At 67.1% G+C, this 57,671-nt stretch carries 44 protein-coding genes, 1 tRNA gene and 1 pseudogene (2 of these 46 cut by a window edge); 23 read left to right on the forward strand and 23 right to left on the reverse strand.

Annotated features, from left to right (window positions below; all coding sequences use genetic code 11):
* Positions 1–1,104, forward strand: the 3' portion of a protein-coding gene (locus JL101_RS25035; RefSeq protein ID WP_203099755.1) for a transketolase. 1,323 nt of this gene lie to the left of the window's left edge; only the last 1,104 of its 2,427 coding nucleotides appear in the window; its start codon lies beyond the left edge, outside the window; its stop codon occupies positions 1,102–1,104.
* On the opposite strand, the gene JL101_RS25040 is transcribed toward JL101_RS25035, so the two are convergent.
* From JL101_RS25040 to JL101_RS25080, 9 genes are all read right to left on the reverse strand, one after another.
* The gene (locus tag JL101_RS25040) at positions 1,052–2,047 is read right to left on the reverse strand and encodes an iron-siderophore ABC transporter substrate-binding protein (RefSeq protein ID WP_203099757.1); all 996 of its coding nucleotides are present in this window, start codon (positions 2,045–2,047) and stop codon (positions 1,052–1,054) included. The genes JL101_RS25035 and JL101_RS25040 overlap by 53 nt on opposite strands.
* 178 nt (positions 2,048–2,225) lie before the next feature.
* Entirely contained in the window at positions 2,226–4,700 is a 2,475-nt protein-coding gene (locus JL101_RS25045; RefSeq protein ID WP_228435149.1) for a glucose/quinate/shikimate family membrane-bound PQQ-dependent dehydrogenase, read from the reverse strand.
* A 219-nt stretch (positions 4,701–4,919) separates the two neighbouring features.
* Positions 4,920–10,061, reverse strand: coding sequence for a cadherin-like domain-containing protein (locus JL101_RS25050; protein ID WP_203099759.1), 5,142 nt, complete (start codon positions 10,059–10,061; stop codon positions 4,920–4,922).
* Between the two features lie 625 nt (positions 10,062–10,686).
* A complete protein-coding gene (locus tag JL101_RS25055; RefSeq protein ID WP_203099761.1) occupies positions 10,687–14,103 on the reverse strand; it encodes a glycosyltransferase family 4 protein in 3,417 nt (1,138 codons plus the stop codon).
* Positions 14,104–14,192: 89 nt separating this feature from the next.
* A complete protein-coding gene (locus JL101_RS25060) occupies positions 14,193–15,809 on the reverse strand; it encodes a class I SAM-dependent methyltransferase (protein WP_203099763.1) in 1,617 nt (538 codons plus the stop codon).
* 260 nt (positions 15,810–16,069) lie between these two features.
* The gene (locus tag JL101_RS25065) at positions 16,070–17,263 is read right to left on the reverse strand and encodes an ABC transporter ATP-binding protein (RefSeq protein ID WP_203099765.1); all 1,194 of its coding nucleotides are present in this window, start codon (positions 17,261–17,263) and stop codon (positions 16,070–16,072) included.
* Positions 17,263–18,078: an ABC transporter permease gene (locus JL101_RS25070; protein ID WP_203099767.1), complete on the reverse strand. Its 816-nt coding sequence runs from the start codon at positions 18,076–18,078 to the stop codon at positions 17,263–17,265. Before JL101_RS25070 ends, JL101_RS25065 begins: the two co-directional genes overlap by 1 nt.
* Positions 18,079–18,241: 163 nt before the next feature.
* Positions 18,242–18,802, reverse strand: coding sequence for a precorrin-2 dehydrogenase/sirohydrochlorin ferrochelatase family protein (locus JL101_RS25075; RefSeq protein ID WP_203099769.1), 561 nt, complete (start codon positions 18,800–18,802; stop codon positions 18,242–18,244).
* Complete coding sequence (locus JL101_RS25080; protein ID WP_203099771.1) at positions 18,802–20,562, reverse strand: NADPH-dependent assimilatory sulfite reductase hemoprotein subunit; 1,761 nt, start codon at positions 20,560–20,562, stop codon at positions 18,802–18,804. The genes JL101_RS25075 and JL101_RS25080 overlap by 1 nt, the downstream gene beginning before the upstream one ends.
* Before the next feature lie 213 nt (positions 20,563–20,775).
* Between JL101_RS25080 and JL101_RS25085 the strand changes: the two genes are divergently transcribed.
* The 3 genes from JL101_RS25085 to cysC are packed head-to-tail and all read left to right on the forward strand — an operon-like array spanning position 20,776 to position 24,246.
* On the forward strand, positions 20,776–21,510 hold the full coding sequence (locus JL101_RS25085) for a phosphoadenylyl-sulfate reductase (RefSeq protein ID WP_203099773.1): 735 nt from the start codon (positions 20,776–20,778) through the stop codon (positions 21,508–21,510).
* 50 nt (positions 21,511–21,560) lie between these two features.
* Entirely contained in the window at positions 21,561–22,355 is a 795-nt protein-coding gene (gene cysD / locus JL101_RS25090) for a sulfate adenylyltransferase subunit CysD (protein WP_201075234.1), read from the forward strand.
* A 1-nt stretch (position 22,356) separates the two neighbouring features.
* The gene (cysC, locus tag JL101_RS25095; protein ID WP_203099775.1) at positions 22,357–24,246 is read left to right on the forward strand and encodes an adenylyl-sulfate kinase; all 1,890 of its coding nucleotides are present in this window, start codon (positions 22,357–22,359) and stop codon (positions 24,244–24,246) included.
* Positions 24,247–24,318: 72 nt separating this feature from the next.
* Here cysC and JL101_RS25100 read toward each other — a convergent pair whose 3' ends face one another.
* Positions 24,319–24,957, reverse strand: a complete 639-nt coding sequence (locus tag JL101_RS25100; protein ID WP_203099777.1) for an outer membrane protein — start codon at positions 24,955–24,957, stop codon at positions 24,319–24,321.
* A gap of 555 nt (positions 24,958–25,512) precedes the next feature.
* Between JL101_RS25100 and phnX the strand changes: the two genes are divergently transcribed.
* Positions 25,513–26,346, forward strand: a complete 834-nt coding sequence (gene phnX, locus JL101_RS25105) for a phosphonoacetaldehyde hydrolase (RefSeq protein ID WP_203099779.1) — start codon at positions 25,513–25,515, stop codon at positions 26,344–26,346.
* Between the two features lie 8 nt (positions 26,347–26,354).
* Positions 26,355–26,909 carry a phosphonate degradation HD-domain oxygenase gene (locus JL101_RS25110; protein ID WP_203099781.1) on the forward strand — a complete coding sequence of 185 codons (555 nt, stop codon included), beginning with the start codon at positions 26,355–26,357 and terminating at the stop codon, positions 26,907–26,909.
* Positions 26,910–27,003: 94 nt separating this feature from the next.
* Here JL101_RS25110 and JL101_RS25115 read toward each other — a convergent pair whose 3' ends face one another.
* Positions 27,004–27,741, reverse strand: a complete 738-nt coding sequence (locus tag JL101_RS25115; RefSeq protein ID WP_203099783.1) for an SAM hydrolase/SAM-dependent halogenase family protein — start codon at positions 27,739–27,741, stop codon at positions 27,004–27,006.
* A 158-nt stretch (positions 27,742–27,899) separates the two neighbouring features.
* On the opposite strand from JL101_RS25115, the gene JL101_RS25120 reads away from it, so the two are divergent.
* The 8 genes from JL101_RS25120 to JL101_RS25160 all read left to right on the forward strand — a co-directional run bounded on the left by JL101_RS25120 (position 27,900) and on the right by JL101_RS25160 (position 39,116).
* Complete coding sequence (locus JL101_RS25120; protein ID WP_203099785.1) at positions 27,900–28,883, forward strand: metal ABC transporter solute-binding protein, Zn/Mn family; 984 nt, start codon at positions 27,900–27,902, stop codon at positions 28,881–28,883.
* 5 nt (positions 28,884–28,888) lie between these two features.
* Positions 28,889–29,731: a metal ABC transporter ATP-binding protein gene (locus tag JL101_RS25125; protein WP_203099787.1), complete on the forward strand. Its 843-nt coding sequence runs from the start codon at positions 28,889–28,891 to the stop codon at positions 29,729–29,731.
* A 1-nt stretch (position 29,732) separates the two neighbouring features.
* On the forward strand, positions 29,733–30,935 hold the full coding sequence (locus JL101_RS25130; protein WP_203099789.1) for a metal ABC transporter permease: 1,203 nt from the start codon (positions 29,733–29,735) through the stop codon (positions 30,933–30,935).
* On the forward strand, positions 30,932–31,912 hold the full coding sequence (locus tag JL101_RS25135) for a metal ABC transporter permease (RefSeq protein ID WP_203099791.1): 981 nt from the start codon (positions 30,932–30,934) through the stop codon (positions 31,910–31,912). Before JL101_RS25130 ends, JL101_RS25135 begins: the two co-directional genes overlap by 4 nt.
* 52 nt (positions 31,913–31,964) lie before the next feature.
* Positions 31,965–35,303: a PAS-domain containing protein gene (locus JL101_RS36590; protein WP_203099793.1), complete on the forward strand. Its 3,339-nt coding sequence runs from the start codon at positions 31,965–31,967 to the stop codon at positions 35,301–35,303.
* 219 nt (positions 35,304–35,522) lie between these two features.
* Positions 35,523–36,644, forward strand: a complete 1,122-nt coding sequence (locus JL101_RS25150; protein ID WP_203099796.1) for a two-component system sensor histidine kinase NtrB — start codon at positions 35,523–35,525, stop codon at positions 36,642–36,644.
* 9 nt (positions 36,645–36,653) lie between these two features.
* On the forward strand, positions 36,654–37,028 hold the full coding sequence (locus JL101_RS25155; protein WP_203099798.1) for a response regulator: 375 nt from the start codon (positions 36,654–36,656) through the stop codon (positions 37,026–37,028).
* A 12-nt stretch (positions 37,029–37,040) separates the two neighbouring features.
* Entirely contained in the window at positions 37,041–39,116 is a 2,076-nt protein-coding gene (locus JL101_RS25160) for a methyl-accepting chemotaxis protein (RefSeq protein WP_203099799.1), read from the forward strand.
* Between the two features lie 157 nt (positions 39,117–39,273).
* Here the strand turns inward: JL101_RS25160 and JL101_RS25165 are convergent, their stop codons facing one another.
* Together JL101_RS25165 and JL101_RS25170 are read right to left on the reverse strand one after the other, a co-directional pair.
* On the reverse strand, positions 39,274–39,483 hold the full coding sequence (locus tag JL101_RS25165; RefSeq protein ID WP_158047568.1) for a cold-shock protein: 210 nt from the start codon (positions 39,481–39,483) through the stop codon (positions 39,274–39,276).
* 413 nt (positions 39,484–39,896) lie between these two features.
* On the reverse strand, positions 39,897–41,408 hold the full coding sequence (locus JL101_RS25170; RefSeq protein ID WP_228435151.1) for a sigma-54-dependent transcriptional regulator: 1,512 nt from the start codon (positions 41,406–41,408) through the stop codon (positions 39,897–39,899).
* A 153-nt stretch (positions 41,409–41,561) separates the two neighbouring features.
* On the opposite strand from JL101_RS25170, the gene JL101_RS25175 reads away from it, so the two are divergent.
* Positions 41,562–42,323: an SDR family oxidoreductase gene (locus tag JL101_RS25175; RefSeq protein ID WP_323374688.1), complete on the forward strand. Its 762-nt coding sequence runs from the start codon at positions 41,562–41,564 to the stop codon at positions 42,321–42,323.
* 68 nt (positions 42,324–42,391) lie between these two features.
* Positions 42,392–44,299: a PAS domain-containing protein gene (locus JL101_RS25180; RefSeq protein ID WP_203099801.1), complete on the forward strand. Its 1,908-nt coding sequence runs from the start codon at positions 42,392–42,394 to the stop codon at positions 44,297–44,299.
* A 30-nt stretch (positions 44,300–44,329) separates the two neighbouring features.
* On the opposite strand, the gene JL101_RS25185 is transcribed toward JL101_RS25180, so the two are convergent.
* From JL101_RS25185 to JL101_RS25200, 4 genes are read right to left on the reverse strand one after another with little or no spacing between them, the layout of a single operon-like run.
* Positions 44,330–45,319, reverse strand: coding sequence for a magnesium transporter CorA family protein (locus JL101_RS25185; RefSeq protein ID WP_203099803.1), 990 nt, complete (start codon positions 45,317–45,319; stop codon positions 44,330–44,332).
* On the reverse strand, positions 45,316–46,224 hold the full coding sequence (gene folD / locus JL101_RS25190) for a bifunctional methylenetetrahydrofolate dehydrogenase/methenyltetrahydrofolate cyclohydrolase FolD (protein WP_203099805.1): 909 nt from the start codon (positions 46,222–46,224) through the stop codon (positions 45,316–45,318). The genes JL101_RS25185 and folD overlap by 4 nt, the downstream gene beginning before the upstream one ends.
* Entirely contained in the window at positions 46,221–46,562 is a 342-nt protein-coding gene (locus JL101_RS25195) for a DUF167 domain-containing protein (protein ID WP_203099807.1), read from the reverse strand. The genes folD and JL101_RS25195 overlap by 4 nt, the downstream gene beginning before the upstream one ends.
* The gene (locus tag JL101_RS25200) at positions 46,562–46,846 is read right to left on the reverse strand and encodes a YggT family protein (RefSeq protein WP_203099810.1); all 285 of its coding nucleotides are present in this window, start codon (positions 46,844–46,846) and stop codon (positions 46,562–46,564) included. Before JL101_RS25200 ends, JL101_RS25195 begins: the two co-directional genes overlap by 1 nt.
* Before the next feature lie 187 nt (positions 46,847–47,033).
* On the opposite strand from JL101_RS25200, the gene JL101_RS25205 reads away from it, so the two are divergent.
* The 3 genes and pseudogenes from JL101_RS25205 (at position 47,034) to JL101_RS25210 (ending at position 48,794) form a co-directional block, all read left to right on the forward strand.
* Positions 47,034–47,109: transfer RNA gene (locus tag JL101_RS25205), tRNA-Ala, on the forward strand.
* A 200-nt stretch (positions 47,110–47,309) separates the two neighbouring features.
* A pseudogene (locus tag JL101_RS36940) lies at positions 47,310–47,405 on the forward strand (DUF6538 domain-containing protein); the annotation flags it as partial.
* A 21-nt stretch (positions 47,406–47,426) separates the two neighbouring features.
* Complete coding sequence (locus JL101_RS25210; RefSeq protein ID WP_228435152.1) at positions 47,427–48,794, forward strand: site-specific integrase; 1,368 nt, start codon at positions 47,427–47,429, stop codon at positions 48,792–48,794.
* Between the two features lie 9 nt (positions 48,795–48,803).
* Here the strand turns inward: JL101_RS25210 and JL101_RS25215 are convergent, their stop codons facing one another.
* Both JL101_RS25215 and JL101_RS36945 read right to left on the reverse strand, forming a co-directional pair.
* Positions 48,804–49,730: a restriction endonuclease gene (locus tag JL101_RS25215; RefSeq protein ID WP_203104582.1), complete on the reverse strand. Its 927-nt coding sequence runs from the start codon at positions 49,728–49,730 to the stop codon at positions 48,804–48,806.
* On the reverse strand, positions 49,730–49,993 hold the full coding sequence (locus tag JL101_RS36945; RefSeq protein ID WP_203104584.1) for a YgjP-like metallopeptidase domain-containing protein: 264 nt from the start codon (positions 49,991–49,993) through the stop codon (positions 49,730–49,732). Before JL101_RS36945 ends, JL101_RS25215 begins: the two co-directional genes overlap by 1 nt.
* 246 nt (positions 49,994–50,239) lie before the next feature.
* Between JL101_RS36945 and JL101_RS25220 the strand changes: the two genes are divergently transcribed.
* Both JL101_RS25220 and JL101_RS25225 read left to right on the forward strand, forming a co-directional pair.
* A complete protein-coding gene (locus JL101_RS25220) occupies positions 50,240–50,551 on the forward strand; it encodes a hypothetical protein (protein ID WP_323374743.1) in 312 nt (103 codons plus the stop codon).
* A gap of 251 nt (positions 50,552–50,802) precedes the next feature.
* On the forward strand, positions 50,803–51,540 hold the full coding sequence (locus JL101_RS25225) for a hypothetical protein (RefSeq protein ID WP_203104586.1): 738 nt from the start codon (positions 50,803–50,805) through the stop codon (positions 51,538–51,540).
* An 87-nt stretch (positions 51,541–51,627) separates the two neighbouring features.
* Here the strand turns inward: JL101_RS25225 and JL101_RS36950 are convergent, their stop codons facing one another.
* From JL101_RS36950 to JL101_RS25235, 3 genes are all read right to left on the reverse strand, one after another.
* Entirely contained in the window at positions 51,628–52,308 is a 681-nt protein-coding gene (locus JL101_RS36950) for a DUF6538 domain-containing protein (protein ID WP_407697357.1), read from the reverse strand.
* A gap of 264 nt (positions 52,309–52,572) precedes the next feature.
* Positions 52,573–53,133 carry a recombinase family protein gene (locus JL101_RS25230; protein WP_203104598.1) on the reverse strand — a complete coding sequence of 187 codons (561 nt, stop codon included), beginning with the start codon at positions 53,131–53,133 and terminating at the stop codon, positions 52,573–52,575.
* A gap of 1,773 nt (positions 53,134–54,906) precedes the next feature.
* Positions 54,907–56,094: a DUF6880 family protein gene (locus tag JL101_RS25235; protein ID WP_228435153.1), complete on the reverse strand. Its 1,188-nt coding sequence runs from the start codon at positions 56,092–56,094 to the stop codon at positions 54,907–54,909.
* Between the two features lie 413 nt (positions 56,095–56,507).
* Here JL101_RS25235 and JL101_RS25240 point away from each other — a divergent pair, with 413 nt between their 5' ends.
* On the forward strand, positions 56,508–56,708 hold the full coding sequence (locus JL101_RS25240; RefSeq protein ID WP_203103639.1) for a hypothetical protein: 201 nt from the start codon (positions 56,508–56,510) through the stop codon (positions 56,706–56,708).
* Between the two features lie 57 nt (positions 56,709–56,765).
* Entirely contained in the window at positions 56,766–56,960 is a 195-nt protein-coding gene (locus JL101_RS25245; RefSeq protein WP_203103637.1) for a hypothetical protein, read from the forward strand.
* Between the two features lie 439 nt (positions 56,961–57,399).
* Here the strand turns inward: JL101_RS25245 and JL101_RS25250 are convergent, their stop codons facing one another.
* Positions 57,400–57,671 carry the 3' portion of a hypothetical protein gene (locus JL101_RS25250; RefSeq protein WP_203103635.1) on the reverse strand. Its footprint extends 22 nt past the window's final position, so 272 of the gene's 294 nt are visible here — the last part of the coding sequence; its start codon lies beyond the right edge, outside the window — the gene reads right to left on this strand; the stop codon is at positions 57,400–57,402.

A 57,671-nucleotide genomic window follows, 5' to 3' on the forward strand; every position in this document is an offset into this window, starting at 1 on the left:
ACGACGGCGCCGGACGTGACGGTGTCCACGAACCTGGGGTCCTGGGTGAACCGGCGCGGGCTGTTCGCCAAGGAGGCCATGGCCGACCTGTTCAAGAAGGAGCGCATCCCGTCCACATACAGCTGGGACTTCTCGCCCGACGGGCAGCATTTCGAGCTGGGCATCGCCGAGGCGAACCTGTTCACCATGCTGTCGGCGCTGGGGCTGTCCCATTCGGTGTTCGGGGAGCGGCTGCTGCCGATCGGCACGGTGTACGACCCCTTTATCTATCGTGGCGCCGACGCGATGAACTATGCCTGCTACCAGGATGCCCGATTCATGCTGGTGGCGACGCCGGCCGGCGTGACCCTGGCGCCGGAAGGCGGGGCTCACCAGTCGATCGGGACGCCGCTGGTCGGCATGGCGCAGGACGGGCTGGCCTATTTCGAGCCGGCCTTCGTGGACGAGCTGGGCGTCATCATGCGCTGGGCGTTCGACTACATGCAGCGGAACGGCGAGGGCCAGCCGGACGAGCGGAACTGGCTGAGGGACGAGACCGGCGGTGCCGTCTACCTGCGCCTGTCGTCGCGCACGCTGGAGCAGCCGGGCCGGGACATGGCGCCGGAGCTTCGGCAGGACATCATCGACGGCGCCTACTGGATGCGGCGGCCGGGGCCGAACTGCCAGGTGGTGGTGGCCTATACCGGCGCGGTGGCGCCCGAGGCGATCGAGGCGGTCGGGCTGATGGCCGAGGACCGGCGCGACGTGGGGCTGCTCGCCATCACCTCGGCCGACCGGCTGCACGGCGGCTGGAGCGCCGCCCAGCGGGCGCGGGAGCGCGGGCTGGTGCATGCCCGATCGCATGTCGAGCGGCTGCTGGACGGCGTGCCGTCCAACTGCGGCATGGTGACGGTGATCGACGGGCATCCGGCGACGCTGGGCTGGCTGGGATCGGTCCACGGCCACCGGACGCGGGCGCTGGGGGTCGAGCATTTCGGCCAGACCGGCACCATCGCCGATCTGTACCGGCATTTCGGCATCGATGCCCAGGGCATCGTGCTGGCGGCCCAGGCTACCGCGGCCGGCCGGCCGATCCGGCATCTCCATACGATCGGGGGCCGCTGAGGGGCGCTGCGGGGAAGAGGTCCGGGGTTTCGGCCAGCATGCGGGCGAAACGCGCCGCGGCCGGGACCATGCCGAAGACCAGCGGCGGCGGAATGACCCCGGTCCTGCCCGCCGCGACGGCGGGAAGGTTCCGCCAGAGGGGGCTGGAGGCCAGGGTGGGCCGGGCGTCGGGCGGGACCGGATCGATCACCAGCAGGCTGGCGTCGGGATGCACGGACAGGCGGTCGATGGGGACGGTGGCGAACCCCCAGGCGTTGGTCGGCCCCGTCCAGGCGCTGCGCAGGCCGCTGCTTTCCAGGACGGCTTCCGCCAAGCTGCCTTTGCCATAGACGCGGACATGCCTTGCGTCCATGAAGCTGACGGCCAGGACGGGAGGGGGGTTGGCTGCTTCCAAGGTTACCTGGGCGGCGGCGAAGGCGGCTTCGGCGCGGCCGATCAGCGCCTCGCCGGCAGCTTGGCGGTGCAGCAGGCGGGAGAGCCTGCGGGTGGCATCGACCGCGTTCTCCCAGGGCCGGTGGTCGGAGGTGTAGGTGGGCAGCGACAGCGTCGGGGCGATCCGCTCCAGCTGGGGCCGCAGGCTTTCCTGCTCCCCGACGATCAGGATCAGATCGGGGGCGAGGGTGCTGAGCAGCTCGAGGTTCGGTTCCAGGCGGAGACCGAGATCCACGACACCTGGGTCGAGGGGCGGACCGCCGACCCAGGTTTCGTAGACCTTGGCCTCCGGCACGGCGAGGGGCCGGATGCCCAGCGCGATCAGGGTGTCGGTGAGGCCCCAGTCCAGCGCGACGACGCGGCGAGGGGGCGGCGGCGTGTCGCCCGCCGCGGCGGCCGTGGCCGCGAGGATGGCCAGGACGGCCAGGGGCGCCAGGAGGCTTCCGAGGATTCGGAGGCGGAGGGCCGGCGGAGGTGAAGGCGGGCTTGCCTGTCCGTCGGCACCCTTCATCGATCGTTCCAAGCCGGCATCGAGCTTCTCCCTGCCTGTCATTGTTGGCCGGGCGAACTCTTAAGGTCCGAACGATGTTGATGCAACTCATTATCATTTGCATTGCCGGGTTTACCCCGGAGGGATGCCCGGACGCCGCGGGAGCCGGAGCTCGCCGCGGCGGGAGGTCAGGGCCGCGCTATTGCCTGGGCAGGGCGTAGGCGATGACACTGTCGCCGGCCTTGGTGCCCAGCGAGCCGTGGCCGCCGGCGGCCACCAGAAGATACTGGCGGCCGTCCTCGCCCAGGTAGGTCATGGGCGTCGCCTGGCCGCCGGCCGGCAGGCGGCTTTCCCAGAGCTGCTCGCCGGTGGTGACGTCGTAGCCGCGCACGTAATAGTCGATGGTGCCGGACAGGAAGGCGACGCCGCCGGCCGTCATCATCGGACCGCCCAGGCTGGGCACGCCCATCCTGAAGGGCAGCGGCAGGGGCGAGGCGTCGCGGACGGTGCCGTTCTTGTGCATCCAGATGATCTCGCCGGTGGTCAGGTCGGCCGCCGAGACATAGCCCCAGGGAGGAGCCTGGCAGGGCAGCCCGAGGACCGAGACGAACGGGGCCAGCTTGACCGCGAAGGGGGCGCCGAAATTCTCGTTGAGGGCCGGCAGGCTGTATTCCGGCCGGTTCTCGCCCTGGACATAGAGGGTGGTGTCGTCCTCGCGCGGGATCAGCTGGGAGACGAAGGCGAGATAGGCCGGGGTCGTGAAGGCGATCTGGCGCCGGGGATCGACCGCGATGCTGCCCCAGTTGAACACGCCGAAATTGCCGGGGTAGATGAGGGAGCCTTCGGTGGAGGGCGGGGTGTAGCGGCCCTCGTAGCGCAGCCTGTGGAACTGGATGCGGCAGGCGAGCTGGTCGAACAGGGTGGCTCCCCACATGTCCCGGCCGCTCAGCGGCGGCGGGTCGTAGGACAGCGCCGAGACCGGCTGGGTCGGGGCGGTGTGGTCGCCCTCGGCGGCGCCCTGGGGCGCCGGCTTCTCGGTCACCGGCAGAATCGGCTCGCCGGTGCGGCGGTCGAGGACAAAGAGCTCGCCCTGCTTGGTCGGCTGGACCAGGGCCGGCACCGTCTGTCCGCCGATGGTCAGGTCGATCAGGCTGGGCTGCGACGGCACGTCATAGTCCCACAGGTCGTGGTGGACGGTCTGGAAGTTCCAGCGCACCTGCCCCGTCGCGAGGTCGAGGGCGACGACGGAGGACGAGAACCGCTCCACCGCCGGGCTGCGGTTGCCGCCCCACTGGTCGGGCGGCTGGTTGCCCAGGGGGATGTAGACCATGCCCAAATCCTCGTCCACGGCGGAGATCGACCAGGAATTGGGCGAGTTGGGCGTGTAGGTCTCGCCCGGAGGGGGCGGTGCCGTGTCGTCCGGATCGCCGGAGTCCCAGGCCCAGACGAGGTCGCCGGTGTTCACGTCGAAGGCCCGGATCACGCCCGAGGCCTCGTTGACCGAGACGTTGTCCAGGACGGTGCCGCCGACGATGATCAGGTCGCGGGTGACCACGACCGGGGAGGTCGAGTAGTAGGAGCCCGGCTTGACGTTGGGCATGTTGCGCCAGAGGTCGATCTGCCCGGTGCCGCCGCCGAACGCGGTGCAGATCGCGCCGTCCTCCGGGTTCAGGGCGATCAGCCTGCCGTCGGCGGTCGGCATGAACAGCCGGGCGGGGCAGTTGTCGGCGGTTTCCGGCGCGGTGTTGGCCGCGACCGGCATGTCGGGGACCGGGGAGTCCGCCGGATCGGCCGGGGCGGGCGAGGCGGGCGCCGGGGCGGCCGTTTCCTCGGAAGCCGGGTGGTAGGACAGGCCGCGGCAGGTCAGGTGCTGGAGCGCCAGGTCGCCGCGGATCTCGGGATCGTAGCGCCAGATCTCCTCGCCGGTGGTGGCGTTCAGCGCGATGACGAACTGGTGCGGCGTGCAGAGGAACAGCCGGTTGCCGATCTTCAGCGGCGTGACCTGGAAGGTGGTTTCCACCGGGTCGCCGGGCTGGCCGCGCAGATCGCCGGTGTGGTAGGTCCAGGCCTCCTGGAGCTGGGAGACGTTGGCCGGGGTGATCTGGTCGAGCGGGGAATAGCGCTGGCCGTAGCCTGTGCGGCCGTAGGCATGCCATTCGCCGGGCGGGACGTCGGGCTTGCCGGTGGGTCCGTTCGCCGGGGCTTCGGCGCGCGGTCCCGGGGCGGTTCCCTCGATCCGGTGAGGGTCGGCGAACATGGAGGCTCCCGCCACCACGACGGCCAGGGCGAGTGCCGCCGCCAGCGGCAGGGAAGCGGCCCCGGAACGGCCGTCCAGCGGGCGGGTGACCCAGGGCAGCAGCAGGAGCAGGCCGACCACGACGAAGACCGCGCCGCGCGCCGCCAGCGGCCACCAATCGAACCCGACCTCCCACAGGGACCAGGCCAGCGTGCCCAGGAGCAGCAGGGCATAGACCCAGAGCGCCGCGGGGTTCCTCCTGAACAGGAGATAGCCGGTGATCAGGAGGGCCACGCCGGCGATGGCGTAGTACCAGGAGCCGCCCAAGGCGATCAGCCAGACGCCTCCGCCCGCCAGGGCGAGGCCCATGAGAAATAGGAGTATGGCCATCGTCATGGGGACGAACGGCCGCCCCCTGCCCTGCCTGTCGCGCTGCATGAGGTCACCTCGGAACTGCGGTATCAGCCTGGGTAACCCGTCGTCGGCGCGTTCGTTTCTTCGGGGAATGGATGAGGCGGCGGCGAAATGGAAAAAGGCCGGCCCTCGCGGGCCGGCCCCTTGCCGTCTGTGTTCGTCGTCTTCGGTGCGGGGCCGCCGAAGCGGCCCCGCGGTAGTTCCGGTTTCCGCCTTGTGGAGGGGCGGGCACCGGCCCGTGGCTTACACGGTGGGATCGACGTAGAACTTGAAGTTGGCGTTGGTCAGCGGTGCTCCAAACTCGTCGGAGACACCGACCAGCGTGATCTGAAGGTCGGTACCCAGACCATCAGTATGCGTGATCGTCGTACGGTTACCGATCATCCAATCATTGGTGACAGAGAGGTCGGAGATGTCATCAATGCTGGTGAAGGCCGTGAGATCGATCTTCTCCAAGCCGCCCAGCTCGAAGTCCTGGATGGTATCGTTTCCGGAGCTGGGCTTGAACACGAAGGTGTCGTTGCCAAGACCGCCCATGAAAACGTCGTCACCCGACGTACCCGTGATCGTGTCGGCGTTGACGCTGCCGGTGATCTCGAGCCTGCCGTTGTTCTCCAGGCGGTCGGCCTCCTCGACGGCGGAGAGGTCCGCCGTGCCCGAAACCGTGATCCGCGCGGTACCGTTGGCATCGATGTTCAGTTCGTCGGCGGTCAGGCTGAAGTCCTGCACCGTCACCGTCTGGTCGGAGGCGACGTCGAAGTTGTCGCTGCCCAGACCGCCGTTGAAGGTGATGGTGTCGACGCCCGCGGGTGCCTTCAGGTAGTCGTTGCCGCCGGAGCCGTTGATCGTCAGGCTATCGAAGCTCCACTCCTCCTTGCCGCTGAAGTCCAGGTTGTCGGCGATCGCGGTGCCGTTGATGATCACGGCGCTGTCTTCGTCGCCGACGATCTTGTCGATGCTGGTCGCCTGGGAGGCGGACAGCGTCAGCCTCGCGTCCTCGACAAGCTCGAGACCGAAGGTGCCCAGCTTCGTGGCGGAGTTCAGGGTTTGCGTCCCGCTGACTTCCGCGGTCTTGGTACCGGCCACCGTGATCTGGCTCAGGTCCACCGCGGTGCTGCCGAGCCCGGTCACCGTCACGTTGCCGGCGCCGGTGATCACCTTGCCGTTGGCCTGCGCAGCCGTCAGCTCCAGGGTCACGCCCACGCCGACGTCGATCGAGCCGTCGTCGAACGAGAGACCGAGGCCGACGTCTTCGAGGTTAACGACGATCGGCTGCTCGCCGGCGTCGATGCTGCCGCTGCCGTCGGTGTCGGCGACGATGTCACCGGCGATCACGACGGTACCCGGAAGGGTCGCATCGTCATTGTCAGCGGTCCCGCTGATGCTGACGCCGTCGGCCTGGAGGGCCGACAGGGTCAGGACTTTGCCGTCCAGGACCTTGTAAGTATCCACATAGCCCAGGAGATTGGTATTGGCGGAGACGTCCAGGTCGGTCCCGACTTCCGCGGTAACGTCGGCGGCCTCGGCGATCCCGCTGAGATCCGTGTCGGCGGCCAGGCCGGTCACCGTCACGGTCACGGAACCCGTCAGGGTACCGGAGTTGAGGCTCACGACGCGCTCGTCAGCCTGATCGGCCGACAGCGTCAGCGAGGCGCTGGCGTCACCATCGATGCCGTCCCACATCTCGATCTCGAAATCACCGAGCTTGGCGTCGGCGTCGAGGATCACGTCGTCGGTAACGATCGCGACCAGCTTGCCGGCATCGGAACCGTTCTCGGTGGAGGCGGCACCGGCCTTGATGCCGGTCAGGTCGTAGGCGCTGGCGCCGTCGAGATTGACGGTGATCGAGCCGGCGTCCCTGGCTTCAGTCTCCTGGGTGTCCGGATCCTCGGCGACCGCGTCGGCACCGGTGATCGTCTTGCCGTTGGCCTGCGCAGCCGTCAGCGTGAAGGTGGCGCCGTGATCGACCTTGACGTCGAAATCACCGATCTTCGCACCGCCTGCCAGTTGGGGCTGGGTAGTTCCGTCAGCCGCCACTTCCAGCGTCTTGGAACCGGTCACCGTCACCTTGGACAGGTCGACGTCGATGGTGGAGCCGGTGGCCAGGACGATGATGCTGCCCGCACCCTGGATGCTCTCGCCGGAGATCGAGCCGCCGTCGGTCTTGAGGGTCGCCCCTTCGTCGATCTGGACGACGAAGTCACCGAGGGTCAGGCCGTTGGCCTCGACCACGCCCTTGTCGGCCGTCGCTTCCAGACCGGTGACCTTGACGATGAGGTCGCTCTGGGTCGCGTTGACGGCGCCGACGAGGATATCGCTGTCCTCGATGTTCGACAGATCTATGTCGTCAACCAGATCGGTGACGATGATCGAGGCGCCCTTGTTGCCGTTGCCGTCGACATCGCCGCCGAGGATGGTGCGCTCGTCGGCCTGGGTGGCGGTCAGGGTCAGCGTGACGTTCTGGGCGACCTCCAGTTCGAGGGTGCCGAGCTGGGCGTCCTTGTTGATTTCCAGGTCGCTGGAGACCGCGGTAGTCACTTGGCCGGCGGTGACCTGGGAGAGATTGTACGGCGATGTGCCGAAACCGGTGATGACGATCGTGCCGTTTGCGAAGGCGATGGTCTTGCCGGTGGCGAGGTCGGCGGAAACGGTCAGATCGCCGGAGCCGGTGACGGTCATCGACGCGTTGCCGAGATCGCCCGAGAAGGTGACGTCGGTGGCCGCATTGAGTTCGGCGACGATGCTGCCTTCGCCGGCATCCAGCTTGGACAGGTCGAGGCCCAGCAGGTTCTCGATGCCGGTGACCGTCAGCGTGTGGCCCGTGGTGACGTCGGCCTTGCGGCCGTCGGCCTGTTCCGCCGTGATCGTCAGGTTGCCGTCGATGTCGTGGAAGGAGTAGGTGCCCAGAAGATCCAGGCCGGTCACGCCGGAGATGTCGGAGTCGGAGGCCGAGATCAGGCGGATCAGGTGATTCTCGCCGGAGACGATGATCTTGTCGTCTTCGATAGCCTGCTCGATGTCCAGCGCCTGCTCGCCGGAGAGAATGATACGGGTGTTGGAGTCGATGGTGATCGGGCTGAGGGCGGTGGCGCCGATCAGCTGGGCCATGGTGACTTCCTTGAAGTCGCCGACGACCGTGCGGGTCATGTTGATCTCGACCGTATCGGTCGAAACCAGCTCGTTCGGGCCCTTGGCGGACTCGTAGACCACGGTGAAGGTGCGCTCGCCCAGGTCGTCCGACATGTCGACCGTCAGGCTGTTCAACAGGGCTTCGACGGTGTCGTCGCTGGCGTTCTCGTTCAGGGTGATGACGAGCTGGTCGCCGGCCTTGGGCAGGGCGGCCGTCGTGCCGATGACGATTTCCTGAGGTTGATCGTTATCGTTGATGTCGATCTTGACGCTGACGTCGTAGGTGCCGTCCACGTTGAGGATGAAGCGGGCTTGCCCTTCCTCGATCGAAGCGTCGGTCGCGACCAGGCGCAGCGTGTCGACCCAGTTGCTGCCGGTCACCGTGATCGTGGCGCCGTCCATGACCGAGCCGTTGGAGTCGAAGTCGATCTCCTCGGAACCCAGCTTATGGTTGATCCTCTCCGAAAGCTCGACTTCCTCGTTGCTCTCGTAAGGGGACTCGTCGTCCTTCGTCATCTGCGCGGCGCCCTCGACATCGAGCAGGCGCGTGAAGCTGTCCGACTCGCTGTTGCCGTCGGTCACCGTCACCTTGACGTTCAGGTCGCCCTCTTCGGAGTCGACAGTGCCGAGGCGGATGTTCTTCAGCAGTTCGGTGACGATCTCGGAGGTGGCGTTGCCGTTCAGGGTGACGGTGGCGAAGGTCGCCTCGCCGGCATCGTGACTCCCGAAACCTTCACCCTCGACCTGGCTATCGACGAAGCCGGCCTTGTAGGTGCCGATCACCGTATCGACGGCATTGCCGACCACACCGGCGCGCATGACCAGGTTGGAGCCGACGGCGTAGAACTTGCCGACGACCTCATCTCCTTCTTTCAGGGCCGGGAAGATGCCCATTTCGTCGGTCGGGATCACACCGTCTTCCAGCGTGTGGTCGCCGATCTTGCCGCTGACATCGATGCGGATCGAACCGCCCGCGAAGTTGCCTTCGGCGTCCGTGATGACCGCAGTCTCGGTTACCGCCAGAGATTCGCTGACGAACGGCGCAAAGCCGCTAATCTCGAACATCTCTTCCCCGATGCGGGTCGTCTCGGCACCGGTGATGACCGGAGCGTCGTTGACCGGGGTGAGTTCGAGAGTGGCGGAACCCTGGTCCTGATCCTGGCCGTCGGAGACGGTGTAGGTGAACTCGACGGTGCCGTTGAGGTCCTTGGCCGGGGTGAAAGTCCAGGTGCCGTCCTCGTTGGCGGCCACGGTGCCGAACGCCTCGTCGACGGAGACCTCGGTGACGGTCAGTTCGTCGCGGTCCACATCCGACGCGTTGGCCAGCAGCTGGGCCGACGTCAGGATGACGGGGACGTCTTCCGGGGAGGTTTCGAGCGCGATCGGCTCGCCGGCGACCGGGAAGTCGTTGACCGGGGTCACTTCCAGGGTGGCGGAGGTCTCGATCGACTCCTTGCCGTCGGTGACGGTGACCGTGAAGGAAACCGTGCCGTTGAAGTTCGAAGCCGGCTTGAAACTCCAGGTGCCGTCCTCGTTCGGGATCAGTTCGCCGGCCGCTTCGTCCGCCAGCGCCACCGAGGCGATGCTCGGGGTGTCGCCGTCGGCGTCCGTGACGTTGGCCAGCAGCTGCTCGGTGGTGATCAGGATAGCGTCGGCGTCTTCCAGGATCGCTTCGAGTTCCACCGGGCCGCTGGCGACCGGGGCCTGGTTGGCCGGCTGCATGTCCTCGGTGATCGCGGTGTCGACGGCCGACTTGCCGCTCTCGACGGTCGCGGCATCGTCGGTGACGCCGTCCAGGACCGCCTTGGCGGCAACGAGGTCGCCGGCGTCCCATTCGGCGCCCTTAACCTTGTACTGCTCGGTGTAGTAGGCGGCGACGTCGGCCTTGTTCTCGACCATCACGGCATCCGCGCCCTGCGCGCCGCTGATGATGTCGATGATGATCAGTCCGATCGGGCGGCCCGACGCGATCTGTTCCTTCCAGTAGTTCAGGCCTTCGGTGTCGATGCTGTCGCGGTTGAACAGGTTCTTGTAGACGGACAGCAGGAACGGCTCCGGGTCCGCCGACGGATCGGCCAGGAACGGATACTGCTCGGTGGACTCGGGCTGCACGGAGAAGCTCTGCGCGATGTCGGCGAGCGACATCGGCGACTCGTTCTCGCTGGACATCTGCTGCAACCAGTAGTCCAGGCCCTCCGGATCACCGGCGCGGCCGAAATACCCAATGTACAACTTGGAAATCAGGTTGATTGACATCCTAGACTCTTTGTTGGAGCGAAACCCTGCGGGTTTCTGGTGTGACAGGTATCGTTGAACTGTTCGTCCTGCCGAACCGCGAAGCGAGGAAGTCTCGCACCGAACCGCATAATGCAAGAAGCCTATGCCGTTCAGACATCCTAAGATTGCATGATAGGGTTAATACCCGGTTAATCAGCAGATCTTTGAGAGTCGTTCGCAGTTAGTGGAAGATCGGGATAATTCAGGTTGTTTGCCGAGGCATCCTGGAGCGGATGCCCGTCATGAGGTTCGAAGCTCAATCAACGCCGTGATCAGACTCCCTTGGACTGGCACCCGATACGCCTTCGACGCGGAAACCAGCGGCCCGGCCGGGGGACGGACGTTTCCGTGGTTTCCTGTTAAGCGCCTGGGCAGCAGATGCCGATATGCCCAGTGTTGCCTCTAAGGGTTAATTTTCTGCAACGGGAGGATGCCTCAGTACCCTAACTTTCAGCCTAGTGACATACCGCAATAAAAAAGCCCGAACCCCGCCGACAGGGCAGAGTCCGGGCTAAAATGCTATTATTTTCGGTAGGTTAGCGGATGGGGATCAGGGGCGGCGAAGGATTCCGCATCCTACCGTTTTTGATTTTTCCATAAGGGGTTATGCTAATTGTGGCTCGCGCGCCACATAGGCTTTTATGCCAAGTGTTTCCTCTGACTTTTGGGGGCGCTGAGCGCGGATGATGTTCCAGAGCCGGGCGGAAACGCGCTCCCAGCTGCAGGAAACAAGCCAGTCGCGTTGCCGGGCCAGCAGGGCCTCGATCTCCGGGCCGCCTTCCAGCACCTCGATCAGGCCCCGTGCCATGTCCTCGGGCGAGGTTCCCGGCAACCGGATCGTTACCGGGGAAACGTCGTCGAAGATCGCCAGGGGAGTCACCGCCACCGGGCGTCCGCTGGCCAGCCCCATGCGGACGGCGGCGCTCGCCGATTCCTGGGTGTGCTGGTACGGGTAGACGACGACGTCGGCCAGGGTCAGCAGGCCGATGGCGACGTTTTCCTCAAGATAGTCGGTCAGCAGGGTGACGGAGTCGCCGAGGCCCAGTTCGTCGATGGTCCGGCGCAGCGCCGCGCACTCGTCCGCCGATTCCTGCGCCGGATAGAGCGCGTTGGCCATCAGCAGATGGAGCTTCGGATCGGCCCCGCGCATCAGGGCGAAGGCCTGGAGCAGCTCCCGCAGGCCCTTGTGAGGCAGCAGGAAGCCGAAGCTGGCGATCACGCGGCGGTCCGCCAGGCCGTGGTCGCGCCGCAGCCGGGCGCTGTCGAGGTCCGGCGTGCCCTGCTGTCCCATGGGGAACAGCGCGACATTGTCCACCAGCCCGAACCCCTTGAGGCAGTTGAGGTCGTGGACGCCGTGGACGAACAGCCGGCGCGCCCGGCGCAGCGACTCGACGGCGGTGGAGAGCGAGATGAACAGGTCGGGCTTCCGCACGTCGGCCGTCGCGTGAAGGAAGACATAGACCTGCCGCCCCTGGTCCACCAGCCGGTCGATCAGGCGCGCGAAGGCCGCGAGCTGGAACAGGCCGAAATTGAACTGAAGCACGACCGAGTCGGCACCGTCGGCGATGATCCGGTCGTGCAGTTCGTCGAGCGGGTCGCTCCACCCCGCGTCCCAGCAGCGGACGACTTCGGGGCCGTCCGGATCGATGCATTGGGCGTTGCGGTTCGCCAGCACGGTCAGGCGGCCGGGCGGAACGCCGGCGGCCAGCGCCATGGAATAGCTGGCGATGCCGCACCGGGCGTTCCAGGTGGAAACCCAGGCGACACGCGGCACGGGGGCCGGTACCGGCTGGTCGGCGAGCGAATCGACGGCATGCCGCACGCGCGCCGCGACGGCTTCGGCGCCGTAGGTCCGGCGGATCAGGGCCTCGGCCGCCCCGGTGCGGCGGCGGCGCTCCTCCGGCGAGGCCGAGCGGACCGCGCGCATCGCCCGGGCGAGATCGTCCACGCAGGGTTCGGCCCAGACGGAATGGGGCAGGTTGAAATGGGTCCGGGCATAGGCGAAGCGGTAATCGACCAGCCAGGCCGTCTCGTCGGTGCAGAAGTCGGCCTGCCCGCCATAGGCGGTGACGACGACCGGCATGCCGTACAGCATCGCCTCCGCCATGGGCATCCCGAAGCCCTCGCCCCGGGTGGGCGAGACGAAGGCGTCGCACAGTTTGTAGAGTGTCGCCAGCGTCCCGGCCGGCAGATCCCGGTTGATCAGGAAAACCGGGGCATGGTCGGGATGGCGCGCCCTGAGGTCGGCGAGCTGCCGCTCGATCTCGTTATGGGGATTGGGGAAGGTCTTCACCACGAGATAGACCGGGTCGCGGCGGTCGAACGCCCTGCCCCATGCCTCCAGCAGCACGTCGGCACCCTTGCGGGGGAAACACGACGAGATGTGCAGGAAACCGAAGCCGGAAGCCCCGTCCAGCTCGGGGATGCGCTCGTCGGACGGCGGGACCGAAAGGACGTGGTCGATGCCGGTGCCGGCGACATGGACAGGGGCGACGACTCCGTTATCCTCCAGCACCTTGCCGGTATAGCTGCTGAGTACCGTCACGACGTCCAGGGTTCGGTTGAACCCGTCCACCCATTCGGCGGGGAAGCCGGACTCTTCCCAGCCGTAGCACAGCAGGCCCCGGACGACCCCCTTCATGTCGTCGACCCTGGGCGGGTAGATGTTGCGCATCACCACGTCGGCCGGCCCTTCCTCCAGGCCGCGCTCCCACATCGCGGCGGCCTCGGGGTTGGCGGCCAGGAAGGCCTGGTCGGCGGGATAGCGGCCGGGGCCGTCCATGGCGCACAGGGCGACATCCCCGCCTCCGGACCCGGGGGCGCCGCGGCGCAGGCCCAGGGCGACTTCCCGGTTCACGATGGCGAGGCTGTAGGAGCTGTCGAACGGACCTTCGATCCGCCAGGAGACCGGCTCGCGGAACGCCGCCGGCTCCGGCACGGTTTCGGGAACGGCGAAGCCGATCCCGTTCAGGAAGGAGATGAAGGACGCGATCAGCCTCTCCGGCCGATAGCGCGCGAGGGCGTCGCGCTGGCCCTGGAGCACCCGGCGGCGGAGCGGCGGCTCCTCCAGCAGCAGGCGCGCCGCGGCGGCGATCCGATCCGGGGACTTCTCGTCGAACAGGATCCCGCCGGAGCCCAGCGTCTCGGCGATGCAGGACCCGGCATAGGCCAGGATCGGCACGTCGAAGGCGTTCGCCTCGACCAGGGGCATGCCGAACCCTTCGTGCTCGCTCAGGCACAGGAACAGGTCGGCCGCCCGGTAATGGGCGTAGAGCTGGTCCTCCGGGATCTTGCCGGTCAGCACGACCGACCCGTCCAGGCCCCGCTCGGCGATCAGGCGGCGGAGATGGGCGCCGTAGCCGGCCGAGGATTCGCCACCGACCAGCAGCAGCCGCACCGGCCGGGACAGGCGGCCGGTCAGTTCGGCGACCACCTCGACCAGCTCGTGCTGGCACTTGTTCTCGCAGATTCGGCCGACGAACAGGATGTTGGCCGGCCCGGCCAGCCGCTCGGCCGTGCCGCGGTCCCAGGGAGCCTGGCGCAGCCGGTCCAGGTCCACCAGCAGCGGGATCGTGGCGACGGGACCGTAGCCGAGCGCCACCAGCTCGTCCGCGCTGTAGGTGGACATGGCGATGGCCCCGGCGAACTGCCCGGCCGCCCAGTCCGCGATCTGCCGGCGCCCCAGGTTCGAATAGTGGTGGAACGGGTTGTCGGGGGAGAAGAACCCGGCCGGCGTGATATTGTGGTACGCCAGGATCTTCGGGCTGGAGACCTGCTCGACCCAGCGATGATGATCGTGGCCCATGGAATACTGGACAATGAGCAACTGGTCCGGGGCGTCCCGGTACTCGTCGATCGAGCGGATCTCGCCCGCGAGTTCGGGCGCCACATGGACGACGTAGATCTCGGACTCAAGGCCGAGGGACCGCAGCAGCCGGCGGGTGAACAGCATGCCGTTGGTCACGCCGTCGCCGTAGGCCGAACCGCCATGGAACTGGTGGATCGCGCGCAGATGCTTCATCGCGGCAATTTCCTTCAATCTTTTGGTCCTGGGCTTCAGGCCTGCGCTCTTGCCCTGGAAGCGTGCCGGACGTTCCGGTTCGGGAGAGGTCAGACCTTGCGCGCCACGACCGCGTAGTCCTGCGGGCCGTAGAGAAGGTGGTTGAGGCGTTGCCCGATCACGTCGTCCTGCGGCAGCAGATGGTCGTCGGGGAACGGATGCAGGCGGACGATCTCCGCATCCACGAAGCCCCGCTGCCGGACCAGGAACTGGAGCACGGCGGGCGGCAGTGGATTGCGGTGGGTCGGGTCGTTGTAGAAGGTCATGCCGCCGACCAGCAGGTTTTCAGGATTGGGCGTCTCGAGCAGCAGCACGCCGCCCGGCTCCAGCACCCGCAGGGTCTCGTCCAGCAGATCCGCCAGCACGTCGAGCGGCAGGTGCTCCGCCACGTGGAAGGCGGTCACGCCGCCGATGCTGCCGTCCGCCAGCGACCGGAGATGGCCGAGGGCTTCGGCCCGCCGGGCATCCAGTCCACGGGCGCGGCACGCGGAGACCGTGACGTCGTTGGTGTCGATGCCGTAGGCCGCGAGGCCATGCTCCCTGAGGACTTCCAGCCACTCGCCCCGGCCGCAGCCGATATCCAGCACGGGCCGCTCCGGCGTGCCGGCGCCGGCCAGGACGATACGGTCGGCATGGACCGCAACCCGTGCCTTGATGTCCTCCCGGCTTCCCCGGAACGCATCCTCGAACTGGGCGTAGAAGGCGTTGAGCCGGTCGTCCACCGCCCCTTCCCTGGGCGGCGCGGACGGCCCGGCGCCGGGGTCCTGGTGGCTGGAGGTGGTGCCCCGGACCTCCAGGCTGGCGGACAGGCGGCGCTGCTGGAACAGGACCTCCTGGCGGAGCGCCGCCAGCCGGTGGCGGGTCTCCTGCTCGGCGGACTGCCGCGCCGCCGCCTCGCCGGACAATGCCGCCAGGAACTGCGCCTCCAGGGCCCGCCGGTGCTCGGCCGAGGCCCTTTCGGCGGCTTCCCTATGGTCGGCCAAGGCGGCTTCGACGGACTTCCGGTGATCGGCCAGGGCGGCTTCGGTGGACTCCCGGTGATCGCCTAGGGTGGTGTCGATGGACTCCCGATGATCCCAAAGCGCGGCCCGAAGCTGCTCCAGCTCGGCCTGGAGACGCTGTTCCGCCTGCCGGTGTTCGGCAAGGGAGGCCCTGACCTGCTCGATCTCCGACCGGAGGGTCGCGATCTCCTGGAAGGGACCGCGCATCTCCACCCGCATCACGGCGATGTCGCGCTCGGAATCGGTTCGGAGCTGCTGGATTTCCGCACGGACGCCCTGGATCTGGCCGAGGCATCCCTGGAGCCCGGCATCGACCTGCCCGCGGAACTGCGCTTCCCGGGCTCTCACCCAGGGCTCCTGCGCGGCGGCGAAGTTCCAGGCGTCGCTGGCGCGGGTCAGCGCGGTATGGGCCGCGGAGCGCGTGTCAGCCAGCCGGGCCAGTCCCCATGCCCAGGACAGCAGCGAACCGACCAGGGGAACGTCGCGCAGCCGGTGCCGGAACGGCTGGCCTTCCGACGGGGAAGGTGCCGGAGGAGGAGCGACCGTCGCGGCGACCGCGTCGGGGAACGTCGACAGCACGGGGGCTTGGGCCGGTACGGCGGGCGCCGGAGCGGGAGCGCTGGCCCTTCGGGGGACCTGGAGTTCCGCCTGGATACGGGAAGTCAACTGCGCAGTATCTACGCGGAAGTTATTCGTCTGCAGCATGAACGCTCACCGTGGGACAACTCAAGCTCTGATGCGCATGCATCTTGCGGATCCGTAAGCACTGCCCGCTCTTTCGGTCAGCACGACATCAGCATCGCCGCTGTCATCAGGCGCTCTTTTTGGCATTTCATCGGGGCCGCGTCTCCACTGTTTCGACGCGCTAACCCCAAAGAGGAAGTTGTCCTGTAAAATGCTGTCTTCATTGGATCCTGTGCCGGACGTCAGCGCACGTGCAGGTCCGGCTGGAGGCGGCACATCCCGGCGAAGACGGGGCCGCGGATACCGGCGACCTCGAAAGTCGTGATGCGGTCGTGCCAGTGGAAGCACTGATCCACATGGGACTCCCGGGTATGGAGCGCCGCGGTGATGGTGTATTTGCCGGGGCTGATATCCATCGGCATGGTGAAATCGACATGCCGGTGCTCGCCCTCCTCTATTGAGAGGGGCTGGTCGAGCAGGTAGGTGTTGATCCCGAAGATGTCCTGGCCGAACCGGTCGCGGATCATGATGCCGACCGTGAAATCCTCCACGCTCCGGTTGGCGCGGAAACTGACGGAGATGTTCGTCGTCTCGCCCGAGCTGACCACCTCGGCGTTGGAGCCTTCGCCGGCCACGGTCACGGAAAGGATCTCCAGCTCGCGGCTGCCGTAGGATGTCTCCGCGCCGTTGGACAGCTCGGGCCGCTCCACCTGGATGGCCGTCCTGGCGAGCTGGAAATTATAGGCGTTGACGACCCGCTCGGGATCGCCGTCCTCGACCACCCGCCCCTGTTCCAGCAGGATCGCCCGGTCGCACAGCACCTTGATCGAGTTCATCTCGTGCGAGACGAAGATGATCGAACCGCCGCCGGCGCGGAACTCGCGGATCCGCTTCATGCATTTCTGCTGGAAATGCGCGTCGCCCACGGACAGGGCCTCGTCGACCACGAAGCAGCGGGGGTCGGCATGGATGGCGACGCTGAAGGCCAGCCGCATCAGCATGCCGGACGAGTAGGTCTTCAGGGCCTGGTCGAGGAACTTGCCGAGTTCGCTGAACTCGGCGATGGCTTGGCGCTTCCCGTCGATCTCCTCGCCCGACATCCCGAGCATCAGGCCGTTGGATCGGATGTTGGCCCAGCCGGAAAGCTCATGGTTGAAGCCGGTGCCGAGTTCCAGCAGGCCGGTGATCTTGCCGCTCGTTTCCACGGTGCCCTTGTCGGGCAGCAGGATGCCGGTCAGGAGCTTGAGCAGGGTGGACTTGCCGGCCCCGTTCCGGCCGACGATGCCGACCGTTTCCCCGTCCGCCACCGTGAAGGTCACGTCCCGGAGCGCCGTATGGACCGTGTGGCGGGTGCGGCCGGTCAGGATCTCCTTCAGCCGGTCCGACGGCTTGCGGTAGAGATGGAAGGTCTTGTGGAGGTTTTCGACACGGATCATCAGAGGAAATCCCGGATATCGCGCTCGAGCGCGCGGAGCATCAGCAGCGAGGCGGCGAGCAGGACGCCGCCGGTCACCGCGAGCGTGACCATGTCGTCAACCACCGGCATGCCGCCGTGGACGAAGATCTCATGGTAGCTTTCGATGAACAGCATCGACGGGTTCAGCTCCAGCCAGCCGCGGATCCCTTCCGGCACGATGTCCGCCACATAGACGATCGGGGTGAACCAGAACCAGAGCTGGAGCACGATGCCGACGATTTCCTTGACGTCGCGGATGAAGACGATCAGGCAGGCGCAGATCAGCCCGATCGAGAAGGCGAGCACCTGCTGCAGGACGAAGATGAGCGGCACGAACAGGATCCCGGCCCCGAGAGGGTGGCCGAAGGCGATCAGGTACATCAGGAAGACGGCCATGGTCACGGCGAAGGTCACCGCCTCCGACAGGACGATGTAGCTGGCCAGCAGCGGCATCGACAGGCGGACCTTGGACAGGATGTGCTTCTTGTCCAGGAACACGGTCGTCACGCGCGAGATCGTGTTGGCGAAGGCGGTCCAGGGCACCACGCCCGCGACCAGATAGACGCTGTAGGCGTAGGTGTCGGAGTTGCCGGGCAGCCGGGCTCCCATGATCTGGGAAAAGATCAGGGTGAAGATCGTCACCTGCACCAGGGGCCAGATCAGGACCCAGGCCAGCCCCAGGACGGATCCGGAATACCTGTCGACGAAATCCTGTCTTGTCCAGTTGACGACCGTACCAAGGTTGAAATTCGAACGGTCAGAACGTCGGCGCCGCGAAAGCATCGGCAATGTCATCTTTGTCCCTGTATTGAACTTTCCTGCCCTGAGGCCGGCGGGACTTTTGCACAACAGGCCATCATCGTCACTGACTAAACCGGCTGGGCGGCCGCAATGCCCCTATGCTTTTCCGCCGTTCCCGCTCCGCGATCCGGGGCGCCGCCCCGACGCAACAGGCCGCTCAGCGCAGCCAGCCGCGCTCCTCGATCAGGTCCTCGGTGCGCCGGGCCACCGTCCGCATGTCGGCGCCTTCCGCCCGCCAATGGGCGCGGGCGCGGGCCAGTTCGTCCAGGTGGTCTTCCCAGTCCGGCTGGAACAGGTCTTCCAGGTAGCGGCGCAGGCGCTGGGCCAGACCGGGGCTCTTGCCGCCGGTCGAAATGGAGAGCAGCAGGTCGCCGCGGCGGACCTGGGACGGGGTGTGGAAGTCGCACAGGGGCTTGACGTCCTCGACATTGACCAGGCGGCCGAGCGCCCGGCAGCGTGCGGCCAGGTCGGCCGCGACGCCGGGATCGAGGTCGACGATATAGATCACCTGGAAGGCGGCGAGGTCGCCGTCGGTCGGCAGGCGGCGGATCAGCCGCTCGCCGGCCGACGCCGCCAATGCTTCGTCGGGCGCTTCGGAGAAGACGGTCAGCCGCCGCGCCCCGGCCTGGTCCAGCTGCTTCAGCCGCTTGGTTGCCAGTTGCCCGGCTCCGACCAGCGCGACCGAGACGTGATCCAGGTCCAGGACGATGGGAAACACTAGTCGGCCTCCACCAAGTCGCCAGCATTGCCCCCGGCCTCGGCGCCGTCGGGCTTGACCAATGCTGTCGCCCGCTCCAGGCCGAGGCGGTTCAGGAAATCGCCGAAGCCCTCGCCCTGGTCGCGCTGGGCCGCGAACTCGGCGAACAGCGGGGCCAGGGTCTCCGGCACGTCGTCCTCGGGAACGCGGTCGAGCAGCTTCCAGTTCAGCCGGGTGCACTCGAAATCGCCGCCGACATAGAGGGCGAAGTGGCCGGGCATGCGGCCGACCAGCCCGATGTCGCCGGCATAGGGCCGGGCGCAGCCGTTGGGGCAGCCGGTGATGCGGATGCTGAGGCGTTCCTGCGCCAAGCCGTAGCGGGCCATGACCTCGGCGATCCGGTCGATCATCGGGGTGCGGATCCGCTCCGCCTCGGTCAGGGCCAGGCCGCAGGTCGGCAGCGCCGGGCAGGCCAGCGACCAGCGGTGGACCGGCAGCAGGTCCTCGGCGAACTGGACGCCGTGGTCGCGCAGCGTCTGCTCGATGCCGGCGCGGTCCTCGTCCCGGATGTCGGCCAGGATCAGGTCCTGGGTCGGCATCAGCACCAGCGCCGGCTGGAACCGGGTCGCCACCTCGCGCAGCGCCGTGCGCAGCTTGACCGAGTCGGTGTCCTGGACACGGCCGCTGGGGATCGCGAGGCCCAGGTACCACAGCCCGTCGCCCTGCTCGTGCCAGCCGAGATGGTCGGCGACCTGGAACGGCGGCATCGGGCGCGGGTCTTCCAGGGTGCGGCCCAGGACGCGCTCCATCTCCGACTTGAACCAGGGCAGGCCGCGCTCGTCGATGGTGTATTTCAGGCGGGCGTGGCGGCGGTTGGTCCGATCGCCGTAATCGCGCTGGACGATGACCACGGCCTCGACCGCCTTGATCAGGTCGTCGGGCTCGACGAAGGCGACGAAGCTGGCGAGCCTCGGATAGGTCTTCGGCTTGTTATGGGTCATGCCCAGGCCGCCGCCGACCGCGAAATTGTACCCGACCAGCGTGTCGCCCTCGTACAATGCCACGATGCCCAGGTCGTTGGTCAGCACGTCGACCGAATTGTCCTCCGGCACACCGAGGCCGATCTTGAACTTCCGGGGCAAGTATGTCGTGCCGTAGATCGGCTCGATCTCCGGCTCGCCCAGGATCTGCTCGCCGTCCAGCCAGATCTCGTGGTAGGCGCGGGTATGCGGCAGCAGATGGTCGGATATGCGCTTGGCGTCCGACGCCAGACGCTCGGTGATCGGGCTGCGCACGGGAGCGGGCATGGCAGTCACGTTGCGGACCACGTCGCCGCAGGCGCCCAGCGTGGTGATCATGGTGGCGTTGATGTCGGCGATCGTGCCCTTGAGGTCGGACTTGACGACGCCGTGGAACTGGATCGCCTGCCGGGTCGTGATCCGGATCGTATGGTTGGCGCGGCGGTCGGCAAGGGCGTCCAGGTCCAGGTACTGCCGCGACGTCAGGCGGCCGGCCGGGATGCGGGCACGGACCATGAATTCCCACTTCTTCTCCGCCTTCTGCTGCTTCAGCTCGGTCGCGGAGTCGCGGTCGTATCCCTGGTAGGTCCCGTGGAATTTCAGCAGGTTGTATTCGTCCTCGGTGAATTTCACCAGGTCGCTGTTCAACGTCTCAGCGATGCTGCCGCGCAGCAGCGCGCTCGCCTGCTTGACGCCTTCGACCTGCGAAAGCTTCGGGGTCGGGGCGGGCTTCTTCGCGGGGAGGTCTTGGGACTGTGACATGGCGACTGACGCTTTATCCATGCATGAGGGGCGGTATCGGGGCCGTGCGAGCATATAAGGTGCTTGAATTTACCAATTCAACACAGAATTTTCGTGTAGATAGGCTGAATGACTCAATGCCGCATGTTAAAAGCGTTGCGGGCTTTCTCCAGACTCGCTAACGTGCAATAGCGAGAGTAAATACATCAACACTTTGTGGATTGTGTTTCGGACATGGACGGACTGGCGAGAACACACCTGACGGACGGGCTCGACGCGCTCCAGCGGCGCTATGGCGGCCTGTCCGGGACGGAGCTGCTTCGGCCGCTCGCGCGGGACGAATTCCGCGGGCGCATCGCCCTGGTCTCCTCCTTCGGGACGGAAGCGGCCGTGCTGCTGGCCATGGCGGCCGAGGTCGACCCGGGCATCCCGGTGATCTTCCTCGACACCGGCAAGCTGTTCGGCGAGACCCTGCGCTACCGCGACACGCTGATCAAGCGGCTCGGCCTGACCGACGTCCGCACGATCGAGCCCGACCCGGCCGAGCTGAAGGCGGCGGACCCGGAGGGGCTGCTGTGGCAGTCGTCGCCCGACGCCTGCTGCCATGTCCGCAAGACGATCCCCCTGGACCGCGCGCTGCGCGGCTTCGACGCCTGGATCACCGGCCGCAAGCGCTTCCAGGCGACCACGCGCGCGGCGCTGGACGCGGTGGAGCAGGACGACGACGGCCGCTTCAAGATCAATCCGCTGGCGACCTGGTCGCGCGACATGATCCAGGCGGAGTTCGACCGCCGCGACCTGCCGCGCCACCCGCTGGAGGCCGACGGCTTCCTGTCGATCGGCTGCATGCCCTGCACCGACCGGGTCGCCCCCGGCCAGGACCCGCGCTCCGGCCGCTGGGCCGGGCAGGACAAGACGGAATGCGGCATCCACCTGAGCGCCGTGCCGCGCAACGTATCCTTCATCTGACACCGCCCGTCACCCGGCGGGCCTTCTTGATTGTGGTGGAAATTCGGACGATGACCGACCTCGACCAACTGGAAAGCCAGAGCGTCTACATCCTGCGCGAGGCGTTCAACCGGATCGACCGCCTCGCCGTGCTGTGGTCGATCGGCAAGGACAGCAACGTGCTGCTGTGGCTGGCACGCAAGGCCTTCTTCGGCAAGGTGCCCTTCCCCGTCGTGCAGCTCGACACCGGCATGGAACTGCCGGAGGTCTACGAGTTCCGCGACATGGTCACCCGCGACTGGGGCCTGGACCTCGTGATCGAGCAGTGCCCGCCGGAAAGCGAGATGGACCCGACGCTGCCGCCGGCCACCCGCGCCGCCGCCCGCAAGACCGAGGGGCTGAAGAACCTGCTCCGCCGCGAGCAGTACCAGGGCATCATGGTCGGCATCCGCCGCGACGAGCAGGCGACCCGCGCCAAGGAGCGCGTGTTCAGCCCGCGCGCGCTGGACGGCGCCTGGGACTTCAAGGACCAGCCGGCGGAGTTCTGGGACCACTACAAGACCCGGTTCGCCGAGGGCACCCACGTGCGGATCCACCCGCTGCTGCACTGGACCGAGCTGGACATCTGGCGCTATTCCAAGCGCGAGGAGATCCCCATCGTGCCGCTGTACTTCGCCCGCGAGGGCAAGCGGTACCGGTCGCTGGGCGAGAAGAACATCACCTTCCCGGTGGACAGCAGCGCCGCGAGCATCGACGAGATCATCTCCGAGCTGGAAGTGACCCGCACGCCCGAGCGGGCCGGCCGGTCGATGGACAATGAAACCGAGGACGCCTTCGAGCGCCTGCGCAGCTCCGGTTACATGTGAGATGAGCCCCTTGATTCCCGCATCCCAGCGCCGCCAGGCGCGCATCGTCATCGTCGGCCACGTCGACCATGGCAAGTCCACCCTGATCGGCCGCCTGCTGAACGACACCGGCAGCCTGCCCGACGGCAAGGTCGAGGCGGTCCGCGAGATGAGCCGCCGGCGCGGCATGCCGTTCGAGTGGTCGTTCGTGATGGACGCGCTCCAGGCCGAGCGCGACCAGGGCATCACGATCGACACGACGCAGATCCATTTCAAGACGGATCGTCGCCCCTACGTGATCATCGACGCGCCGGGCCACACCGAGTTCCTGAAGAACATGGTGACCGGCGCGTCCAACGCCGACGCGGCCCTGCTGGTGATCGACGCCGGCGAGGGCGCGCTGGAGCAGTCGCGCCGCCACGCCTACCTGCTGCACCTGCTGGGGGTGAAACAGGTCGCCGTGATCGTCAACAAGATGGACATGGTGGACTTCTCGCAGGCGCGGTTCGACCATGTGGCGGCCGAGATCCGGGCCTACCTGAACGGGATCGGCGTGGCGCCGGGCGTGATCCTGCCGATCTCCGCCCGCCACGGCGACAACATCGCGTCGCGCAGCGAAAACCTGTCCTGGTATGACGGGCCGACGGTGATCGAAGCGCTGGACGGCTTCCTGCCGGCGGCGCCGGAGGACGAGTTGCCGCTGCGCCTGCCGATCCAGGACGTCTACAAGCCGGACGAGCGCCGCATCCTGGCGGGCCGGATCGAGACCGGCCGGCTGCGGGTCGGCGACACGCTGCATTTCGCGCCGAACAACCGCACCGCCAAGGTCGTCAGCATCGAGGCGTGGAACGCGGCGCCCGCGATCAGCGCCGCGGCGGGCCAGTCCGTCGGCATCACGCTGGACCAGCGCATCTTCGTCGAGCGCGGCCACGTCGCCAGCCTGCCGGCGGAGCGGCCGGTCGAGGCCCATCGGCTGACCGTGCGGCTGTTCTGGCTGGCCTCCAAGCCGCTGGAGACCGGCCGGGCCTATACCCTGAAGCTGGCGACCGCCGAGCACCGCGTGACGGTGGAGAAGATCGTCGAGGTGGTCGACATCGACGATCTGGGCGTGGCGGCGGCCGACCGGGTCGGCCGCAACGAGATCGCCAACGTCGTCCTGCACAGCCGCAGCCTGGTGGCTGTGGACCTGGCGATCGACCTGCCCCGCACCGGGCGCGGCGTGCTGCTGGACGGCCACGACGTGGTCGGCGGCTTCATCGTGACCGGGGCCGACGCGGTCAAGGAGCGGAACCTCCAGCGGGTCGAGCATGCGGTGAGCCCGGACGAGCGGGCGCTGTCCAACGGGCACCGCGGCGCCGTGCTGTGGCTGACCGGCCTGTCCGGGGCCGGCAAGTCCACCCTGGCCATGGGGCTGGAGCGGACGCTGTTCGAGCGCGGCCGGCAGGTCTATGTCCTGGACGGCGACGGGGTGCGGCAGGGGCTGAACGGCGACCTGGGCTTCTCCCCGGCCGACCGGTCGGAGAACATCCGCCGAGTCGCCGAGGCCGCCCGCCTGTTCGCCGAGGCCGGCATGATCGTGGTGACGGCGCTGATCTCGCCGACCCGCCAGGACCGGGCGCGCGCCCGCGCCATCGGCGGCGACCTGTTCCACGAGATCCACGTCAAGGCCGACCTGGACACCTGCGAGCAGCGCGACCCCAAGGGGCTGTACCGCAGGGCGCGGGCCGGGGAGATCCCCGAGTTCACCGGCGTCTCCGCCCCCTACGAGGAGCCGCAGGCCGCCGAGCTGGTGGTCGAGACCGGCAGGCTGGGGATCGAGGAGGCGGTCGGCGAGCTGGTCGGCTATGCCGAGCGGGTCACCGGGCTGAAATATCCCAGCGACGCGGTCCAGGGCCGCGGCGAAGGGATCTGAGCACGGCGGATCAGGAGATACGGGCGGGGCGCGCCGTCACGCGCCCCGCCCGTTCCCGTCGGGAGCCCCCGGTCAGAAGCCGTAGCGCGCGGTCAGCACGAGCTCGTGGACGTTCAGGTCCTCGTCGATCGAGCCTGTCGTTTCCGTCGTCGAGCTGGCCCTGACCTTGCCGAGCTGGGCATAGCGGTAGCCCAGGTCGACCGCGAATTCCTCCGTCATCTGGTATCCTACGCCGGCCATTCCCTGCCAGGAGAACCGGGTCCGGTCCGAGCCGCTGATGCTGGCGGCGGTGCCGCCCACGCCTGGGATGACCTGGTCGTTGACGCTGGTCCGGCTGAAGCCGACGCCGGCGCCCAGATAGGGCTTGAACCCGCCCGGCAGCTGGACGATCGGGATCTGGTCGAAGTCGTAATAGGCGTTGAGCATGAAGCTCCGGTTGTCGACCCCGGCATCGAAGCTGCTGAAGCTGCTCCCCTCGACGACGTAGCGGTCGCGCCAGTCCACGGTGATGTCGGCCCGGAAGTTGGGGTCGAAACGGTAGCCGACGCCGAGGCCCCACAGGGGCGAATAATCGATGTCGTCGTTCGCAGACCAGGAATAGCCAAGACTGCCTCGGATATAGAATCCGGCATCAGCCTCGAAATAATCCTGGCCAGACTGGGGCGTCCGGAGGTTCGTCTGTGCTTGGGCACTTGCCGCGAATGACGCCATGGTAATAGCAGCAGCAGTCGCAAAGAGAGCTGTTCTGATCATCATTTTAAATTCCAACGCTACGGTACGACCTGCCAGTTGTTTTTGAGTTCAGGGATTGCAAGGACAAAATTTTTGAGGCCAGACAACTTGAGAGCTGATGCTGGAATCCCGCGGCTTCGCTGATGCTCTAAACGATGCTTACGGTTATTGCCGCTATTGGTGGGCAGGGACGGAGACTGACGTTTATACTTACATCCATCGTTCACCTCCCGCCGGAGGCCACCTCGCCCGGGATTGACCGAACGACCCGGTGACGCTCGCCAGGCGCACACAGGGCGATACCCGGCGTCGCGGCGCGGAGCCGACAGGCCATATCCAAATGGTCGTGGCCGTTGGAGCGAAACCCGACGGCTTCGCGTTACCGTCCCATGATGCGGGGCGAAATCTTGCCACCGGTTTCGCGTCGATTTAGCCGCTTTTCTTTCGCCTATCCCTGGCGCAAAGTGCGGCGCCCAAGATGCCCGGCGCTCCGGCCAAGGTGAGGCCTGGGCGGGGCCAAGGAGATACGACGGCATGACGACCAATCCCTTTGCCAAATCCTATGACGGACCGGTCCGCGCGGTCATCCTGGACTGGGCCGGCACCGTGGTGGATTTCGGCAGCCGGGCGCCGATGGGCGTGTTCGTGGCGGCCTTCGGGACGGTCGGCGTCACGATCTCGGTCGCGGAGGCGCGCGTTCCCATGGGACTGCCCAAGTGGGACCACATCAAGGCGATCGGCGCGCTGCCGGAGGTGGCGAAGCGCTGGCAGGACGTCCATGGCCGGCCGATGTCCGATGGCGACGTGGACGACCTCTACGCCCGCTTCCTGCCCATGAACGTCGAGGTGGTCGCCGACCACGCGGCGCTGGTTCCGGGCGCCCGCACCACGATCGCCGACCTGCGCGCCCGCGGCGTGAAGATCGGCTCGACCACCGGCTATTCCCGGCCGATCATGGACGTGCTGATCCCGGCGGCCGCGGCCAACGGCTACGAGCCGGACTGCGTGGTCTGCGCCGGCGACCTCGCCGCCGGGCGGCCGACGCCGCTGATGTGCTACCAGAACATGGTCGAGCTGAACGTCTGGCCGGCCGCCGCCTGCGTCAAGGTGGACGATACCCTGCCCGGCATCGAGGAAGGGCTGAACGCCGGCATGTGGACCGTCGCGGTGGCCCTGACCGGAAACGAGATGGGGCTGGCGGTCGAGGAATTGACGGCGCTGTCGGAAGACGAGTTGAAGGTCAGGCGGACCGCCGCGTATGATCGGTTGCGCGCGGGCGGCGCCCATTATGTGATCGACGGGATCGGGCAGCTGATACCCGTGATCGAGGACATCGAGCGCCGCCTCGCCCTGGGGGCTGTTCCGTGATCGAGGCCATGACCGACACCGTATCCGAAATCTTCGAGCTTTTCCGCGCCTCCGGCGACCAGGCCTATTTCGGCGAGGCGGTCAGCCAGACCGAGCACGCGCTCCAGACCGCGGCGCTGGCCGAGCAGTTCGGCGCCCCGCCCCACCTGGTCGTGGCATCGCTGCTGCACGATATCGGCCACCTGCTCCACGGGCTGGGCGAAGGGGTCGCCGACGAGGAGCTGGACGCCCGGCACGAGGCGATCGGCGCCCGCTGGCTGGCCGATCGCTTCCCCGAGGACGTCTGCGCGCCGGTGAGGCTGCACGTCGCGGCCAAGCGCTACCTGTGCGCGGTCGAGCCGGCCTACGCCGCCGCCCTGTCGCCCGCCTCGAAGCAGAGCCTGAGGCTCCAGGGGGGACCCCTGAGCGAGGACCAGGCCGCCCGCTTCATCCTGGGCCGCTTCGGTCCCGACGCGGTGCTGGTGCGCCGCTGGGACGACAAGGCCAAGGTTCCGGGGCTGCCGACGCCGGGGCTGGACCATTTCAGGCCGTATCTGGCGGTCTGCGCGATGCGGTCGGACTGATTCGTATTGTTTAACCGCAGATGAACGCAGATGGACACAGATAGGTCCGAAAAAACCATCTGCGCCCATCTGCGTTCATCTGTGGCCAAGTCTTTCAGGCTTGACCGGGCGACCAGCTTACCGGATCGCCGATACTTAATCCCAACACCGTATCCGCCCGGCCCTGGTTGATGGCGATCTCGGCGAGGCCGTTGGAGTTCCCGTACCAGAAGGCTTCGCCGGGCGGCACCGCGCCGAACGTCCGGGCGGGCAAGACAGGCCGGTCGGCGACCGTCAGCACGGCGTCGGCGGGAAGCGTCGAGGCGCGCAGGCCGGTCATGGCGTTGCCGTAGACGTCGATGTAGACGACCTGCCCCAGGTCGTCGGGCCAGCCGGGGCGGCGGACCCGCTCCACCGGGACCGGTGTCCCGGGGACCGGGCCGCCCAGCGCCAAGCGGGCGGCCACTGGGGCGAACAGGTCGCGGCCGTGGAAGCTGGCCGACAGGCGGTCCGGCCGCCAGTCGATCGCCCAGGCCTCCACCGAGGCGGCGCGGCGCATCACCAGTTCGAACAGGCCGTTGTCCGGCCCGACATACCAGCGGCCGTCGGCCCGCACGGCCAAGGGCAGGCGGTCGGTCCCGACGCCGGGATCGACGACGCCGAGCAGCACGCCGCCCTGCGGCACGGCGACGCAATAGGCGGCAAGCAGGTAGGCGCAGGGATAGGGTTGGAACGCGGGCGCGTCCGCGAACAGGTCGATCACCGGCACCCCCGGCGCGCGGCCCGCCAGCACCGCCTTCATCTGTCCAGTATAGGGCCCGGACAACCCGAAATCGGTGAACAAGACAATCATCGAGCTGGTTCCCTCACAAAGAAGCTTCAGAGGTATACTTGAAAATTCGAGAAGCCAGGGCATATTCCCTTTCAAGCACTTCACAAGAGCAAATAAATCACGGGACCTGTCAATATGAACACCTGTTCAATATCGAATTACGGTGGAGGCATACAGTGATGGCCCTGGTTTCCAGACGGTTGTTCGTGCTGGCGATTCTGTGCCTCGCCCTATACCCGATCACTTCGCCCGGAACCGCCCGCGCCGCCGGCCAGCCCTTCGCCGCCGTCGCGACCACGTCTCAGGTGGCCGACCTGGTGCGCGAGGTCGCGGGCGGGCGGGCCGAGGTTTCCAGCCTGATGGGCGAAGGGGTCGATCCGCACACCTACAAGCTGACCCGGTCCGACGTGGCGCGGATCGCCGGGGCCGACATCGTGTTCTACAGCGGCCTGCACCTGGAGGGGAAGATCATCGACGCGCTGACCCGCGTCGCCGGGTCCGGCAAGCCGGTCCAGGCCGTCGCCGAGGCTGTCCCGGCCGACCGGCTGCTGACGCCCGAAGGGTTCGACGGCAACCCGGACCCGCATGTCTGGATGGACGTGGCCCTGTGGACCCATGCGCTCAACTCGGTGCGCGAAGCCCTGGCGGCGTTCGACCCCGAGGGCGCGGACATCTACCGCGCCAACGCGGCCGACCTGTCACGGCGGTTCGAGCGGCTGGACGCCTATGCCCGGTCGGTGCTGGGAGGCATCCCGGAGCAGGCCCGCGTCCTGGTCACCGCCCACGACGCCTTCAACTACCTGGGCCGGGCCTACGGGCTGGAGGTGCGCGGCATCCAGGGCATCAGCACGGAGTCGGAGGCAGGCCTGCGCGAGATCGAGGACCTGGTGGATCTGCTGGTCACCCGCCGGATCGCCGCCGTCTTCGTCGAGACCAGCGTGTCCGAGCGCAACATCCGGGCGCTGATCGACGGCGCCGCCGCCCGCGGCCACCAAGTCGTGATCGGCGGCGCGCTGTATTCGGACGCGATGGGCGCGCCCGGCACCTATGAAGGGACCTATGTCGGCATGATCGACCACAACGTGACGACCATCGCCCGCGCGCTGGGGGGAACCCCGCCGGCCGGCGGGTTCGAGGGCCGTCTCGCGGCGCTGGAACGGTGAGAGCCATGCTGTTCCCGTTCCGAGCCGCCAAGGGCGACGGGCCGTTCGCCGCCTCCCCGCTGGAGGTCCGCGGCCTGACCGTCGCCTACAACAGGAAGCCCGTGCTGTGGTCGGTCGACTATACCGCCCCGTCCCGCGGCCTGATCGCGATCGTCGGCCCCAACGGCGCCGGCAAATCCACCTTCATCAAGGCCTGCCTGGGGCTGGTCCCGGCGGTGTCGGGCACCGTGCGGGTCCATGGCGGGCCGGTCGGGCGGCGCCGCGCGCTGATCGGCTACGTACCGCAGCGCGAAAGCGTGGACTGGGACTTCCCGGCCTCCGCCCTGGACGTCGTCGCCATGGGCCGCTACGCCATGATCGGCTGGTGCCGGCCGGTCGGGCGCGCCCACCGCGAGGCGGCGCGGGCCTGCCTGGACCGGGTCGGCATGGCCGACTTCGCCGACCGCCAGATCGGCCAGCTCTCCGGCGGCCAGCAGCAGCGGGTGTTCCTGGCCCGCGCGCTGGCCCAGGAGGCGAAGGTCTATTTCATGGACGAGCCGTTCGCGGGCGTCGATGCCGCGACCGAGCGGGCGGTGATCCAGGTGCTGCGCGACCTCGACGCCGCCGGGCGCACGGTGATCTGCGTCCACCACGACCTGCAGACCGTCGCCGATTATTTCGACCATGTCCTGCTGATGAACACCCGCGTGATCGGGGCCGGCCCGGTCGCGACGACGCTGACCGCCGAGATGCTGCGCCAGACCTACGGCGGGCGGCTCGGGCCGGCCGACATCCCCGGGAACGGGCCGGGAGTCGGACCCGGGATCGGGGCGGGCGCGGTGCTGCCGGTGCGGACGGGGGCGGCCTGACATGAACCCCGCCGACGTGATCGCGACGCTGACCCTCCAGGCCGGCTTCAACTCGGCCGTGGTGGTCGCCGGCACGGCCTGCCTGGGGGTGGCGGCCGGCGTCATCGGAAGCTTCATGCTGCTGCGCAAGCGCGCCCTGGTCAGCGACGCGCTCAGCCACGCGACGCTGCCGGGCATCGCCCTGGCCTTCCTGGCCGCGACCTGGCTCGGGCTGGAGGGGCGCAGCCTGCCGGTGCTGCTGGCCGGCGCGCTGTTCAGCGGGGCGCTGGGCGTGCTGGCGATCCAGGCGATCTCCCGCTACACGAGGCTGCCGGAGGATGCCGCGATCGGCGCCGTGCTGAGCGTCTTCTTCGGCGTCGGGGTCGTGCTGCTGAGCCATATCCAGACCCTGCCGACCGGCAACCAGGCGGGGCTGAAGACCTTCATCCTGGGCCAGACCGCCGCCATGAACCGGACCGAGGCGGCGGCGATCGCCGCGCTGGCGCTGGCGGCGGTGGCGGCGTCAGCCCTGCTGTTCAAGGAGTTCAGGCTGCTCTGCTTCGATCCGGACTTCGCCGCCGGCCAGGGCTGGCCGACCCGGCGGATCGACCTGACCCTGATGGGCCTGACCACGCTGGTCACGGTGATCGGCCTGCAGACCGCCGGGCTGATCCTGATCATCGCCCTGCTGATCGTGCCGCCGGCCGCGGCCCGCTTCTGGACCGAGCGGCTGGGGGTCATGGTCGTCGTGGCGGCCGCGCTGGGGGGCGCCAGCGGCTGGATCGGCGCCAGCCTGTCGGCGCTGGTGCCGCGCCTGCCGGCGGGCGCCGTGATCGTGCTGGTGGCCGGCGCCCTGTTCGTGGCGAGCTTCCTGTTCGCCCCGGCGCGCGGCGTGGTCGCGACGGCGTGGCGGCAGGGCCGACTGCGCCTCGCCTATGCCGAGCAGGCGGCCCTGGCCGGGCGGCTGGCCGGCGCCCCGCCTTCCCCGGCGATGCGGCCGTGGCTGCGGCTTCGCGGCTGGCTGCGCGGCGAAGACCTGACCGAGCGGGGGCTTGCGGCGGCGCACGCGGCCGAGCGGAACCGCCGCCTGTGGGAACGCTTCCTGATGCGCTACCCGACCCTTATCCCGGGACAGGCCAACTGGGGCATCGACCCGATCGACCGGGTGCTGCCCCGCGACCTGGTGCGGGAGCTGGAAGGGCTTCCGGCGGAGACGGCGCGATGATCACGACGCAGGAATTCCTTCAGATCGACCTGCCGGCCATGACCGCTGCGGTCCTTGCCTGCGTCAGCTGCGCGCTGGTCGGCAATTTCCTGGTGCTTCGGCGGCAGAGCCTGCTGGGCGATGCGATCAGCCATGCCATCCTGCCCGGCATCGTCGGCGGTTTCCTGCTGACCGGCTCGCGCTTCGGCCTGGGCGTGATCGGCGGGGCGCTGGCGGCGGCGGTCGTCGCGGGCGTGCTGATCGAGTCGGTGCGCAGGCTGGGCCGGCTGGACGCCGGGGCCGCCATGGGCGTCGTGTTCACCGTGATGTTCGCGGGCGGCGTGGTGCTGATCGAGCAGGGTGCCGCCCGCGCGGTCGACCTGGACGCCGACTGCGTGCTCTACGGCCAGCTCGAGGGGATCCTGTGGCTGGCGCCGCAGGGCTGGGCCGACCTGGCGGACCCGGCGGTCTGGGCCGACCTGCCGCGCCAAGTGGTGACGCTGGCCCTGGTGACGGCGCTGTGCGTCGCCTGCGTCGTCGCCTTCCGCAAGGAACTGGCGCTGACCTCGTTCGACCCGGCGCTGGCGACGACGCTGGGCATACCCGCCGGGCTGTTCCATTACGGGGTCGTCGTGCTGGTCGCCGTCGCCGCCATCGCCTCGTTCGAGGCGGTCGGCTCGATCCTGGTGGTCGCGATGCTGATCTGCCCGGCGGCGACGGCGCGCCTGCTGACCGACCGGCTCCCGGTCCAGCTCTGGCTGAGCGTCGCGATCGGCGGCCTGACCGGGGCGGGCGGCTACCTGCTGGGCGCCTTCGGCCCGTCGCTGCTCGCCGGCGGCCCGGCCGACGCGCTGAACGCCGCCGGGATGATCGCCACCCTGGCCGGCGTCCTGCTGGCCGCCGCCATCCTGTTCGCGCCGCGCCACGGCGTGCTGGCCCGCAACCGGGGGATGGGGCGGGGGCCGGGACAGGCAACGGGATTGTCCCGGATGCGGTGACCCGTTAGGCTGATGCGGCCGGCACTCCGGTGGCAATACGATCCGACGGTTCATGACCAGACCTGCCGAGCAAGACCCGCGCTTCAGGCCGACCAGACGGTCCATGGCCCAGTTCGCCGCCGTCGTGGCGCTGGCCGCGGGCGGCACGCTGCTGCCGTCGGACGGCGGCATCGGCATGATCGCGCTGAAGGCGGCCTGCGCCGCCGCCCTGATCGGGCTGGTCATGGCCGGGATGGCCGCCGGCGATCGGAGGGTGCGCGTGGCGCGGGCGGCGGAGCGGCGGACCGACCATGCCCGCCAGGTCCTGGTCGACGCGATCGAGTCGCTGCCCGAAGGCTTCGCGATCTTCGACCGGGCCGACCGGCTGGTGATATCCAACCAGCGCTTCCGCGAGCTGAATTCGCCGGCATCGAGGACGACGGCCCCCGGATCGGCCACCCGAGCCCCGCCGGCGGAGGGATCCGCGGAAGATCCGCCCGAAGGCCTGGAGGAGGACGGGCGCCCGATGCCGGACGGGCGGTGGCTGCGGGTCGACGGGCGGCGGATCGAGGGCGGTTACCGCGTGGCCGTCAGCACCGACGTGACCGAGGGACGCCGCCGGCAGGCAGAGCTGGCCCGCCGCACCCGGCTGCTCGACGCCGTCCTGAACGCCTTGCCCGAGGGGATCTGCCTGTGGAGCCCGGAGTCGCGGCTGATCGGGTGGAACGCCCGGCTGGTCGAGCTTCTCGACCTGCCGCCGGACCTGCCCGCGGCGGGCCGACCCCTCGCGGAGTTCGCCGCCTTCCTGGACGGGCGGGGCGAGGCGGCGCTGTCCGGCATTCCTCCCGGCGCGGTCGGCATGGCGGGCGTCCGCGAGACGCTGCGCCGGGACCATGTCCGCCCGGACGGCCATGTGCTGGAGGTGACATCGGCGCCGATGTCCGACGGGGGCCGGCTGGTCCGCTATGCCGACGTGACCGCGGCGCGGCGTGCCGGCCGGGATCTCGCCGACCGGGAGGAGCGGTTCCGGCGCCTTTCCGCCGCCACGACGGAAGGGGTGCTGATCCACGACGGCGCCACCGTGATCGACGCCAACGAGGCGGCGGCGGCGCTGTTCGGGATGACCGTGGGCGAGCTGATCGGATGCCCGGCGGACCGGCTGGCGGCGCCCGAGGACTGGGCGGGGCTGCGCGACGCCCTGGCGTTGGAAGGTCCGGACGGCCCGACGCCCGATCGCGGGATCCGGCTCCTGCGCCGGGATGGCGGCCGGTTCCTGTGCGAGGCGTCGCGGCGCCGCGTGGCCTGGCAGGACCGGCCCGCCGCCGCCCTGACGCTGCGCGACGTCACCGTGCGGCAGGACGCGGAGGACCGGCTGCGCGCCACCCTGGCGAAGGCCGAGCGGGAGAGCCGCACCCGGTCGGACTATCTGGCCGCGATCGGCCGCGAGGTGCGCCCCGCGCTCAACGGCGTCCTCGGCACGATCGGCGTCCTGGCGGAAAGCCGCCTGACCGAGGCCCAGCGCGCCCAGGCCGTGGCGGTCCGGGAACTGGTCGAGAACCAGATGGCGACCCTGACCGACATCATCGACCTGGCCCGGCTGGAGGACGGCCGGCTCCGCATCCAGGACGAGGGATTCGACCTGGTCGAGCTGGTGGAGGGGCTGGTCGATACGCTGGCGGGGCAGGCCGCCGCGAAGGGCATCGACCTCGTCGCCGGCGTCCCGGCCGGCGTGCCGTCGGCCCTGAGGGGCGATCCGAAGCGGCTTCGGCAGGTGCTGGCGATCCTCGCGGGAAACGCCGTGAAGTTCACCGAGCAGGGCGGCGTCTCGCTGACCGTCACCGCCCCGGCGAGCGCCGCCGAGTCCGTGACGGTGCGCTTCGAGGTCGCGGATACCGGGATCGGCATCCCCGACGCGGCGCAGCCCCATGTGTTCGACGGTTTCGGGCTGGGCGGGACGGGAGCGCCCGGCCGCCACGGCGGAAGCGGGCTCCAGCTCGCCATCGCCAAGCGGCTGGTCGGCCTGATGGGCGGTGCCATCGGGTTCGACAGCGCCGCCGGGGTCGGCAGCCGTTTCTGGTTCACCGTGTCCCTGGCGCGCCGCCCGGACGGCGCCGGACCGGCCGAGGCCGCCTCGTCGCTGGCCGGGAAACGCATCCTTCTGGTCGAAGGAAACGGCGTCAGCCGCGAGGTGCTGACCCGGCAGCTCGCCGACTGGGGGGCCGCGGTCCACGGGGTCGCCAGCGGACGCGCCGCCCTGGAAGTGATCGCGTCGCCCGGGAGCAGGCGGCCCCGGGGCGGTGCCGCGTTCGATACCGCCCTGGTCGACGACGCCACCTCCGACCTGCCGGTCGCCACGCTGGCGCGCCGTCTGCGCGACGCCGGCCTCGGACGCCTGATCCTGCTGTCCGGCATTGGCCGGCCAAGCCAGGGAACCGGCCAGGGGACCCCCTGGCCGGCGCTGGAAGCGGCCGGCTTCTCGGCCGCGGTCCGCAAGCCGGCGCGCCAGGCATCGCTGCTGGCGGCTCTGCGCGGCGAACCGGTGATGGAACTGGCCCGGCCGCAGGCCGCCGCGCCGGAAGAACCGGCCGGCGACGGGGCGGCGGCCGGGGGCGATACCCTGCCGGCGGATGCGCCGCGGCTGCTGCTGGTCGAGGACAGCGTCACCAACCAGCTGGTCGCCGGCACGCTGCTGAAGGTCGCCGGATACCGGGTCGACCTGGCGGTCAACGGGCTGGAGGCGGTCGCCGCGGTCCGCCGGACGCCCTACCGGCTCGTCCTGATGGACATCGCCATGCCGGAGATGGACGGCATCGCCGCGACCCGGGCGATCCGCGCCCTGCCCGCTCCAGTCGGAGACATCCCGATCATCGCGATGACGGCCAACGCCATGGTCGGCGACCGCGAACGGTTCCTCGATGCCGGGATGAACGATTACGTGCCGAAGCCGATCGAGCGGGTCCATCTGCTCGACACGATCGCCCGCTGGCTGCCCGCCCCCGTCCCGGCGGCGCCGGCAGCCAGCGCGGAGGCGGCATCCCCGGGCGCGGGCGGTGCCGCCGCATCCGAGTTGCTCGACACCGGCGTGCTCGACCAGCTCAAGCACGACCTCGACGAAACCATCCTGCCGGACCTGATCGACGCCTTCCTGTCGGAAGCCCGGGGGCGCGTGCAGCGCATCGTCGACGGCGCCGCCGGCGACGCGCTGCCGGTGGTGGCGCGGGAGGCCCATACGCTGAAGAGCTCCGCCGGCACCTTCGGCGCCGTCCGGCTCGCAGACGCGGTGCGAGCGATCGAGCGCGCCTGCCAAGCCGGCGACGGGGCGACGGTGCAGCGGATCAGCGCCGAGGTTCCCGCCCTGCTCGAGGCGACGGCGCGCGCCTATGACTGCCTGGGCATGGTCGCGCGCACCTGAAGGGCAAGGGTACACCCGGCGGGCGGCCCATCGAACATCATATATATTTATAACAAATATTTCTGAAAAGCCTACCGGATCTGGCCCTTTGCACTGAACGTCATCCGGTTTTCAAAAGCTATCATCAAACGAGTGAAGACTTCTTTGCCTTTCCCAAAGGCGAAGCCAACCCTCCTTTTAAGTGGAACGAGAGTTCTTCTTAAAGAAACGTAAAGAAAAATGAAGCTCAGTCCTGAAATGCTGGTCCGGGCGCTTGACGTCAGCGAGCTAGCCCACACCGTCAGCTCCCTCAGGGGCGACATGCCCCTGCTCTACGCCAACCAGGCCTTCCTGGACCTGACGGGATACGGCCGGGACGAGGTGGTCGGTCGGAACTGCAGATTCCTCCAGGGACCGCTGACCGAAGCTTCCGCGCTGTCGCGGATCCGCGACGGCATCGCGGCGCGCGAGACCGTCCAGGTGAACCTGATCAATTACCGCAAGGACGGAAGCACCTTCGTCAACCATCTCTACCTGGCCCCGGTGCCGGACGCCTCGGGCACGCCCATCGCCTACATGGGCATCCAGTCGAACGTCACCCCGCTCCACCAGCGGCTTCGGCTGGACCACGAGCGGGAGAAGCTGGCGGCCCTGGGCCGCCTGACCGCTGGGATCAGCCACGAGATCAAGAACGCCCTCCAGCCGATCCGCCTGATGGCGGAGATCCTGGAGGATTGGGAGAGCTTGCGCCCGGACGACATCCGCCGGTCCCTGGCCACGCTTCGGACCAACCTGGACATCGCCCTCCAACTGACCACCGACGTCCTGGGCGTCGCCCGCAATCCGTCCCATCGGCGCGCGGAAGCCGTCGCCGCGACGGTGCTGGCCGCCGAGACGATGCGGTTCGTGGAAGGGATCGTGCCCGACACGGTCCGGCTGCGGACCGTCGGAATCCCGCCCGGCGGCACACCGGGCTCGGTGGCGATAACGGTCCGGCATCTCCTCCAGGTGATCGGAAACCTCGTCACCAACGCCGTCGACGCCATGCAGGGGCGCGGGGACCTGACGATCCGCTGGATCCGCCGCAGCCTGCCGCCCGGCGAGGCGGAGGGGCTCGGCCTCCTCCCCGGCGACTATCTGCGGATCGATATCGTGGATACCGGATGCGGCGTCGAGGAACGGCACCTGGGCGAACTTTTCGAGACCTTCTTCACGACCAAGCCGCGCGACGAGGGGACGGGACTGGGGCTGGCGGTCAGCCAGTCGATCGTCCGCGAGGCCGGCGGAACCATCACCGCCAGCAGCCAGGCTCCCGGCGGCAGCACCTTCTCGATCCATCTTCCAACGATCCACGAAGCATAGGAACATTCCATGGCACACATACTGCTGATCGAGGACATGCCGGGGGTGCGGGACGCCCTCGGCGTGGTCCTGACCATCGCCGGCCACCGGATCGACACGGCGGGCGACGGCGAAGAGGGCTTGGCCAAGGTCAGGGCCAACGCCTACGACATGGTCATCTGCGACATCGTCATGCCCAGGAAGGACGGCACCTCGGTGATCATCGAGGCCAAGGCGGCCAAGCCGGCCCTGCCGATCCTGGCAGTGTCCGGGGGAGCCGGCGGCGTGACCGCCCGGCAGGCTCTCCTGGTGGCCTCCGCGAAGGCGGACCGCACCCTGGAAAAGCCCTTCTCCCGCGAGGACCTGCTGACGGCGGTCCGCGAAACCCTTTCCTCTCCCGCCTGAACGAGCACCATCATGCCCAACTTTTTCCGCAGCCTGAAGATCGGTTCCCGCATCTATGTCCTGACCGCCATGTCGCTGGCCTTCCTGTGCCTCGTCGCGGCGATCAGCTTCACCAGCATGGTCCGGATCGGCCACGAGCTGACCCAGGTCGCCGACCGCAGCATGCCGATCAGCGCCCTGCTGCGCCAGATCACCACCCACCAGCTGGAACAGGCCGTGCTGTTCGAACGGATGCTGCGGGAGGGCGAGATCAGCGTCGCGGAGAACCGGCTGGACCAGGTCGCCGCCGAGTTCGGCCGGCTGTCGCGCCAGATGGACGAGGAGATCGTCCGGCTCGAACGGATGGTCGGGGAGGCGCGGGCGGCTTCGGACGGGACCGACATGGGGGATCTCGAGGAGCAGGTCAGGCAGATCGAGGAACGCCACGCGCGCTACGAGAAGGGCGCCGAGGCGATCCTGCAGCGCATCCGGGAGTCCGGCACCCGCACCGTGCCGACGACCGTCACCGCGCTGATGAGGCTCGCGGAGGACCTGGAAAAGGAACAGGAGGCGCTCGACCATGCCATCATCGACCTGATGGAGAATGTCTCCGCATCGACCGACAAGGCGGTCCGGCGCGCCCGGGACGACGAAGCGCGGGCGACGATGCTGATCGCGAGCCTGTCGGGCATCATCCTGATCCTGGCCGGGGCCCTGTCGATCCTGATCGCGCGCAGCATCACCAAGCCGGTGGGCAAGCTGACGAACGCCATGAAGGACCTGGCCGGCGGCAATCTGGAGACCGAGATCGTCACGCCCTATTTCCGCGACGAGGTCCACGAGATGTCGGCGACCATGAAGGTGTTCCGCGCCGACATGGCGAAGGCGCGCGACCTGGAAGAGGTGCAGCGGCGGGAGCGGGCCAAGCGGCAGCGCCAGGGCGAGGAGCTGAGCCAGCTCGTCGGCATCTTCGGGGCCAGCATCGGCGCCGTGTTCAACAGGATCGGCTCGTCCTCCAAGGCGATGGTCGACGAGGCGACGACCATGACGCGCCAGAGCGGCGATACCCTGGGCATGGCCGACCAGGTGGCCGGCGAGGCCAGCCATTCCTCGGAAAGCGCCGGCACGCTGGCCAGCGCCTCGGAGGAGATGCTGGTCAGCGCGCAGGAGATCGCCCGGCAGATCGCCAAGTCGGCGGACGTGGTGAACAGGGCCGTCGCCGCCGCCGACAACGCCCGCGACGAGGTCGGGCGGCTTCAGGAGACGGCCGAGCAGATCGAGCAGGTCGTCGAGCTGATCCGGAACATCTCGAAGCAGACCAACCTGCTGGCGCTGAACGCCACCATCGAGGCGAGCCGGGCCGGCGACGCCGGCAAGGGCTTCGCGGTGGTCGCGGCGGAGGTGAAGCAACTGGCGACCCAGACGACCCGGGCCACCGAGGAGATCGGCGCCAGGATCAGCGGGGTGCGGCAGGTCTCGACCTCTTCCGCCGGCGCGATCACGGAGATCGCCAGCCTGATCAGCGAAGTCAACAGCTACATCTCCGGAATCGTGTCGGCCGTGCAGGAACAGGATGCGACCCTGAACGAGATGGTCCGCAACATCGACTTCGTGGCCCGGAGTTCCGGCACGGTCACCGAGAGCGTGGCGCGGATCAAGGGCCAGGCCGTGACCGTGGGGTCCAGCGCCGCGGGCGTCAGCCGTTTCGCCACCGACCTGAGGGACGAGTCGACCAGCCTGAGCCGGGAAGTGGAAACCTTCCTGAAGGCCATGCGCAACACCAATAGCGACGACGACACCTTCACGACCTACAGGATCGACCGGGCCGCGGAAGCCGACCTGGCCTCCGGCGCGTGGCGGGGCCGGGTGCATGAGATATCGAGCGCCCACGCCGTCGTGACGCCGGCGTTGCGCGGTGCTGCGGGAGAGCTGATCACGATCGGCATCGATGGGATCGCCAGCGGGCTGCGGGCCCGGGTGGCCCTGACCGAAGACGGCCGGACCGTCATCCAGTTCCCGCTGGACCTGGAGCATCTCCAGCGGATGCAGGCCCATGTCGCGGCCCTGGGGCTGGCGAGGGAACCGGAGAAGGACCTGTCGGCGGCGTGACGCAACCCTTCAGCATGTTGCAGCGCCCGGACAGGCATCGCGGCATGGAAAAAGGGAGGAAGACCGCCGTCTTCCTCCCGCGTTTCGAAGTCTGGAGATCGATCTCTTGTTGTCTCAAGGGGACGATCGGCACCGCTTCGTCGCCCGGGAGGGATGATCAATCCAGGAGGCTGATATTGACCGCCGCTTCCTTGCCGTTGTTTCCGCGCGCCAGTTCATAGCTGACTTTCTGGCCTTCGTTGAGGCCTCGGATGCCCGAGCGTTCGAGAGCGGAGATGTGGACGAAAACATCCTTCACGCCATTCTCGGGTGCGATGAAGCCGTAACCTTTGGTAGCGTTAAACCATTTAACCGTGCCAGTCGCCATGACTGTAACTCCCTGGTCGTCTTAGGCTAGTGCAGCCGGCATTCCTTGTTGATGCAGGCCGTGTGTCGGGCCGGAACCCAACTTCGTGATCGATGGTGGAGCAGTCCGCTCCTGGCATTTATTGCGGCGCAGCGAAAACCCGAACCATAGATGACTTGAAAATCACGCTACCGACTTGATTTGTTTCGCACAAGCGCAGAGTCCGCGGATATGTCTTTTTGCTCGTTCAGCTATGGTCCAAAGTGATTCCCCCTATGTCTAAAGAGAACGACTTGGGATTTGCCGACGACTAGTAGCGGCGGCATTTGGGATCGAGCTGACGAGAGAGTAACCTCGCGGACAACGCATGGTCCGCAAGGAGAGGGCCGGCGACGGAAGCCGTGATTACAAGGGTTTGGACTGCCGGAATGCGGTCAGGCCCGGCCTTCGGCTTCCCACGCCATGCGCTTGCGGTAGATTGTAGAGGCGCTGATGCCGAGCAGGGCCGCCGCCCGGGGGATGTTGCCGTCGCAGGCGGCGATGGCTTCCTCGATCGCTTCCTTCTCGACCAGCCACAGGGGTCGGATCGGCCGGGGCTCCGCCAGGGCGGTGGCGTGGCCGCCCTGCGGCTCCAGCACCTGGGTACCGGGATCCTGCGCTCCAAAAGCCCGGGCCGCCGGGGCCTCCTCGGCCGGCGCCGCGTACCGGGGCGGGGACTGGAGCTGGAGCGCCGAATGCTGGTTCAGCGGCGGCGGCAGCATCGCCGCCGTCACCTCCGCGCCGTCGTGGAGCACGACGACGTTGCGGATCACGTTCTGGAGCTGCCGCACGTTGCCGGGCCACTGGTAGTGCCGCAGCACCTCCTCGACGGCGGGATGGAAGTGGCTGAAGTTCTTGCCCTCCTCCGCCGCGTAGTCGATCAGGAACCGGCGCGCGATGTCCAGCACGTCGTCCTCGCGCTCGCGCAGCGGCGGCAGGTGGATCGGGATCACGTGCAGGCGGTAGTAGAGGTCCTCCCGGAAGCGGTTCTCCTCCACCTCGCGCAGGGGGTCGCGGTTGGTGGCGCACAGGATGCGCAGGTCCACCTTCTCCAGCCGGGTGCCGCCGACCTTCTGGAAGGTGCCGGTCTGGATGAAGCGGAGCAGCTTGGTCTGGAGCCCCAGCTCCATCTCGCAGATCTCGTCCAGGAACAGCGTGCCGCCGTCGGCCCGGGCGGCCGCCCCCTCCCGCTCCGCCACGGCGCCGGTGAAGGCGCCCTTCACGTGGCCGAAGATCTCGCTCTCCATCAGCTCCTTCGGGATGGCGCCGCAGTTGATCGCGACGAACGGCTTGTCGCGGCGCGGGCTCTGCCGGTGGATGGCCTCCGCGCAGACTTCCTTGCCGGTCCCCGATTCGCCCGTGATGAACACGGTGGCCCGGCTGGCCGCCGCGCTGTCGATGATCCGGTAGACCGCCTGCATCGGAAACGAGCTGCCGATGAAGCCGTGGAACTTGCTCCGGCCGAGTTCGTCCGTGAAGGTGTCGACGATCTGGGCGAGGCGCAGCCGCTCGACCGCGTTGCGGACGGTGACGAGCAGCCGGTCGGCCGTGAACGGCTTGACGACGAAGTCGTAGGCGCCGTAGCGCATCGCCTCCACCGCGAGGTTGACGGAGGCGTGCGCGGTGATGACGACCACCGCGGTCGGGATCTGCTGGCCGGAGACGTGCTTCAGGATCTCCATGCCGTTCATGTCGGGCAGCTGGAGGTCGAGAAGCACGACCTGGGGCACGGTTTCCCTCAGGGCGTCCAGGGCGGCAGCACCGGTTTCCACGGTTTCGACCGCGAATGCTGCCTTCTTCAGATATTCGGCGTAGACACGGGCCAGGGAGGGAGTGTCTTCGACCAGCAGAACCTTGGCGATGACGATGGTCTTCCTGTCGCTCGGAACAAAATTGATACAATGCACCCTACCCGATTTCGTCGAACCGGAGCAACGTTCCGGTGGTACGGCAGACGGATTGCACGAATGGGCAATCCCTGCCACGGTTAGGCGGCCGCGGCGCGGAGGATCGCGCCGGGCAGAGCGACGGCTTTGAACCAAAAGACAAAAATTGGAGGAATGATGCGCCTGGCCAACAAAATCGCCATCGTCACCGGCGCCGGATCGGGCTTCGGCGAAGGCATCGCCCGGACCTTCGCGCGCGAGGGGGCCGGCGTCGTGGTCAACGATCTGGACGAGGAGCGGGGCCGCCGGGTCGCCGACTCGATCTCGTCGGCGCGGGAAGGCGCCGCGATGTTCTTCAAGGCCGACGTCACCGACGACGGCGCGGTCAAGGCCATGGTCGAGGCCGCCGGGGAGCGGTTCGGCGGGCTGGACATCATGGTCAACAACGCCGGCTATACCCATCGCAACAAGCCGATGCTGGAGGTGACCGAGGCCGAATTCGACCGCATCTACGCCGTCAACGTCAAGGCCCTGTTCCTGGCGGCCCGGCACGTGGTCCCCGTGCTGGAGCGGCGCGGCGGCGGCGTGATCCTGACCACCGCGTCGACCGCCGGCCTGCGGCCGCGCCCGGGGCTGACCTGGTACAACAGTTCCAAGGGGGCGGCGATCGTCGCCACCAAGTCCATGGCGGTGGAGCTGGCGCCGCTGAAGATCCGGGTCAACGCGCTGTGCCCGGTGATCGGGGACACCGGCATGATACAGGACTTCATGGGCGAGGACACGCCGGAGCGCCGGCGCCAGTTCACCGCGACGATCCCGCTCGGCCGCATGAGCCGGCCCGACGACATCGCCAACGCGGCGCTCTACCTGGCGTCGGACGAGGCCGAGTTCATCACCGGAGTGGCGCTGGAGGTGGACGGCGGCCGCTGCATATAAGTTTGGTTGCGATGGAGACGGTAGCGGCTACAAGGGTCGGCGTACCGGCATACCGCCAGGAGATCTGAGTGCCGACTTTCGACAATCTTCCCGAGGACGTCGCCCGGCGGATCGCGGACCTGGAAGAGCGTCTGCGGGCGGAAACCGCGGCGCGCCTGCGGGCCGAGGAGGCGGCCGGCGACTGGCGGAGCCGGTACGAGGCGACGGTGATGGCCGCCGGCCACGTCTTCTACGACTGGGACGCGCGGACCGACGGGATGGCCTGGGGCGGCGGCTGCGAGGAGGTGCTGGGCTGGACCGCGGAGGAGCTGGCCGAGGGCGGCCTCGCCCACACCATCGAGCTGATCCACCCCGACGACCGCCCCGCCTTCGAGCGGGAGATCGCCCGCGTCCGCGCCACCCGGACGTCGTTCCACCTGGAATACCGGTTCCGCCATAAGGACGGACGCTGGATGACCATGCAGGACGACGGGCGCTTCTTCTTCGATGCCGGGGGCGAGCCGCTGCGCATGCTGGGATTCCTGGTAGACATGACCGGACGGAAGGCGATCGAGGCGGAACTGCTGCGCCAGACCGCCGAGCTGGACGCGGTGATCGAGAGCATACCCGACGCGGTCTATGTCGGGACCTCGGCCGGCATCGCCCGCTGCAACCGCCGCGCCCTGGACATGCTGGGCCTGGACAGCCTGGAGGAGCTGAACCACCCGGTGCCGGAGCTGGCGGAGATGATCCAGGTCCGCGACGCCCGCACCGGGGTTCCGCTGCGCCCGGAGGAGCAGGCCTTCCTGCGGGCCTTGGCCGGGCACCGCACCGTCCGGGACGTGCTGGTCCGCAACGTCAGGACCGGTCGCGACCTGGTGCTCCGGTCGGCGGCGGCGCCGATCCGGCTGGGCGATTCGATCCTGGGCGCGGTCGCGATCAACACCGACGTGACCCAGGCCAGCGACGACGGCCGCCGGCTGCTGGAAAGCGAGCTGCGGCTGAGGCTGGCGGTGGAGGCCGCCGACCTGGGCACCTGGGTGATCGACCCGGGGAGCGGCACGGTGGAGGCCTCCGAGCGCTGCAAGACCATGCTGGGCTTGGCGCCCGACGCGCGGATCAGCATCAACACCAGGCTGGAGCTGATCGACCCCGATCACCGCAGGGCGGTGAGGGAGGCGCTGCGGCGCGCCTGCGACCCGGAGGGCGACGGGCGCTTCGACCTGGAGTTCCGGGTCCGCTGGCCGGACGGTTCGGTCCGCTGGATCGCGTCGCGCGGCCGCAGCCAGTTCGTCGAGTCGGACGGCGTCCGGAAGGCGGTGCGGATCGACGGCACCGTGCGCGACGTGACCCGCCGCCGCCGCGCCGACGAGCACCAGAAGACCCTGCTGGCGGAACTGAGCCACCGGGTCAAGAACACGCTGGCGATCGTCCAGGCGATCGCCTCGCAGACCCTGCGGCGGAGTTCGAGCCCGGAGGACTTCGTCCAGTCCTTCTCCGGCCGGCTCGGCGCGCTGTCCCGGGCTCACAGCCTGCTGACCGACCAGAACTGGGAGGCGGCCTACCTGCCCGATCTGGTCGCCCAGACGCTGGAACCCTATCGGGCCAACGGCACCGCGATCCACCTGGCGCTCCAGCCGATCGCGCTCAACCCGGCGGGCGCGGTGGCGCTGGCCATGGTGTTCCACGAGCTGACCACCAACGCCGCCAAATACGGCGCGCTGTCGGACCCCGGCGGGAGCCTGGCGGTCGACTGCGTGCTGGAGATCGCGCCGGCGGGCCGCCGGCTGGTGGCCCACTGGGCCGAGACGACCCGGCGCCCAGGCGACAAGGCGGCCCGGCGTCCGGCCGACCCGGCGGCGAGGCGCGGGTTCGGCATGAGCCTGATCGACCGGACGATCTCGGGGCAGCTCGACGGGGAGGTCGACTTCGACTGGCGCCCCGACGGGCTGCTGTGCCGCATGGTGCTGCCGTGGGAGTCCGTGGCGGGGCCGTGAGGACGGCTTGCCGTCCGGGGCCGGAGGCCGCTACAGCCAGCCCTTGCGGCGGAAATAGACCAGCGGCAGGATCGCCGAGACGACCATCAGCAGGAGCGCCAGGGGATAGCCCCAGGATTCGTCAAGCTCCGGCATGAACTGGAAGTTCATGCCGTAGATGCTGGCGATCAGGGTCGGCGGCAGGAACACCACGGCGACCACCGAGAAGATCTTGATGATGCCGTTCTGCTCGATGTTGATGACGCCGAGCGTCGCGTCGAGCAGGAAATTGGTCTGGTGGCTGAGATAGCCCGCATGCTCGCCGAGCGACCGCAGGTCGCGGTTCAGGCTCTTCAGCAGGGCCTTCTGCTCCTTGTCCAGCCGGCCGGCGCTGACCGTCGCCAGGTAGGCCACCAGCCGGTCGAGCCCGGCCAGGCTGTCGCGCACCTTGTTGGTGACGTCGCCGACCCGGCCGATGTCGCGCATGACCTCGCGCAGGGAGTCGGGCTTGCGCGCCCGCTCGCGCGACTTGGCCGGCAGCGGATCGTCGAACACGCGGCGGCCGATACCGTCCACCTTGGTGCCGATCAGCTCCAGCACGTCGGCGGCGCGGTCGACCACGGCGTCCAGCACGCCGAGCAGCGCGCTCTCCGGCCCGGCGATCAGCTCGGGCTGGCGCTGGAGCCGGGAGACGAAGGTGTCGACGCTCTTGGGCTCCACGTAGCGGACCGTGACCAGGTGGCCCGGCGTCAGGATGAAGGTCAGGACGCCCAGGCCCGGATGCTCGGTGTCGGCCCGGGTGATCACGGGGGTGGTCAGGTAGGCGCTGCCGTTCTCGACATAGAGGCGGCTGGAGACCTCGATCTCCAGCATCTCCTCGTGGGTGGGCAGGTCGATGCCGAGGAACCGGGCGATGACGCCCCGCTCCTCCTCGGTCGGATGCAGCAGGTCGATCCAGACGGCGCCGTCGGGCAGGGGAGCGCCGGTCTCCAGCGGCTCCTTGAAGACGCCCGCCTCGGTGCGGCCATAGGCGGTGATCATGGCGCCGGGACCGCCACGCCGTTCTGCCGGCAGGTGGCGGTCAGGGTGTTGAGCAGCAGGCAGGCGATGGTCATGGGGCCGACGCCGCCCGGCACCGGCGTGATGGCGCCCGCCACCCCGGCCGCCTCGGCGAAGGCGACGTCGCCGACCAGCCGCGTCCTGCCCTCGGAAGCCGCGACCGGATCGAGCGAGGGGACCCGGTTGATGCCGACGTCGATCACGGTGGCGCCCGGCTTGATCCAGTCGCCGCGCACCATCTCCGGCCGGCCGACCGCGGCCACCAGGATGTCGGCGCGCCGGCATTCGTCGGCCAGGTCGCGGGTGCGCGAATGGGCGGTGGTAACGGTGCAGGACGCCGCCAGCAGCAGGCTCGCCATGGGCTTGCCGACGATCGACGAGCGGCCGAGCACCAGTGCCCGGCGGCCGGCGAGGTCGTCGCCCAGCACGTCGTTCAGCAGCATCATGCAGCCCAGCGGCGTACAGGGCACCAGGCCGGGCAGCCCGAGCGCCAGCCGGCCCGCGTTCTCCACGTGGAAGCCGTCCACGTCCTTGTCCGGATCGATCGCGGCGATCACCGCCGCCGGGTCGATCTGGGGCGGCAGCGGCAGCTGCACCAGGATGCCGTTGACGGCGGGGTCGCGGTTCAGCCGCTCGACCAGGCCGATGAGCGTCTTCTGGTCGGTGGTGTCGGGAAGCTTGTGCTCGAACGAGCGCATGCCGGATGCCACCGTCGCCTGCCCCTTGTTGCGGACATAGACCTGGCTGGCCGGGTTCTCCCCGACCAGCACGACGGCGAGGCCGGGTTGCAACCCGTGGGCTTCGCCGAGGGCGGCGACCTGGAGGGACAGGCGGTCGCGCAGGCGCCGGGCGAAGGCCTTGCCGTCGATGATGCGTGCCTGGCTCATGGCTTGGAACTTCCGGACGGATCGGTTGGAACGGACAGGGTGGTCAAACGGGTCATGAGGTCGGCGGGATCGCCGGCGACATGCAGGATCTTGTTGCGGTCGGTGGCACCGGCAATCAGCGTGATGGCGGACCTGGGCACTTTCCACTCCTTCGCCAGCAGCCGGACCAGGGCCTCGTTGGCGCGGCCGGACTCGGGCACGGCGGTCACCATCACCTTGAGCACGGCCTGCTCCCGCCCGGCCTGCCCGGCTCCGATCCCGGCCACGGCGTTGCGCGACGCCCTGGGCGTCAGCCGGACGGCGACCGTCACCCCGTCGGCGACCGGCTTGAACGGCATCACACCAGGAACGCGTACTCGCGCAGCAGGTTGCGGATGAAGAAGATCAGCAGGATCACGACGATCGGCGAGAGGTCCAGGCCGCCCAGGTTGGGCAGGATGCGCCGGATCGGCCCCAGCACCGGCTCGGTCACGCGATAGAGGAAGTCGCCGATCACGTAGACCGCTCGGTTGCGGGTATTGACCACGTTGAAGGCGACAAGCCAGCTCAGGACCGCGGAGGCGATCAGGATCCAGACATAGAGCCCCAGAATGGTATCGATCAGCAGGAAAAGAGATTGCATGGTCTACCGGGCCGCAGGACAAAAAAATGCGCTGCACCCTACCCTCCCCACCTGCCTCAGGCAAGCACCGCAAGCCCGCGGGACCGCAAGCATATTTCGACGCAGAACGCTTGACAGACCCGGTTCCGCCCACCATTATCCGGCCCACTCCACCGCGACGGTTGATGGCGGTCCGGGGTTCTGGTGTGGGGCCGTAGCTCAGCTGGGAGAGCGACGCGTTCGCAATGCGTAGGTCGGGAGTTCGATCCTCCTCGGCTCCACCAATCCTGCTTATCCCATTGATCTAGAGGCAAAATCTGCCCTTACGGGGTTGGAGTCCGCCCGGTGTGACACACCCCTGTCGCACACGGCGTCGGCCGAATCGCTGCCATCTCCTTCAAAATCCGCCGTTTCAGCCCGCCCTGGGTGTTGCACAGCCCTGTCGCCCAAGCGGCGTTCCACGGGGCTGTGGCTGCGGGGAGCCGTGTGGCAGTTCCGGACGCGGGTTCCGGCCGGCCTCCAGGCGGTTCTGGGCCGGACCCACATCAACCGATCCCTGAAGACCAGCAGCTACCCCGACGCTATCCGGGCGGCCCGCAGGGTGGCCTTCGAGATCGAGCAGGAATTCGATGCGGCTCGCGGGGGCATCGGAAGCGACCGGGCCCACGCCGCCAGCAACAGGACTAGCTTGTCGCCACCAGCCCCCTCGGTGACGGCCGACGCCGTCCTGCCCGGTTCCACCGGCCCAGCCATCCATATCGACCTCGACGCCCTGGCCAACCGCATCGCCGAAAAGCTCCAGGCACCCCAACCGCCAGCCACGGAGGCAGCTATGCCCACTGCTGGGCCCGCTAAGGCGAAGACTATCCAACAGGTCTACGACGCTTATATGGCCGACCCTGGCGTCATCCGGTCCGGCAAGACCGTCCTGGCCTACGAGACCGTGTTCGGGCTGCTGATCGAGATCATCGGCCAGGACACGCCATTGTCCGACATCGGCCGGGAGACCTGCCGCGAGGTCATGGACACCCTCCGGTGGCTGCCGCCCAACTCAACCAAGCGGTACCCGAACCTGACCGCCCGTGAGATCGCCCAGAAGGCCCGCGATGCCGGCAAGGCGTCCGGCCTCAGCCCCGCGACGGTGAACGGCTACATGACGAAGCTGTCCGCCCTCCTAACCTGGGCGGTCAACGAGGGGTTCATCGACCGGAATCCGGCGAAGGGCCTTGGCGTCGTGGACACCACCAACCGCAAGGACAAGCGGCAGCCGTTCACCCCGAAGCAGCTTCAAGCCATCTTCACCGCCCCGCTCTACACCGGTTGCCAGGACGACGACTACGGCTACGCCAAGCCGGGAGACGCCCGTCCCCGGCGGGGACGCTTCTGGGTGCCGTTGATCGGCTTGTTTGCGGGCATGCGGCTCAACGAGATCTGCCAGATGAACACCGAGGATGTCCGGGTGATCGACAGCACCCTGTGCTTTGTTGTCACGGCCGAGGCGATCAAGGGGACCGACGACAAGCGGCTCAAGACCGGCAGCAGCGAGCGGGTCATCCCGGTCCATCCGATGTTGCTCGCGGCGGGATTCGAGGACTACGTCAGCGAGCAGCGGCGGAAGAGGAACGCCAAACTATTTCCGGAATTAACTCCAGCGAAAACTGGATACTACTCCGACATTTTCTCGAAGTGGTTCCGCCGCTTCCTACAAAAGACGGGAGCGTCGGCTGGCCGGACTTGCTTCCATAGTTTCCGCCACAATTTCCGCGACGCTCTCCGGGAGGCTCGGGTTGACCGTGAACTTGCCCTCGCCCTTGGCGGTTGGGCTGGCGACAACGGCGACATGGGCTCTGAAAGTGCCGAGTTCTACGGCCGGGGGTTCCGGGCATCGACCCTTCTGGAGGCAATCTCCAAAGTCAGCTACCCAGAACTGAACCTTGGCCACCTGCTGATTGCCCCATCCCCGGCATAGGCCCGACTGCTATTCGAAGAAGTCCTCATCCACCCGCTTGATATGCAGGGTCTCCTCGATCCGGCACCCGACCTCGTGACGGATCATCAGCTTGGCCAGTTGGATGCCGTCGATCAACACGATGCGGGTGCCGAGCCGGTCGGCCGTCTCTCGGGCCGATGTGGTGAAGGTGGAGGTGGTGACGAACAGCCCCTTGGTCGCCTTGAACAGATTTAGGCTGCCGAAGAAGTCGCGGATCGCCCCCGCCCCAACAGTGTTTCCATCGGCGTACCGTTTGGCCTGAACATAGACCCGGTCCAGCCCAAGCGGGTCCTGGTCGATGACGCCGTCCATACCGTCGTCGCCCGACTTACCTACTAGGGCCTTGTCGAGATCCGTCACGGACCCGCCGTATCCCATAGTAACCAGCAGGCGGACTACGGTCTTTTCGAAGAAGGAGGGCGTACCGGACCGCACCCGCTGGAGGATCTCCTCCGCCAACGACGCCTCAATACGCACGTGGGCTTGCCGCATCACCTCATCGGGGGTTAGGGGACTCTCAGCAACCGGCAGCACGACCTCGGCAATATCGGCAGCTTCGGCCGTCCCAGCCTCGCCGTCGCGGAAGCTCTTGAAGCTCGGGAATTGCTCTAGAAACCGGATAGTAATTCGCTCCGGTGGCGACTTCAGCACGTCCCGGCCCACCGGGGTGATGCGGAAATGTGCCCGCCGCGTCAGGTCCACCAGCCCGGCTTTAGTCAGATAGCTCTTCGCCCAGTGAACCCTGTTGGCGAAGGTCGTCTGACGGCCTGACGGCAGAAGGTGGGCTCGTTCCTCGTCCGTCAACGCGAACGCGTCGGCAAGCTGGTCCACCACGTCGCCGATGCGGACCTCGCCACCACTGGCGGCGGTCTTCAGCACGGGGAGCATCAGGGTCTGGAAATCGGGAATAGCCATCAGGTCGGCTCCACGCGTCGCAGCGTCAAAAAATGTTCGTTCTGGTCCAGCCATGCTCTTCTGGCCTTGCGGTCCGGCAGTATGGTTCCGACCAGCCGAAAGAAGGACCGGTCCTGGTTGCTGTGCCGAAGGTGGCAGAATTCATGGCCTCTGTCGGTACGGCCGCCCGCCGCGTTATGCTTGCCGCAGGCTGTACCGAATGTCCGGGACGCTGGCCAGCCGAATTGACGATTTCCTATGCCTCCTGAATGCAAAAATCGCATGGCTCTCCTATGAATCTATGTGGAATTTGCATTCTCAAACTGGAATGCAGAAACACGTGGCTGATCAAGCCGAGTCATGCAAATGACGCATAGATCTGTCCGCTAGGGCTATGTTCGCTTGCACAAGCGATTTTAGGGCTATCGCTAAAGGTGTTTCAGGTCCGCAGGAGAGCCGGAAGGAGTCGTTGGAGATTCTAGTGGTGCCGAGATAGGGGATGCAACTGGAGCAGCGTCAACTTCCAGGACATCGTGCGGGAACTCAAGACCAGGGGCATGACGCTTAAAGCGACAGAGCAGCCCATCGACACTGCGTCCACCGTGGGCAAGGCATTCTTGGATATGTCATTGATTTTGGTAGAATCTGAGGCGATCCTCAGGAAGGAGCGGCAATTTGAAAGGATCACTCGGGCCAAGGCCGAAGGCACCCACACGGGCCGCAAGGCGACGCTGGACTTCCATGCGATCAAGACTCTGAAGGCCCAGGACGTGGAGGAAAGCGAGATCGCGAGGAAGCTCGGGTTTTCTCGCGGCTTCGTCTATCATCTTTTCTCTGCGTGATCTATCGGAGGAGGGTAGGATCTTCGGACCCGGCCCCCTGAGAAAATCCCGGCTTCCTTGAGAGGCGTTGGGGTGTCCGCGTGAAAAAATGCAACTCAGGTTCCAGGCCTCTTGGGCTTGCCTAGGCTTCCTTCAGAACCCTTCACGATCGTCGTCGCCCTCAAGGTTCTACAAGGTTCATGCCCGGGCGGGTCCGGTAACACCGGTGTCCTTTCAGCGTTGTTCAGGCTCTACCCTACCCCAGGAATCCCATGATCTCCCGATGCCCCCTCTGGCCCTCGCTGGTCTTCTTCGTCTGTTTGATCGTCCTCCCAGATTTCGTCGCCGCCCAGACCCCGCCTCCGCCGCCCTTGGCGGAAACTGATCTGCTCCGCCGACAGATTGAGCTTCAAGAAGCCTTCCAAGACCAGCTTCTCGACGCCGTTTGGGCCACCCTGGCCACCATGGCCGGGATCGTGACGCTGGTTTCGGCCATCGTGGTCTTCGCCCAATCCCGGCTGTCGAGCGAACGCGTCAAGGCTATCGAGGACAGCCTCCGGAACCACATACAGGCCGAGACCGCCGAATTGGATCGTCGGCAGGCCCAGAGGCTCCAGGACGCCGTCGCTGCCCAGGAAGAGCGGCTGACCAAAGCCGCGTCAGAGACTGTCACAAAGCGGCTGATGCCCATCCATATAAAGACCGACAGAATCAGTGACCTTCAGTACTCCCTGCTTGAACTTCAGATCGAGCGGGATATCGAACGGGGCGTCACAGAGGCCGCCTTGAACAATCAACGGGAGTTGCTCGCTCTTGTCATCGGACGTGGAGAGCCCTGGAGGATACATAAAATCCTAAAAGAAATAATTACGAACTTCAATAAACCCGACGGGCGTATTAATATCCTCGACAAGGACCTCTGGTTCGATGTTTTGAAAAAGCTGGGACCGGACTATGCGGGAGATCGGGCAGCCCTGATCAAGCTGCTCGACGAGAGATCAGTGTCCTGACGCCTCACAGCCTCGGCTTGCAATCCATCGCTGATGCCTCCGGGGCCACGACGCCGTGGTTCCGGCATAGTTTCGTGACTGCCTGGACTAGATCGGGCGATGCATTGGGCTGGAGGACGACCTGTCGCCAGGGTCGGCCATATAAGCGTCGTAGACCTGTTGGATAGTCTTCGCCTTAGCGGGCCCAGCAGTGGGCATAGCTGCCTCCGTGGCTGGCGGTTGGGGTGCCTGGAGCTTTTCGGCGATGCGGTTGGCCAGGGCGTCGAGGTCGATATGGATGGCTGGGCCGGTGGAACCGGGCAGGACGGCGTCGGCCGTCACCGAGGGGGCTGGTGGCGACAAGCTAGTCCTGTTGCTGGCGGCGTGGGCCCGGTCGCTTCCGATGCCCCCGCGAGCCGCATCGAATTCCTGCTCGATCTCGAAGGCCACCCTGCGGGCCGCCCGGATAGCGTCGGGGTAGCTGCTGGTCTTCAGGGATCGGTTGATGTGGGTCCGGCCCAGAACCGCCTGGAGGCCGGCCGGAACCCGCGTCCGGAACTGCCACACGGCTCCCCGCAGCCACAGCCCCGTGGAACGCCGCTTGGGCGACAGGGCTGTGCAACACCCAGGGCGGGCTGAAACGGCGGATTTTGAAGGAGATGGCAGCGATTCGGCCGACGCCGTGTGCGACAGGGGTGTGTCACACCGGGCGGACTCCAACCCCGTAAGGGCAGATTTTGCCTCTAGATCAATGGGATAAGCAGGATTGGTGGAGCCGAGGAGGGGCATGGAACGGCCTCTACTGCTGGAGGTGCCCCAATTGTCCAACGCTTGTCGTCGGCGTGTCGAGATGTCGGGTGATGGATGGCGGCTGGCTTATGGTCCCTGCACCAGGAGCGAGGGCGGAGATCGACGTGCCTCCATCCGTCGTTGTGGATCCGCAGCCCTGATCGATTTTCCTGGGTTGGGTCACCCGAAGCGTCGTCCGCGACAGGCGTCCGATGGCCGAGCACCGGATCCTGGCTCAGCCTTGCCGGCCTGACCGCCAGCTAGTCATGCGGTCGTCCTCGCCTCTCGCAAAGCCCTGAACACACTCGACCGGCTGATTGCCAGCTTGGCTGCGATCTCGGCGGGGCGGGCACCGGCCCGGTGGAGGTCGATCACCTCACTGAACCGTCGCTGGGCCGTTGGAGCCCGGCCGCGATACTTGCCCGCAGCCTTCGCCTGGGCGATGCCGATCTTCTGCCGCTCGAGCAGCAGCCTCCGCTCGAACCCGGCGACCGCAACGACGATCTCGGCGATCATCCTGCCAGTCGGACTGGTCGTGTCGATCCCGAGATCCAGGACGCGGATCGCCACCTTCTTCCGCTCCAGTCGGTCGAAGACTTCGCAGAAGTGGGCAGTGCTACGGCAGAGCCGGTCCAAGCGGGTGACAATCAGAACGTCGCCGTCACGGACGAAGTCGAGACACGCCTCAAGCTGCGGTCGGGATCCGACTGCGGACACCTGCTCCTGGAAGATCCTCTCGACACCTAGCCGGCGGAGTTGTTCGACCTGATCGTTGAAGCCGGCGGCCTGATCGATGGTTGATGTGCGGGCGTATCCGACCAGCATGGGGGTCCCAGTTCCACATGATCCTAAAATGCAGTGGAACACAGTGCCAAAATGGGTCAAGGAAACCCATGTGGTACTCCGGCGGCCAGTGTCGCATCGGTAGAGGCTATTGGAACTCGACCTGAGTTGGCGGGCCGGTCTGGACAGCGGCGGTAAGCACGATCACAGCGGTGATGTCGGGCACGAGACCACATGCCTCCGCCCTGGCCGCGCTGCGCGCGGCCAGGAGAGCCACTGTGATGGCAGAGAAGACAGAGGCAGGGTCATGATGAAGTGCTGGCTAGGCAAAAATCTGAGGCATCCAGGAGCATGCCCTGATTCCGACCTCTTCAATGTTCTGCGGAAATCCCTTAGTCAATATCGGCGAGAACCTGCGGTCGATGATTAAAGGATCACCGCGGGCCTGTGATCATTGTCAATGGAGCGGCTTGGGGAATGTCATGGCCTCACGGGTGCCGCTAACGGGTGGACATGGCAAGCAAGCGGAATAAGCCTCACTCCTGACAAACAACATTAGGGGGGGTAAATGTGCTACTATGTAAACATAGTAACACAATCCCCTCCAGCCCTAATCCTGTGTATCAGGTGCGAAGCTCAACCGTAAACCGCAGCCTTCAGCCGTGTATACGCTCGGGCTTCGCCCGGAACGTGATCTGGTCGGTCACAACCGTCGTCACTCCATCGATACTAGGCGTGCGTCGCTCGCGGGAGCGAGCGACCACGCGGTTCGTCGCTCATCGGACCGTGCGAGCAAGCTCGCCCAGTCCGCTTCGCTTGAACCATATTGCTCCGCAAGGGGAAACCGGAAAGATCAGGCTGAGCGATGACTCACGCGATGATCCGGTTGCCAACCATATCGATTTGGGCCGGAGGCCCGGTCGTTGCTCTTCGTTCGCTCCATGACGCAGGGGCCGCTGCGCGGCCCCTGCGTAGTTGTCTGTTCGTTCACCAATCCGATTTCTGGGGTGAAGGCCGGTCGTTGACCCAATCCAGGATCGGGTGCCGTCGGGACGTTGACGTGGCCCTGGTCAGCCGATACAGGGGCCGCTGCGCGGCCCCATCGTTGATCCCGCCGTGGAGGACAAGGAAGGCACCATGGCCAGGAAGCCCAAGCCAGTATTGGAGCGGATCATGGCGGCAATCCAAGCCCCACCGGGAGGCACCGAGCCCGACGCCTGCTGGACCTGGATCGGGCGATTCGAAAATGGACAACCGGTCATCAAGGTTGCGGGCCAGCGGAAAGCCGTTAGGCCGATAGTCTACCGATACGCATACGGTAACCCGCCGCCGTCCCGCTTTGTCGCCTATCCGCGGATCAAACTGAGATGCGGCAATCCGGCATGTGTGCGGCCGGATCACATGCAGCTGAAAACCGATGCTGATAGGGAATTAAGGGAAATTGTCGCTGAACTACACAGGACTGCCCGTCAGCAACTCGCCCGTGATCCCAGCAATCCAAAGCTACAGCGGATGGCCATGCCCTGGTTCATCAAATGGAGGGCCGGCAAGATCCTAGCCGACCGACAGCGGCACCGCGAGGCCGCTACCAGTGAACCCGTGCGAGACATACTTCGCCAAATCTGGCGGCGGCCAGTGCCATAGTCCGTAGCAGACTGGTGACCGAGACGTAATAGTGGAAATGGGCCGGGTCCAGGAATGGGTAGCCACACCGGCGCCCCGCGGGGCGCCGGTGTGGCCTAAAAAGGCATGTCCCATCCGATTTGGTGAATGAAATTGTGATTGTCGTACTCACACTCTAATAGGCACATTTCATCAGGCTCGCGACTGTCGTCGAGGCTTTTCCTCCAACAACGGCCAGAACGCAGACTTCCGCCCATGCTGCTGCCGAAGCCGATCCACGACGGCGGCGTGATCCTCATGTCCTTTCCAGTTGGTTACCGCCTCTGCAATCTGACCCGCTGAGAGCACATCTTTTGCCGCGTAGGAGTAGTGCTTTGAGCGAGCCTCCTTGAGCACTGCCTCGGCCATCACCCGGTAAAGCACCACCGCCGCCAGCGGCTGATCGGTGGCGAGTTGTTTGGCGATTGGACGAAGATCATGGTACCAACGGCCATCAATCTCGGGCAGTCGCTTCAGAATGATCTGTCCGGCCACGGCTGTCGCACCAACGCCGACGGGGAATTGAAGAGCGGCGAGTACATCCTCGTGCTGGACGGCAGTTTCGGTCGCCCTCACCGTCGCCGCATGGGCAGTTTCAGCAGGGAGATGCCGCACATAGTCGCGGAAGTGCTCCAGACTGAGCTTTCTCACCACCCAGTCCCATCGCACCGCCTGGGCGTCATCCTGACGATCAAGAGCCGTCAGAGCGGCGATGCGGATGTTGACCGTACTCTGTTCACCGCCCAGCCCTCGACCATCCCATCGATCAAGCCATTGCAATGCTTCAGCGGGGCGTCCCGCCTTCAGCATCCGTGCCGCAATCTCGATTGCACGACGCTCCGCGAATCCGGTCTGCTCGACCGTCGCGACAAACGCGTCCGGATCGCCTTTGGCATCGGCGATCTGGATCAGTCCGCGAATAAGCCGATTCGTATCGTGATCGATCTGGTCCGTCGTTGAGCCTCGGGTGGGCGAACTGAGTTTGCCGCGGATCAACTGAGTGAGTGCGTCGAGGCCCTCCGGACCCAGAGCATCAACGAAGGCAGGGATGATGCCATCTTTCAAACCGTAGTTGTTATGCTCGAACTCGTGCAGCACGACACCGGCAAGAGCTTCCGGCCGGCGGTCGCGAACGCCCGACCAGACCCGTCCCCAGTCCTGGACGGCAAGGTGGAACACGTCGCCGATACTGCCACTGCTGTCGTCCGCTCGCCCGTAAACCCGGTCGCTGGCATGAATGAAGTCGGCGAGAAGATCGGCGGCGGGAGTACGGAGGCAGGCGTTTGAGCACCAAGTGGGTACGGAACGAATTGTTTCCGTACCTACTTTTCCTTCAATCAAATCAACGATTTATACGCCTTTGAGTACGGAGAGCATTATTTTTAGAAATTAATATATAAAGAAGAGACACACATCTAAGAAGAAAAATGTAGGAACTGACAGAGAGTTTGAAAGGAGGTTACCGCGTACTCCCGTACTCGCCCGAACTGGGTGCGAAGTCGAAAACCCAGAAACTACGCGGGTTTTCGGGCTTCGCACCGTTGCCAACGCTGAGAACGGAACGCGGCATCGAACATTGGATTACGAGGATCAAGCTGTCAATTTATATTTTAGATTATCCAAATCTCACGTATACATACTCATGCTTCTAGTGATCCAGTGGCGAATTTTCGTATTGAACTTCATGAATGTCTTTTCGCCCGACTGGCTTGCCCTCCAGCCGAGTTTTTTCCCTATGGGAGCCTGCTACCGATATGTCTGACGCCGTCCCCGACCTGATTGACCAGTGCCTTGCCGACCTGACGGCAAAGCGAAATCGCCTTGACGCCGCCATGAATGCAGCCGCCGCCATTGGGTCCGAATATCACACCGCACTGCTCGAGAGCTACGTTGAGGTGGTGCACAGGATTCAGCGGGATCAGGGCGGGAATTCACCCGATGGTCGCCCTGCTTGAAGAGTGCCCAGCCCTGGCTCCACTCGGCGACCTGCACGATCAGTTGAGGCGGCTGCTGTGAGCCGGGATCGGTTTCCCGAACGGGCGGTGATCCGGCACCGCGACGGCAGGCGGGGCACCATGGTCCACGGGCATCGGTTTCCGGCCGGTCAGGCGGTGATCGAGTTCGAGATCGGAAGCATCCTGGCTGACCAGATCGAAGCCATCGTGTGGACCCAGGATAATGGGATCGGGATCGCGGGATTGGGCTGAACTTGGCAGACACAGCCCGCCCCGTGGGGCGGGCGTGACTTTGGTCAGTTGTCGTAGCCACTCCCTACGGGGTAGGGGATAGCCAATGGTCGCGAAGCAGGCAACCATCCAAGTCGTGTTGTCGTAGCCACGCCCCTACCGGGAGTATGGCCTATGGAACCGCCTCACGATACCGGTCTTGCTATGGTATTTGTCGTATCCACGGGTGTACCCTAGCGGATCGCCTCAGCCCAGTCAAGAGATCCCTGCCCGCGGCGGCTGCGGCCGCGGTAATGCCCGCAGCCTCGCTGACGCCCGCGACTCCGGCAACACCCGCGGCCGGCCCCAGGCCAACCGGGTCCAGGTCAACGGCATGACCTATCTCATACGCTTTGCGGCTGAACGCTTCGATTATATTGGGTCCAAACTCGCCAAGGCACTTGGTTCATAATCGAAGCGTTCAGCCGGAAAGCGTATCAATAAGGACGCCACTGCCGAGGACAGGGCCGAGCGGGACGGCATCCGGGCCGGGCTGACGTTCGATAAAACTGAGAACGGGGGAGTGCAGGCCGCTCAGGTCAACGACTCTCAGGCGGCCGTTCTCCAGCGGGCCGCGACGCATTTTGCCGATCACACCGGCCAATACACGGGAGAACAGGCCACCGTTTCCTGGGACAAGGGCGTCACACCTCCTACCGGAGAACCGGTCAGCGAGCAGACACTCCATTTCGC

Origin of the sequence: Skermanella rosea, assembly GCF_016806835.2 — a bacterium.
GTDB classification, from domain to species: Bacteria; Pseudomonadota; Alphaproteobacteria; order Azospirillales; family Azospirillaceae; genus Skermanella; species Skermanella rosea.

What these genes read in the sequence shown, in the direction of transcription:
- cysC (WP_203099775.1), top strand. Translation starts at nt 22,357, where the DNA reads ATGAGCCCCTTGATTCCCGCATCCCAGCGCCGCCAGGCGCGCATCGTC.
- JL101_RS25155 (WP_203099798.1), top strand. Translation starts at nt 36,654, where the DNA reads ATGGCACACATACTGCTGATCGAGGACATGCCGGGGGTGCGGGACGCC.
- JL101_RS25125 (WP_203099787.1), top strand. Translation starts at nt 28,889, where the DNA reads ATGCTGTTCCCGTTCCGAGCCGCCAAGGGCGACGGGCCGTTCGCCGCC.
- JL101_RS25065 (WP_203099765.1), bottom strand. Translation starts at nt 17,263, where the DNA reads ATGATCCGTGTCGAAAACCTCCACAAGACCTTCCATCTCTACCGCAAG.
- JL101_RS25050 (WP_203099759.1), bottom strand. Translation starts at nt 10,061, where the DNA reads ATGTCAATCAACCTGATTTCCAAGTTGTACATTGGGTATTTCGGCCGC.
- JL101_RS36590 (WP_203099793.1), top strand. Translation starts at nt 31,965, where the DNA reads ATGACCAGACCTGCCGAGCAAGACCCGCGCTTCAGGCCGACCAGACGG.
- JL101_RS25225 (WP_203104586.1), top strand. Translation starts at nt 50,803, where the DNA reads ATGATCTCCCGATGCCCCCTCTGGCCCTCGCTGGTCTTCTTCGTCTGT.
- JL101_RS25230 (WP_203104598.1), bottom strand. Translation starts at nt 53,133, where the DNA reads ATGCTGGTCGGATACGCCCGCACATCAACCATCGATCAGGCCGCCGGC.
- folD (WP_203099805.1), bottom strand. Translation starts at nt 46,224, where the DNA reads ATGAGCCAGGCACGCATCATCGACGGCAAGGCCTTCGCCCGGCGCCTG.
- JL101_RS25165 (WP_158047568.1), bottom strand. Translation starts at nt 39,483, where the DNA reads ATGGCGACTGGCACGGTTAAATGGTTTAACGCTACCAAAGGTTACGGC.
- JL101_RS25240 (WP_203103639.1), top strand. Translation starts at nt 56,508, where the DNA reads ATGTCTGACGCCGTCCCCGACCTGATTGACCAGTGCCTTGCCGACCTG.
- JL101_RS25200 (WP_203099810.1), bottom strand. Translation starts at nt 46,846, where the DNA reads ATGCAATCTCTTTTCCTGCTGATCGATACCATTCTGGGGCTCTATGTC.
- JL101_RS25085 (WP_203099773.1), top strand. Translation starts at nt 20,776, where the DNA reads ATGGACGGACTGGCGAGAACACACCTGACGGACGGGCTCGACGCGCTC.
- JL101_RS25195 (WP_203099807.1), bottom strand. Translation starts at nt 46,562, where the DNA reads ATGCCGTTCAAGCCGGTCGCCGACGGGGTGACGGTCGCCGTCCGGCTG.
- JL101_RS25120 (WP_203099785.1), top strand. Translation starts at nt 27,900, where the DNA reads ATGGCCCTGGTTTCCAGACGGTTGTTCGTGCTGGCGATTCTGTGCCTC.
- phnX (WP_203099779.1), top strand. Translation starts at nt 25,513, where the DNA reads ATGACGACCAATCCCTTTGCCAAATCCTATGACGGACCGGTCCGCGCG.
- JL101_RS25070 (WP_203099767.1), bottom strand. Translation starts at nt 18,078, where the DNA reads ATGACATTGCCGATGCTTTCGCGGCGCCGACGTTCTGACCGTTCGAAT.
- JL101_RS36950 (WP_407697357.1), bottom strand. Translation starts at nt 52,308, where the DNA reads ATGCCCCTCCTCGGCTCCACCAATCCTGCTTATCCCATTGATCTAGAG.
- JL101_RS25055 (WP_203099761.1), bottom strand. Translation starts at nt 14,103, where the DNA reads ATGAAGCATCTGCGCGCGATCCACCAGTTCCATGGCGGTTCGGCCTAC.
- JL101_RS25160 (WP_203099799.1), top strand. Translation starts at nt 37,041, where the DNA reads ATGCCCAACTTTTTCCGCAGCCTGAAGATCGGTTCCCGCATCTATGTC.
- JL101_RS25150 (WP_203099796.1), top strand. Translation starts at nt 35,523, where the DNA reads ATGAAGCTCAGTCCTGAAATGCTGGTCCGGGCGCTTGACGTCAGCGAG.
- JL101_RS36945 (WP_203104584.1), bottom strand. Translation starts at nt 49,993, where the DNA reads ATGCGATTTTTGCATTCAGGAGGCATAGGAAATCGTCAATTCGGCTGG.
- JL101_RS25175 (WP_323374688.1), top strand. Translation starts at nt 41,562, where the DNA reads ATGATGCGCCTGGCCAACAAAATCGCCATCGTCACCGGCGCCGGATCG.
- JL101_RS25040 (WP_203099757.1), bottom strand. Translation starts at nt 2,047, where the DNA reads ATGAAGGGTGCCGACGGACAGGCAAGCCCGCCTTCACCTCCGCCGGCC.
- JL101_RS25215 (WP_203104582.1), bottom strand. Translation starts at nt 49,730, where the DNA reads ATGGCTATTCCCGATTTCCAGACCCTGATGCTCCCCGTGCTGAAGACC.
- JL101_RS25115 (WP_203099783.1), bottom strand. Translation starts at nt 27,741, where the DNA reads ATGATTGTCTTGTTCACCGATTTCGGGTTGTCCGGGCCCTATACTGGA.
- JL101_RS25135 (WP_203099791.1), top strand. Translation starts at nt 30,932, where the DNA reads ATGATCACGACGCAGGAATTCCTTCAGATCGACCTGCCGGCCATGACC.
- JL101_RS25100 (WP_203099777.1), bottom strand. Translation starts at nt 24,957, where the DNA reads ATGGCGTCATTCGCGGCAAGTGCCCAAGCACAGACGAACCTCCGGACG.
- cysD (WP_201075234.1), top strand. Translation starts at nt 21,561, where the DNA reads ATGACCGACCTCGACCAACTGGAAAGCCAGAGCGTCTACATCCTGCGC.
- JL101_RS25185 (WP_203099803.1), bottom strand. Translation starts at nt 45,319, where the DNA reads ATGATCACCGCCTATGGCCGCACCGAGGCGGGCGTCTTCAAGGAGCCG.
- JL101_RS25110 (WP_203099781.1), top strand. Translation starts at nt 26,355, where the DNA reads ATGACCGACACCGTATCCGAAATCTTCGAGCTTTTCCGCGCCTCCGGC.
- JL101_RS25045 (WP_228435149.1), bottom strand. Translation starts at nt 4,700, where the DNA reads ATGCAGCGCGACAGGCAGGGCAGGGGGCGGCCGTTCGTCCCCATGACG.
- JL101_RS25130 (WP_203099789.1), top strand. Translation starts at nt 29,733, where the DNA reads ATGAACCCCGCCGACGTGATCGCGACGCTGACCCTCCAGGCCGGCTTC.
- JL101_RS25080 (WP_203099771.1), bottom strand. Translation starts at nt 20,562, where the DNA reads ATGTCACAGTCCCAAGACCTCCCCGCGAAGAAGCCCGCCCCGACCCCG.